This window comes from Azospirillum sp. TSO5, from assembly GCF_003116065.1.
Classification (GTDB): Bacteria; Pseudomonadota; Alphaproteobacteria; order Azospirillales; family Azospirillaceae; genus Azospirillum.
Window position 1 is genome coordinate 1 of the sequence record NZ_LGQY01000065.1, and the last position, 47649, is coordinate 47649.

Consider the following 47649-nt stretch of genomic DNA (forward strand, 5'->3'; position numbering starts at 1 on the left):
CCCGCCACTCCGACTTTTTCGGCACGCTGGACTTCATGCATGATGCGCAGGAGCTTTGGGCTTTCTGCGCGCCGCACCGGCCGACCATCCTGACAGGCTTGCCGCTGGGCAGTTGGGCACCGGAGCAGAAGAAGCGCTGGGTCGCCCGCATGCTGGGGGCCGAGGTGCCGGTCATCACCTGCATGGCCCGCGACAAGGCCCGCTACGCCAGTCCCGGCGCCATCCTGGTCGATGACCGCGAGAAGGCCCGCGACCCGTGGGGGGCGGCCGGTGGCCGATTCATCCTCCACCGCAATGCCGCGGACAGCATCGCCGAATTGGCGAGGCTGGGATTCTGAACATGACTAAGGGGCGGCACTTGCGCGCCGCCCCCTATTCCAACAAACCCGCTTACTCGGCAGCCGCTGCCTTGGCCTCGCGGCTGGTCCTCCACAGCGACACCACCACGCCGCCGGCGATCAGGGCGAAGGTGACGCCCAGCGCGATCAGCGGGTCGGGCTTGCCGAAGACTTGCGTGTAGAAAATCTTGCCGCCGATGAACACCAGCACCAGCGCCAGCGCGTATTTCAGATAACGGAAGCGGTGGACCATCGCCGCCAAGGCGAAGTACAGCGCGCGCAGGCCCAGGATGGCGAAGATGTTGCTGGTGTAGACCAGATACGGGTCGGTGGTGATGGCGAAGATCGCCGGCACGCTGTCGACCGCGAAGACCAGATCGGCCAGTTCCACCATGATCAGCGCCAGCAGCAACGGCGTGGCCGTCCAGCGCATCGCGCCGCTGTCGCCCACCGGCTGCTTGACGATGAAGTGATGGCCGTGGAAGCGGTCGGTAACGCGGATGCGACGCTTCAGGAACCGCAGGATGGCATTCTCGCCGATGTCGGTCTCCTCGTCCTTCGCAAACAGCATCTTGATGCCGGTCAGCAGCAGGAAGGCGCCGAAGACATAGAGAATCCAGTGGAATTCCGACACCAGAGCGGCACCGGCGCCGATCATCAGGCCACGCAGCACGATGACGCCCAGGATGCCCCAGAACAGCACGCGGTGCTGCAACTCGCGGGGCACAGCGAAATAACTGAAGATCAGCGATATGACGAAGACATTGTCCAGTGACAGGCTCTTCTCGACGAAGAAGCCCGTGTAGTACTGCAACCCGGCCTCGCCGCCCATCGACCACCAGACCCAGCCGCCGAACAGCATGGCGACCGCGATGTAGAAGGCGGAGAGCTTCAGGCTTTCACCGACGCCGATGACATGGTCGCGCCGATTGAGAAAACCCAAGTCCAGAACCAGAAGCGTCAGGACGATCCCAACGAAAACGAGCCAAATCCAAACCGGTTTTCCCAGAAATTCCAGGAAAATCGTTGCAAACAAACCGTCCATTGCAAAACCCACTTGATGACGCTGCGTGAGCGGTGAGATCAAGCGGTTCCGACATCACGACCGACGCCTCGGCCGTCAGAGGGGCCCGGACCCGAACTTCCTCGCAGATGGTGTCACCGCGCCGCAGGTCAAGATGGCCGCAAACAGCGACAAGGCGGCGAAAGCAAAAACATCGCACGGCGTCTTTCGCTGGCCTTTGCGAGTCGCACCGCCGGCAACGTCGGAATGCCGGCCGCACTGCGGAAAACTGCGGCTGGATGGACGGGACCGGCATCGGGACTCGGCGCTTGATGCAATGCCGCCACAGATGGCGAAGAAATGACCGGCAAGAAAAACACCGATGGTTGCCCAATCTGTGTTCGCTCTTGTGCGGATGGTGCCGTTCTGCCAATAACTCCGAAAAACCGAAACCAAACCGAACAAATGGAGTTTTGCATGAACCAGGCCGAGCTGATCGAAACCGTCGCCACCAACGCCGGCATCAAGAAGGCCGACGCGGCCAAGGTCGTTCAGGCTGTGTTCGAGGGCATCTCCGGCGCGCTGGGCCGCGGCGAAGATGTGCGGCTGGCCGGTTTCGGCATCTTCGAGGTGGCCGAGCGCGCCGCCCGTGAAGGCCGCAACCCGCGCACCGGCGAAGTCGTGGCGATCGCCGCCTCCAAGGCTCCGAAGTTCAAGCCGGCCAAGCAGCTGCGCGATCTGGTGAACGGCTGATCCGCCCGCAACCACGTCCCAGGGGGAGCGCAGCCATGTCCATCGATCAAACCGAATTGCAATCGCTGACCGCCAAGGTCGTCGCCGCCTATGTCGGCAACAACTCGGTGCCGGTTCAGGATCTGCCCACGCTGATCAACAGCGTCCAGGTGGCCTTCCGCAATCTGGGCGACGACAAGCCGGCCCCGGCCAAGGCCGAACTGGTTCCGGCGGTCGCGATCAAGAAGTCGGTCACGCCGGAATTCATCGTCTGCCTGGAGGACGGGAAGAAGCTGAAGATGCTGAAGCGGCATCTGAAGACCGTCTATGACATGACGCCGGACGAATATCGCGCCAAGTGGGGCCTGCCGCCGGAATACCCGATGGTCGCCCCGAATTACGCCAAGGCGCGTTCCGAGATGGCGACCAAGCTCGGGCTTGGCCGCAAGCGTGCGGCGGCCGAATAACGGCTTACGCCCAACGCTGTCGAGAGAGAGGCGCGTCCCCAGGGGCGCGCCTTTTTCTTTTTCCGCACCCTGCCGCCGGTCTGCGCAGCGCGTCATCTCGCGGGCTACCCCCTTCCCGTTCAACGGCCTATGACTAATGTTCAGGTAGCGAAGCGCCTCGGCCTTCCCATCTAGGGTTCCGGTAGGGTTCATGGGCCGTGTGCGGTCCTATCACCTTCCTCGCCGCAGAGGCATAGTCGCCTCCCGCTATGTCTGTTGACCGGTGGCCGACCTGCCGCCGATCCACTTCGCGGCTGCGGCATGACGGTGGCATATCAAGGGCGGCCCGCCCGGAACGATGCCGGCCGATTGGAAGGGTGACACCCGCCCGAAAGGCACCTTGCCGAAGGTCTTGGGTCATAGGATTGCCTCCTCCCCCAGACTGCCGGTGCGGGTGGAAGAAGAGCTTGGGTATACGCCGAAAAACACCCGGAACACGCCCTTTACAGGGTTGATCCGCCGCATTTCCGCGGCCACATTAACATTGTCGAAAGGACGCAGTTCCTTGAGACACCGGGCAAAATAGAACCCCACAACAAACCAGAACCAGCCAGAGCCGAAGCGACGGACGATATTCCTGCGTCCGCCGATGGACAATCGCCTCTAAGGCGACCCCGCCATGGGCCCCGACATGGGCCGGCCTTCGAAAATCGGCCGTCCCAGGAAGCGTTGGAGAGGAGGCATTCGCGTGCTGAAGAAACTGCTGACCGGTGAAAGCGCCAGCCTGACCCGCTACATCGAGGAGTCCAAGCGCTTCCCCATCCTTGCGCCGGACGTCGAACGCGACCTCGCCATCGCCTGGCGGGAGCGCGGAAGCCCGCAGGCCCTGGAACAACTCGTGGGCAGCCACCTCCGCCTCGTCATCAAGATCGCCCGCGGCTTCGGCGGTTACGGCCTGCCGCTGGTCGATCTGGTCGCCGAAGGCAATGTCGGCCTGATGCAGGCGGCCCAGAAATTCGATCCGCAGCGCGGTTTCCGCTTCGCCACCTACGCCACCTGGTGGATCCGCGCCGCGATCCAGGAATACATTCTGCACAGCTGGTCGCTGGTGAAAATGGGCACCACCGCCGCGCAGAAGAAGCTGTTCTTCAACCTGCGCCGCCTGAAAAGCCAGATGGCCGAGTTGGAACAGGGCGATCTGTCGCCGGAGACCGTGGCCACCATCGCCGCCGAACTGGATGTTCCGGAGACCGAGGTGGTGGAGATGAACCGCCGTCTGGCTGCCAACGACAGTTCGCTCGACGCCACCCTGTCGACCGACGGCGAGACCAACTGGTTGGAACTGCTTGCCGACGACCGCCCCACCCAGGACACCATGCTGGCCGATGCCGACGAACTGGCGCTACGCCGCCGGCTGGTCGGGCAGGCGCTGGACCGGCTGGATGCGCGTGAACGCCGCATCCTGTTCGAACGCCGCCTGAAGGACGATCCGTCCACGCTGGAAGCGCTGAGCCAGCAGTTCTCGGTTTCGCGCGAACGGGTCCGCCAGATCGAGGTGAGGGCCTTCGAAAAGCTCCAGAAAGCCGTGCTCAGCGCCGCGCAGGCCCTGCGCCGTCCGGCCACGCCAATGGTGGCCTGACCCACCCGGTTACCCTGTCGGGCGGACACGATGCCGGACGGGGATCTTGCGGAGCCGGCCAGCCAGCCGGCCACCGCATCGTTGCCGCGGGCATTCAGCCCGCCAGTTGCCTCCAGACCTGTCACCTTCACGCCGGCGGCGCCCTTGGCCCGCCGGCATTTTCTTGCGCGGACAGGCTATCGCCGGGTCTCAGTCGGTTGTCACACATTGCGCTTATTGCTGCTTTTGGGTGTTGTGCGACAAAGTGGCCGGTTTAAAGATGCGAATGATTGCGCATGATGTGCGGCTCGCGGGAAAGATTGCATTTTCTCCAATACTTAGTACGCTAGTCATATCTCAAATGGGAGAGGGGCTCCATGTCGCACGCTGCCCAGACTCAATCGATCATTGACCGCATCACCTTCCTGCGCATCGACGAGGCGACGAAGGCGACGCTGCGGGAGTTCCAGCCCTATCTGGCGCAGCGCATCGATCAGATTCTCGAGGAATTCTACGTCTATCTCCGTTCGGTGCCGCAGGTGGCGCCGATGCTGGTCAATCCAGCAGTGACCGGCCGGGCGCGCGAACTGCAGAAGCAGCACTGGTTGCGCAACGTCTTCACCGGCACCTTCGATGATGCCTATGTCAGCCAGGTTCTGAAGATCGGTCAGACCCACCAGCGCATCGGGCTAGAACCGCGCTGGTATACCGGCGCCTACTGCTTCACCCTGAACAAGCTGATCGAACTGGCCGCCCAGATCCACCGCAAGAAGCCGGAAAAGCTGTCGCAGCTCCTCCAGGCCATCAACAAGGCGGTGTTCCTGGACATGGACCTCGCCACGTCGGTCTATATCGATCTGAACACCGCGGCGATCATCGCGCGGGAACTGGGCAGCACCGCAGACAGCTTCGAGCGCGAGGTGAAGGGCGTGGTCCAGGCGGTGGCAAGCGCCGCCCAGCAGCTCCAGGGCACCGCCCAGGCGATGAGCCGCACCGCTGAAACGACGAGCGAGCAGTCGACCCAGGTCGCCGCCGCCGCGGAAGAAGCGTCCGTCAACATCCAGACGGTCGCCGCAGCGGCGGAGGAGCTGACCGCCTCCATCGGCGAAATCAGCCATCAGGTGACCCAGTCGGCCGCCATCGCCAATGCCGCGATGACGGAGGCCGAACGGACCAATGCCACCGTGCAGGGGCTTGCCGACGCCGCCAGCCGCATTGGTCAGGTGGTGAAGCTGATCCACGACATCGCCAGCCAGACCAACCTGCTGGCGTTGAACGCCACCATCGAGGCCGCCCGCGCAGGCGAGGCCGGCAAGGGCTTCGCGGTCGTGGCGAGCGAGGTGAAGAGCCTCGCTAACCAGACCGCCAAGGCGACGGAAGAGATCAACTCGCAGATCGGGGCCGTCCAGGGTGCGACACAGGAGGCGGTCGGCGCCATCCGCTCCATCTCCGGCACCATCGCCCGAATCAACGAGATCTCCACCTCCATCGCCACCGCCATGGAGGAACAGGGTGCCGCCACGACCGAGATCGCCCGCAACGTCCAGCAGGCCTCGATCGGTACCCGCGAAGTCAGCGAGACCATCGTCGCGGTGAACGCCTCCGCCAACAACGCCGGCGAAGAGGCTCGTGAAGTGCTGGAGGCGACCAACGAGCTGTCTCGCCAGTCCAACACCTTGCGGACAGAGGTCGAACGCTTCCTTGCCCGCGTCCGCGCCGGCTGATCCGACCCACAGGTTTGGAAATGAAAATGGCGCGTTCCACGGAACGCGCCATTTTCATATCGATGCCTTGAACTGGCCAATCCGCCCGGACAGGGCGGTTCACGGCATCGTGCGAACAACCAGATCGCTGACCGGAATATTCTCGGCCTGAGCGGCGCGGCGAACATCGTCGGCGCTGCGCCAATGGCTGCGACCGCCCAGGCTGGTGAGAACACCGCCCCGCATCGCCACGAACAGACCCGTACGCCCCAGATTGACAATTCTCATCATGATTTTACCCCCGCCCGATCCCGTGGATTTTAGAGAATTTATTTAGATTCTTTCTCTTGAAGAGAATAACTCTCTGTCCATAAGAAGTATCAGCACATATCCGATCGCGTCAATAAGACTTCCGCCACTCAACCCGCTGACGAGTTCATAGGTCGATCTTTACCTGAAAGCCCTTGCTTTCATCCCGCCACCTTCTCCAATAGATTTATTTTTGCTTTATTGAAAATTTTAGAGACTTTCGCTATACCCACGTGATGGCTCCGCCTGTCCAAAAGCCTTATCCCGACAGCGCCGCGTGGGAACGACCGCGTGCCGTGTAGGGTTGTCACCGAAAGCCGCTGTCCAATCGACGGCATGCAGCGGGGATGAACCTGCGAGGCATCGGCATCATGGCAACTGCACACCGCCGCACCGGCTCCTACGGTACGGCCAACAACGACAGCCTCGGCGCGGATTCGGACGATAGCGACGGCAAACGCGCCGTTCTGGCGCTGCCACTGACGATCCGTCCGGCGAGGCAGGAGGATTTGCCGGCCCTGGAGTGGTTCGGCCAGCACACCCCCCATCGCGAGATCATAACGGGTGCCTTCCGTCTGCAGGAACGCGGCGACGGCTTCATGCTGCTGGCCGATGTCAACGGCTTCCCGGCCGGCCAAATCTGCATCGATTTCCTGCGCAAGCGGCCGAGTGGCCGGGCCACGCTGTGGGCTCTGCGCGTGTTCCAGCCGTTCCGTGGGCTGGGCATCGGCCGCCGGCTGGTGCGGGCGGCCGAGCGGGTCGTGATTCAGCGCGCCGTCCCCTACGCCGAGTTGGGCGTCGACCGCGACAATGCCGGCGTCCTGCCCTTCTATGAACGGCTGGGATACGAACATTGTGGCCGGGAACGCGGCCAGTTCCTCTACCATACGCCCGAGGGACGGCTGGTCCGTGTCGCCATCGACCAATGGCTTCTGCACAAGCGGCTGGGTGAGGGCGCGGAGTCCGCCACCGCAGGCCCCGACAATGGTCGTTGCCTGCGGCTTGCGGGGGACTGACCGCTATTCTGCCGCCAGCGCCGCGCCCACCGGAAGGGGCACCAGCCGGGCCGCCCGCCTGCGCGGCAGGAAGATGCGGGCGCCATCCAGGATGCTGCCCAGTTCGCTCATCGCATCGACCGCCATGCACAACGCAACCGGCGGAAGCCAGCGGTCGAACAGTTGCGCCGCCACCTCCGCATCGCCGCCCTGGACCGCGGCCAGGGAATCCAGCAGGGCCGCCTCGTCGGCGCTGATGCGGCTGCAGGCCGGACAGCGGATCTCCGGCTTGCTGGCACCCGCCACCGCGAAGGTGCCGAGCAGCGCGAACAGCGGCAGCAGCGCCGTGTTCGGCACGCCGGCCACGTTCAGCCCAATGCGCATCGACGCCATTGCCCCGGCGGTGCCGGCGCGGAACCACTGGCGAACTCCGGTCAACAGCGCCCGTTCGGCCGTGGTCAGGTCCATCACAGTCCAGGGTGACGGCCGCCCCTCTTCCATCGTCCCGCACATGCCGCAGCTCCTTCATCCGGTTGCAGGACCATCCTAACGCCTCTCAATTCTAATTGCGAGTGATTCTTATTTGCTGTCATGCTTGTGACAAAAATCGGACGCCCGTGACAGCCGGAATGCCGGAAAGGTCGCGTTAACGAACCGCGGCAATCCTGAACCGACTCGCAGTACAGGGGGATCGGTGGGGATGATTCGGACACTACGGGGAGCTGTTTTCGGACTGGTCACGGTGATCGGAATTGCTGTTGCGGCGGGCTTGACGGTGGCCCATCCGGCAGCGGCCCAGATCGTTCTGAAGTCCGCCTATGGGGAGGCGTCGCTAGCCGGCCCGGCCAAGGCGCGCGGCGCGGTGGTGTGGAGCCACGGCCGCTCGGTGGACTCCGAGGATTCGGAGGCGCCCACCCCGCTCTACATGAAGGCGCTGCGCGACGCCGGCTGGGACGTCTATCGGCTGGACCGCATGCGCGTCAGCGACACGCTGCCCAACAGCTCCCGCGCGCTCGCCAGCTATTCGGAAGCGCTGAAGGCCAAGGGATATCGCCGGGTCGCCCTGACCGGTCAATCCTTCGGCGCCTTCATCTCGCTGATCGCCGCGGGTCAGACCAACGCCATCGACGCCGTCGTCGCCACCGCCCCCGCCGCCTTCGGCAACTTCACCGAGGCGTTCGACAGCTACCGCGAGAACGCCGCCCAGCTCTGGCCGATCCTGCGCGAGGTTCGCCGGGCGCGGGTGATGATGTTCTTCTTCCACGGCGATGATTTCGATCCGGGCGGGCGCGCCGAGCCGGCCCGCAACATCCTGACACAGCGCGGACTGAGCAGCCTGATCGTCGACCAGCCGTCGCTGCTGACCGGCCATGGCGCCGCCAACACCGGCCTGTTCGTCCGCCGCTTCGGCGCCTGCATCGTCCGCTTCGCCGAGGGTCCGCCGACCCCGAACGATCCGCCCTGCGACGAATCCTGGGGCCGCAGCCCCAGCGCGGAACTGCTGCAGGCGGCCCTGCCCGCCAACGCGTCGGGTTCCGCCAAGGGCAACGACGCGACCGCGGCGCTCCGTCCCTACATCGGCATGTGGTACGGCAGCTACATCAATGGCCGCGAGGTCGCGCTGTCGGTGGAAAAGGCGGAGGGCGACGCCGTCTATGCCGACTATGTGCTCGGCGCCGGCATGGAAGCCGACCAGCCCTTCGAGCGGGTCCACCGCAAGGGCCGGATCGAGAATGGCGAACTGGTCTTCGACGAGAAGGGCCGCAACATCCTGCGCTACCGCCTGCGCCCTGACGGCCGCGTTGCCGCCAGCTGGCTGGACAAGGACGGCCATGGCCGGCTCGACACCGTGCTGCGCCGGGTGAACTGACGTCCAGGGCGGCGGGCCGCTCAGCCCACCGCCCTCTCCTCCTCAGCCCTCTGCCAGGAAGTTGCGGACGATTGCGATCTGCTCGTCCGTCATCAGGGACGGGGCGTGGCCGGTGTTGGGGAATTCCACCACCTGCACCAGACCGGCCGCCCCCGGCCCGCGCGCCGCCATCCGCTCCGCCGTCTCGGCGCTCAACAGGTCCGAATCCGCACCGCGCAGGACCAGCACCGGGCAACGCACGCGGTCCCATAGCGCCCACAGATCGACGTCGGCGATGGGCGCGGTCTTGAACGCCTCCCCGATCGCGGGATCATAGGCAAGGCGGAACCGGCCATCGGGCATCGGGCGGGCGCTGTGCTCCGCCATATGGCGCCAGCATTCATCGCTGATCGTGCCGAAGCCCATCAAGACGAAGCGCAGGTAGGATTCCAGCGCCGGCAGATCCTCGAACACCGGGTCCTTGCCGACATAGTCGGCGATCCGCTGCAATCCGGCCTGGGCGATGAAGGGACCGACGTCGTTGATGACCATGCGGCGGATCGGGCTGTTGGCCTGCGCCGCCAGCGTCATGCCGATCAGACCGCCCATCGAGGTGCCGACCCAGTCGACCGTCTCCACCCCCATGCGGGCGATCAGCGCCACCATGTCGGCGCAATATTGCGGATAGCCGTAAAGCGCCGGCACCGGCAGCCAGTCGCTGCGCCCGCGCCCGACCACGTCCGGGCAGGCAACCCGCCAGCCGTCGGCCAGGGCCAGCGCCAGCCGGTCGAAGTCCCGGCCGTTCCGGGTCAGCCCATGGACGCACACTGCCGTCCGCGCGGCGTCGTCACGCCCCCACTGGGTGTAGGCGATCTTGTGGAACCCGGCGGCGCTGAGGCCGAGGACGTTGCGTTCGGACATCGGCACGGGCGGGCACTCCTGTTCGGATTTGACTTCCCGATTCAACGGGCTCATCCCTTTTTCGGCGATTTGGCGCCGCGTGGCAACTCCGCCTCCGCATCGCGTCCGGCGGCGGCGCGGATGGCGGGCAGTGCCGGCGACGGTTCCGCCACTGATCGGTCGAAGGGGTGCCGGGTATCGTCGTAAATGCGGCGGATGATACGGACATAGTTGCGTGTCTCCGCATAGGGCGGAACGCCCTTGTAGCGGTCGACCGCCCGTTCGCCGGCATTGTAGCCGGCCAGCGCCAGCGTCACGTCGCCCTGGAAATAGGCCAGCAGCCAGCGCAGATACTTCACCCCGCCGGTGATGTTTTGCTTGGGGTCGAAGACGTCGCCGACGCCGAAGCGGTCGGCCGTGTCGGGGATCAGCTGCATCAGCCCGGCAGCGTCCTTCGGCGACATCGCATCGGTGCGGAAGGCGCTTTCCGCCTGGATCACCGCCAGCACCAGCGCCGGGTCGATACCGTATTTCGGCGCGATCGAGTTGACCAGCGCCACCACCTCCGCCGGGGGAGGACCGATCTCGCGCACCGGGCCGCCACCGGGACGGCACCAGGGACGGATGCGCCCCATGCGGCCGGGAACGTAATTGACCAGCCGCCGCGCCTCCGGATGCCCGCGCGAGGCGGCGGCGCGCAGCCACGCGGTGCCGAGCCGCCGGTCCTTGCGCACGCCTTTTCCGAACAGATAACGGCGGGCCAGCCGGAAGGCGGCATTGGCGTCGCCCTGCTCGGCCAGTTCGCAATCGGTGGATTTGGCCTTGAGCGAGGGTGGGGGCAGTTCGGCCACCGCGTCCGGCTTCGCTGCGGATTTGGCATCCGCCGCTGTGGCAATGGGTGCCGACGCGATGCCGGCGCCCCACAGCACCAGCGCAATCAACGGCACCATCACGACACGACGAACCAGCAAACCTCGACCCTCCTGCTTTCCCGCATCATTCCGCGGGAAGCGGAAGTATGGTGTTGCAACCTGCCGACGACAAGGGCTGGTCAAGGTCCCCGGCGGCGGCGGCCCTGCTTCTTCGGAGCGCCTTCGGGAATGCCGCGGCCCTGGCGGGCGCTGCTGATTCCGATGCTGCCAGGGGTCTCCAGTCCCAGATCCATCGCCTCCAGCCGGCGCAGCTCGTCGCGCAGGCGGGCGGCCTCTTCGAATTCCAGATCGGCGGCGGCGGCGCGCATGCGCTTTTCCAGATCGGCGATGACGTTCTTGAGGTTGTGCCCGACCAGCTCGTTGGCGTTCAGACCGGTCTTTACCGTCACATGGTCGCCGCGCTCGAACACGCTTTCCAAAATGTCGCCGATGGCCTTCTTCACCGATTCCGGCGTGATGCCGTGTTCCAGGTTGTAGGCCATCTGCTTCTCGCGGCGGCGGGCCGTCTCGTCGATGGCGTACTTCATGCTGTCGGTGATCTTGTCGGCATAGAGGATCGCCCGGCCATCGACGTTGCGCGCCGCACGGCCGATGGTCTGGATCAGCGAGGTCTTGGAACGTAGATAGCCTTCCTTGTCGGCATCCAGGATCGCCACCAGCGCGCATTCCGGGATGTCCAACCCCTCGCGCAGCAGGTTGATGCCGACCAGCACGTCATAGGCGCCCAGCCGCAGGTCGCGGATGATCTCGATGCGCTCCAGCGTCTCCACGTCGGAGTGGATGTAGCGCACGCGCAATCCCGCCTCGTGCATGTACTCGGTCAGCGCCTCCGCCATCTTCTTGGTCAGGGTGGTGACCAGCACGCGATAGCCCTTGGCGACCACCTCCTTGCATTCGCCGATCAGGTCATCGACCTGGGTTTCGGTCGGACGGACGATCACCGGCGGGTCGATCAGGCCGGTCGGGCGGACCAACTGCTCGGTGAAGACGCCGCCGGTGCGCTCCAACTCCCACGGGCCGGGGGTGGCGGAAACGAAGACCGTCTGCGGCCGCATCCCCTCCCATTCCTCGAACTTCAGCGGCCGGTTGTCCTTGGCGCTGGGCAGGCGGAAGCCGTAATCGGACAGCGTCGATTTCCGCACCAAGTCGCCGCGATACATGCCGCCGATCTGCGGCACCATGACGTGGCTCTCGTCGACGATCAGCAACGCGTCGCCCGGCAGATACTCGAACAGGGTCGGCGGTGGGTCGCCCGCCGCGCGGCCGGTCAAGTAGCGGGAATAGTTCTCGATACCGGCACAGGACCCGGTTGCCGCCATCATCTCGATGTCGAAGGTGGTGCGCTGTTCCAGCCGTTGCGCTTCCAGCAGCTTGCCCTCGGCGGCGAACTCCTCCAGCCGGTCCTTCAGGTCCTTCTTGATCTGGTTGATCGCCTGATTCAGCGTCGGCTTCGGCGTCACATAGTGGCTGTTCGGGTAGACGCGCACGGCCTCCAGCGCCGCGAGCTTTTCTCCGGTCAGCGGATCGATCTCGTGGATGCCTTCGATCTCGTCGCCGAACAGCGAGATGCGCCACGCCCGGTCTTCCATGTGGGCCGGGAACAGCTCCACCGTGTCGCCGCGCACGCGGAACAGGCCGCGGCCGAAGGCTGCGTCGTTGCGCTTGTACTGAAGCTCCGTCAACTTGCGCAGCAGCTCCGGCTGGGCGATCACCTCGCCCTTGCGCAGATCGACGGTCATCTCCGAATAGGTCTCGACCGAGCCGATACCGTAGATGCAGGACACCGACGCGACGATGATGACGTCGTCGCGCTCCAGCAGAGCCCGCGTCGCCGAATGGCGCATACGGTCGATCTGCTCGTTGATCGAGGATTCCTTCTCGATATAGGTGTCGGTGCGCGGGACGTAGGCTTCCGGCTGATAATAGTCGTAGTAGGAGACGAAGTATTCTACCGCATTGTTCGGGAAGAATGACTTCATCTCGCCATACAGCTGCGCCGCCAGCGTCTTGTTGGGCGCTAAAATCAGCGTCGGACGCTGCACCGTCTGGATGACGTGCGCCATGGTGAAGGTCTTGCCCGACCCGGTGACGCCCAGCAACACCTGATCCTTCTCGCCCTGCCGCAGCCCGGCAGTCAGCTCCTCAATCGCATTCGGCTGGTCGCCCGCGGGTTCGAATTCCGACGAAATGACGAACTGCTTTCCGGCTTCCAGCTTCGCGAGCGGCCGGGCGGGAATGGCGGACAGAACGGGACTTGCCATGGGGCGGCGATCCGATCAGAGGAGGGGTACGGAACGGGAACCGATTATATGGCCGCAACGCCCCCGTCTGTCGAGCGCAGGCTGAGCGGCACTGCATCCCGTGCAGGGCGAGACGCAGCACCGACCTGGAACCGCCTTACTGTTGTCCCAGCGCCTTCGGGTTCGAGATTCCCAGACGCGCCTGGACAATGGCCTCCAGCGAATCCATCAGCACGTCCTGGCCTTCGTGGTCGAAATCACCGGCGCCGATCTCGATGCACAGTCGGTGCTGCAGAGCCTCCACCCGCTTGCGCAGATCGTCGCCGGACAGGGCGTCGTCGGCATCCTCGCCATAGAGCAGGGCAAGGGCCGCCAGCATCGAATGGCCGGCGGTGTCCAACCCCTTCAATTCGCGCTCGGCGATCTCCAGCGCGTTGGCGACCATCAGCGCGGCGAAGCGCGCTTCCGGCGCCACATGGGGAAGTACATCGGCACGGAAGGTGGAGGCGGCGATCTGCAGCAGACCGCGGGCGTCGGGATTGGCGCGCATCAGGCCACCTTCTCCACCGCACCGGACGCCATGCCGCCGATGGCGCGGAGATGGCGCAGCATGTCCATCTCGATCTCCGGCAACATCCGCCCGGTCAGCGCCAGTTCCAGCGACGGCTCGGCACCGGAGCTGTGGCGCAGCCCCTGCTCCACCGCGATGGCCGCCCAGCGCAGGTAAGCGGCCGTCTCCCAATAGGCGACGCGCGCCGGATCGACGCGGCGGCCGGAGGTCTCCTCATAGCCGGCATAGAAGTCCGCCCGGTCGGCGATGCCGCCCGCCTCGCGGTCGGGCCGGCGGAACCGCCAGGAGCGGGCGCAGAACCAGCCCAGATCCTCCATCGGGTCGCTGAATCCGGCGAACTCCCAATCCAGAATCGCGGTCAGCGCGCCGTCCTTGACCAGATAGTTGCCGGTGCGGAAATCGCGATGGCACAGCACCACCGCCCCCGGCAACGGCGCGTTGACCTCCATCCAGCGCAGGCCCCAGGCGATCACCGGATCGCGGCGCCCAAGGTCGCCGAACCAGCGGCGATACTGGGCGAGCGTCTCCTGCGCCGGGCATTCCGGCACCTCGCCCAACCGCTCCAGCCCCTCGGTCTCCGGGGCGATCCGGTGCAGCAGGCCGAGTTGCCGGCCAAGCTCGCGCGCCAGTTCCGGTTGGCCCGCTTCCGACCGCGTCACCGCATGGCCGGCGCCCAGCCCCTCGGCGCGGCGCATGATGTAGAAATCATGGCCCAGCACGGCCGGGTCGTCGCAGGCGAACAGCGGTTCCGGCGCCATCACCCCGCCGGCGAAGGCGGCACGCAGCACCACGAACTCCCGCAGCTTGCCGATGCTGGCGGAGATGCGCCCGCCACCCTCCGCCCGCAGCACGCAGGCATGGCGCCCGGCCAGCGGTCCGCCGTCGATGTCCAGCGTCACCGCCAGGTTCAAGGAGATTGCACCACCACCGAGCCGTCCATCCTCCGTCACCACGATGCGGGATGCGCCGGCCTGAGCGGCCAGCCAATTCTCCAGACGAACCCGGTTGTCACCGGACAGCAGCGAAGGCGGGGACTGGTCGGACGCTTTCACGACGTGCATGGCGTTCTCCCTTCAGAGATTGCTTGGCGCGTTGGCCCGCGCGTCTCGTGCAAATATGGCGTCGATGGTAGGCACGAAGGGCTGTTGCCGACAAGTTTCACCTTGGTCAAAAAAGCGAATCCACCCCCAAAAAAGTCGGCCCCTCCCCCGCCGGGCAGGCGGGAAAGGGGCCGACTTTTGCATAAAGCGGAGAGAGCTTACGCCGCGACCGGACGGTTCGCCGCCTGCTCCTGGCCGGCCGTGTTGGCCTGCTGGGTGGCGGGGACCGGGGCCGGCTTGGCCTCGCGGACCGGCAGCATGTCACCGATACCGAAGGCGACGGCCATCAGGTTCGGCACCGCCATGGCGGCGAGCAGAACCGACCACAGCTCCAGCGACAGGGTGCCCAGCGGGTTGACCAGGGCCGCGGTGGCCGACGAGGCGACCAGGGCGGCGGACAGCCAGGCTTCCGGCTTGGCGCAGAAACGGCCGGCGGTGCGCTTGCCGCCCTTGGCGGTCACCCGGAAGGCATCCTGTTTGCGGAACAGGCCACGGACGACGGCCAGGGCGACGGTGGTGGACAACGCCATGCCGACCGCGCAGGCACCCAGGCTCTCCTTCCAGCTGTTGCCGGAGGCGTAGCGCGAGGCCAGCAGGCTGGAACCGGCACGCAGGACCAGGGCACCCAGCACGGCGGCGGTGGCGGCCACCGGCGGCAGGTGCAGCGGCAGAACCAGCGAGGCGAAGGTCCAGACCACGGCGGCGGCGGCGGCGAACAGGCCGACGGCGTCGGACCACCAGCGGATCCAGTTGGTGACGTAGCCCAGCTTCTGCCGCGCGCTCAGCTCGGCCGAACCCGGCAGGAACTTCTTCCAGTGGGCGCGGACGATCTGCGTGGAGCCGAACACCCAGCGGTCACGCTGCTTGCGGAACTGCATGAAGTTGTCCGGGGCCAGACCGGCGCCCAGCCGCTCGTCGGTGTAGGCGGCGCGGTAGCCGGCCGACAGAATGCGCAGGCCCAGTTCGGTGTCCTCGCAGATGCCGGCTTCCGACCAGCCGCCGACCTGATCCATCGCCGAGCGGCGGAGCATGATCATCGTGCCGTGGCAGATGAAGGCTTGGCTCGACACGCCCTCCTGCATACCGACGTCGAAGAAGGGGCGGTATTCGGCGGTCATGGCGGCCTTCAGCGCCGTCTCGTGGCCGTCGCGGTGCTCCTGCGGGGCCTGGACGATGCCGACCGACGGATCGGCGAAGGTCGGGGCCAGCTTCGACAACCATTCGGGCGACACCGTGTAGTCGGCATCCAGCACGGCGACGATTTCGGCCGACGGATCGGTGTGGCGCAGAGCGGCGTTCAGGGCGCCGGCCTTGAAGCCGGAGATCTTCTTGTACCAGTGGAACTTGAACTTCGGACCCAGCGCCCGGCACATCTCCTCCACCGGACGGACGAGATGCTCCTCCTCGGTGTTGTTGATGAGGACGACGACCTCATAGTTCGGGTAGTCCAGACGCGACAGCGAGGCCAGCGTGGCGTTCAGCACGTCCGGCTGCTCGCGGCAAGCGGCGACGTGGATGGAGACCATCGGCTTGTGGTCGATGCTGGGCACGGCATGCGGCAGCAGCGCCGGGGCGCGGCCGGTCAGCAGCCGGCGGGCAACGTCCACCAGATCGGCGAAGGCGACGCTCATCATCAGGGCGCCCAGCGCGAAGGCGGAGCCCCAGGTGGTCAGCGCACCGAAGGTCAGATACTCGGCGAAGGCACCGGCCACGGCGGAACCGATGGCGAAGCCGATGATGTTGGCGCCCATCGAGGCGGCCAGCGCGAAACCGGCATTGGTCCGGCGGCGGAACACCGCGAAAGCCGACAGGGCGAGGCCGACGGCGAGCGCGACGCCCGCACCGACCCGGTCGCCATAGGGGGCGGCGACCGCACCGGTCATCGACCATTTCGGCTGACGGTCGGCATCCAGCACGCCCCAGGTCGGGCCGGGCGAGCCTTCGATGGTCGACTTCCAGATGCCGTCGAAGGCTTCGACGACGTTGTAATGGATGCCGAGAGCGTTGGCTTCCGCCGCGAACCCACGAACGACAGCGGCCTGCGCCTCCGGCGTCGGATAGGCGTCGTGGAAGTTCTCGCCGCCCGACGGCCAGCCCACCTCGCCCACGAACAGCTGCTTGCCCGGATGCGCCTTGCGCACGGTGTCGAGCCGGTCGCGGATCCAGGTCAGCGCATCGGTGACCGGCACGCCTTCCCAGTAGGGCAGCACGTGGACGCCCATGAAGTCGGACGCCTTCACCGTGGCATCGGCCTTGACCATCTCCGACCACACGTCGGCGGTGCCGACCTTGATCGAAGCCGGAACGGCGGCGCGCACGCGCTTGATGTAGCCGGCCAGTTCGGCGTCGGTCAGTTCGGCACGCAGCAGCGTCTCGTTGCCGACGACGATGCGCTTGATGCCGCGGAATTCCTTGGCCAGCGCGATGCCGTGCAGCACTTCGCGCTCGTTGCGGACTTTGTCCTTGCTCAGCCAGATGCCGAGCGTGACGTCCAACCCCTTGGACACCGCGATCTCAGGCACCTCGCCCTGCGAGCCGAGCGTCGAGTAGGTACGGACGCCATCGGCGAAGCCGGCAATGGCGGTCATGTCCTTCTCGATGTCCTTGCGCGGGACGATCGGCTGGTGGTTGGGATCGTAATTGCGGCCCGAAGGCGAATAGGACACGGATTCGATGCGGCCGGGTTCCGCGTCCACCGCCGTGGGCGCGTTGCGCCAGGACCAGAAGGACGCGTGGCCGGCGGTCACGGCCAGCAGTGCGGCGGCGATGGCTGCGCGCCGGATCGAGTTCTTCGGGTTGCTCATGGGGAGTTCGCGTTGCCCTGTTGCTGGGTGGCCGTTCGCCACCGGACATCCGCACAAACGGGCAGACCGACTTCCCTATTCCGTCACTTCCAAAAATTTTTTGTGCGCTGCGGAGAGCGGAACCCTGACGGTCGCCCCCTGTTGGACAACGTCCGGTTCCATACTCCCAAAACACAGGAGAGCGCCCCATGGCCACCCGCCACGAAGACAGCCCGGAACACAAGAAGGCCCACGATCTGGCCGAGCAGGCACTGGACAAGGCCGCCGGCGGCGATCCCCGCAAGGCGCGCGACCTGATCGAGGAAGCCAAGCGCATCGACCCCAAGATCGGCGAGGAGATGTCCCGCGAAGCCGCCGAGGATCAGAAGAAGGCCGACAAGTACGTCGACAAAACCGACAAGTGAGTGAATGCCCCCTCCCCATCCCTCCCCCACCTGCGGTGGGAGAGGGGGTAGGAGCTTTGTTAAAGTGCGGCGGCAGTCCCCTCTCCCGCGAAAGCGGGGGAGGGTTAGGGAGGGGGCGACCGCTGCAACTGCTTACTCCGCCGCCAAGGCCTCGGCCACGACCGGCGGGGTCCAACGCAGCACCGGCTTGCGAGCGGCGGCCGTCTCATCCAGGCGACGGCGCGGCGTCAGACGCGGAGCGGCCTGGAAGTAGGCGACATCGCCCGACTTCGCCCGCTCGGCCAGCGCGCGGAGCGCGTCGACAAACTGGTCGAGGCTGGCCTTGCTTTCCGTTTCGGTCGGCTCGATGAGCAGGGCACCGTGGACGACCAGCGGGAAATACATGGTCATCGGGTGGAAGCCCTCGTCGATCAGCGCCTTCGCCATGTCGAGGGTGGTGACCCCCGTCCCCTTCAGGAAGCGGTCGTCGAACAGGCACTCGTGCATGCACGGCCCTTCGAAGGAGGCCGTCATCACGTCCTCCAGCCGCGCCATGACATAGTTGGCGTTCAGCACCGCGTCGCCCGACGCCTGCCACAGCCCGTCGGCGCCGTGGCTCAGCATGTAGGACAGCGCGCGGACGAACATGCCCATCTGGCCGTGGAAGGCCTTCATGCGGCCGAAGGCCAGGCCGTCGCCGGCGTTCTCCACCAGCGCGAAGCCGTCCTTGCCATGCGTCACGTAGGGCACCGGGATGAAGGGCGCCAGCGACTCCGCGAACACAACCGGCCCCGACCCCGGACCGCCGCCGCCATGCGGGGTGGAGAAGGTCTTGTGCAGGTTGATGTGCATGACGTCGATGCCGAGATCGGCCGGACGCACCCGCCCGACGATGGCGTTGAAGTTTGCGCCATCGCAGTAGAAATAGCCGCCCGCCTCATGCACCGCCTCGGCGATCGCGATGATGTCGCGTTCGAACAGGCCGCAGGTGTTGGGGTTGGTCAGCATCAGGCCGGCCACGTCGGGACCGAGCTTGGCCTTCAGCGCCTCCAGATCGACGCGGCCATCGGCGGTCGCCGGGATGGCATCTACGCTGTAGCCGCAGGCGGCGGCGGTCGCCGGATTGGTGCCGTGGGCGCTCTCCGGCACCAGGATCTTGGTGCGTCCGCTGTCACCCTTCGCCTCATGCGCCGAGCGGATCGCCATGATGCCGCACATCTCGCCATGGGCACCGGCGGCGGGCGCCAGCGTCACGGCGGCCATGCCGGTCAGCGTCTTCAGCCAATGGGCCAGTTGGTCCATCAGCTCCAGCGCACCCTGAACCGTGCTGACCGGCTGCATCGGGTGCACGTCGGAGAAGCCCGGAAGCCGCGCCATCTTCTCGTTCAGGCGCGGGTTGTGCTTCATCGTGCAGGAGCCCAGCGGATAGAAGCCGCTGTCGATGGCGTAGTTCTTCTGCGACAGGCGGGTGTAGTGGCGGACCACCTGCGGCTCGGCGAGGCCGGGCAGCCCGACCTTGGCGCGCGGCTTCACCGCGCCCAGGCGCGAGGCCACCTTCGGCACGTCGGGCAGGTCGACGCCGGTGCGGCCGGCGCTGTCCTGTTCGAAGATCAGCGGCTCTTCGATCTGGAGACCACGGTTGCCGGTGACGGTTCCGGTCACGCTGTCGAACCCGGCGCTACCGGCGGGGATGGCCGAGGGACGGCCCTGGTTGTTCATGCTCATGCCAGAACCTCGGTCAAGGCGGCCACGAAGGCGTCCATGTCGGAGTCGGTGTTGGTTTCGGTGACGGCGACCAGCAGGAGGTCTTCCATCTCGCCCGGATAGAGGCGCGAGACCGGGACACCGCCGAGGATGCGCCGCTTGGCCAGTTCCTCGACCACCGCGGCGGCTGGCTTCGGCAGCTTCACGGTGAATTCGTTGAAGAAGCCGTCGTTCAGCACCTCGACACCCGGAACCGCCGCCAGCTTGTCGGCCATCTGGACCGCCTTGGCGTGGTTCAGCTGGGCCAACTGCGTGATCCCCGCCTCGCCCAGCAGACTGACATGGATCGAGAAGGCCAGCGCGCACAGGCCGGAGTTGGTGCAGATGTTCGAGGTCGCCTTCTCGCGGCGGATGTGCTGCTCGCGGGTGGAGAGCGTCAGCACGAAACCGCGGCGGCCATCGGCGTCCACCGTCTCGCCGCACAGGCGGCCCGGCATCTGGCGAACATATTTGTCCTTCACCGCGAACAGCCCGACATAGGGGCCGCCGAAGTTCAGCGCGTTGCCGAAGGACTGGCCTTCCGCCGCGACGATGTCGGCACCCATGTCGCCCGGCGGTGTCAGCAGGCCGAGCGACAGCGCTTCCGTCACCACGACGATCAGCAGCGCGCCCTTGGCCTGGCAGGCGGCGGCCAGATCGGTGTAGTCGCGGACATGGCCGAACACGTCGGGATTCTGCACGACGACGCAGGAGGTCTTGTCGTCGACCAGCGCCAGCAGATCCTCGCCACCAGTCGGGGCGGCCGGCAGGGCCACCGCCTCGAAGCCGATGAAGCGGGCGTCGGTGGTGGTCACGTCGCGGTAGTGCGGGTGCAGGCCGCCGGACAGGATCGCCTTCTTCCGCCGGGTGACGCGGTTGGCCATCATCACCGCCTCGGCGCAGGAGGTGGCGCCGTCATACATCGAGGCGTTGGCCACATCCATGCCGGTCAGCAGCGCGACTTGGGTCTGGAATTCGAACAGGACCTGCAGCGTGCCCTGGCTCACCTCCGGCTGGTACGGCGTGTAGGCGGTCAGGAACTCGCCGCGCTGGACCAGATGGTCGACGGTGGCCGGCACATGGTGGCGGTAGGCGCCAGCGCCGAGGAAGCTCGGCACCGATCCCGCCGGCAGGTTCTTCGCCGCCATCGAGCCAAGCAGCCGTTCGACCTCAAGCTCGCCCATATGGTTGGGCAAGCCCCCGATCGGGCCGGCCAGTTGGGCCGCCTTTGGAACATCGCGGAACAGGTCTTCGACCGATGTTGCGCGGACGGCCTCCAGCATCGACTGCCGGTCGGCCTCGGTCAGGGGCAGATAGCGCATGTTAGTGGGATTCCTCCACGAAGGCCTTGTAGGCCGATTCGTCCATCAAGCCATCGAGCTCGGAGGCGTCCTTCAACTGGACCTTGAAGAACCAGCCATCAGTCTCGGCGGCGCTGTTGACCATCGACGGGTCATCGACCAGGGCCTGGTTGGCTTCCACCACGGTGCCGGAGACCGGGGCGTACACGTCGCTGGCGGCCTTCACCGATTCGACGACGGCGGCTTCCTTGCCCTGCTCCAGCACGCGGCCGGCCTCGGGCAGTTCGACGAACACCACGTCGCCCAGCTGGCTCTGCGCGAAGTCGGTGACGCCGACGGTGGCGACATCGCCATCGACCTGAACCCACTCGTGGTCCTTGGTGAATTTCTTGCTCATCGGAAGGGTTCCCTGTTCCTGAAAATCGTTCGTTGGCAGGTGGTTCAAGACTTCTCGGAACCGTCATCCCCGCGAAGGCGGGGATCCAGGCGTTACCGAAACAGCCGCTCCAGCGGACCTGGATCCCCGCCTTCGCGGGGATGACGGCCGAGAGTGGTGCTGCTCCGTCAGCCCCGGTAATAGCGTTGCGGCACGAAAGGCGTGGCGGCGACGCGGGCGGGCAGCGGCTTGCCGCGCACCATCAGCGTCAGCGGCGTGCCAACCGCGGAATTCGCGATGTCGACATAGCCCATGGCGACCGGCGCGCCAGCGGTCGGGCCGAAGCCGCCGCTGGTGACCTCGCCGATGCGATTGCCGTTCGCGTCCTGGATTTCGGTGTGCTCGCGGGCCGGCTGGCGGCCTTCCGGCTGGATGCCGACGCGGCGGCGCGTGGCGCCCTCGGTCAGTTGCCGGTGGATGATGTCATAACCGGGGAAGCCACCCTCGGCGCGGCGGCGCTTCGGCAGCGTCCATTCCAGCGCCCCTTCGACCGGCGTCGTAGTGGTGTCGATGTCGTGGCCGTAGAGGCAGAGCCCGGCCTCCAGCCGCAGCGAGTCGCGGGCGCCCAACCCGATCGCCTCGACCTCCGACTCGCCCAGCAGCGCCCGGGCGATCATCTCGGCATCGCCCTTGTCGCAGGAGATCTCGTAGCCGTCCTCGCCGGTGTAGCCGGAGCGGGTCAGGATCACCGGCACGCCCTTGAAGGTGGCGGACAGGTAGCTCATGAACTTCATGGTGGCGGCTTCCGGCACGAAGCGGGCCATCACCTCGGCCGCCATCGGTCCCTGGAGCGCCATCAGCGCCAGATCGTCCAGCAGCTCGACCTCGGCCTTGCCGGCCAGCTTCTCGCGCAGCTGGGCGACGTCCTGCTCCTTGCAGGCGGCATTCACCACCAGGAACAGGTGGTCGCCGGCATTGGTCACCATCAGGTCGTCGAGGATGCCGCCCTGTTCGTTCAGGAACAGCGTATAGCGCATGCGGCCTTGCGCCAGCCCCTTGATGTCGCCGGGAACCAGCGTTTCCAGGGCGGCGGCGGGATCGGTGCCGGTCAGGCGGACCTGCCCCATGTGGGACACGTCGAACAGCCCGGCCTTTTCGCGGGTGTGCTGGTGCTCCTTCAGGATGCCCAGTGGATACTGCACCGGCATGTCATAGCCGGCGAAAGGCACCATGCGGGCGCCAAGCTCGACATGGAGCGCGTGCAGCGGAGTGGTCTTGAGAGCGGTTGCGGCCTCGGTCACGCGCGGGTCCTCCGACAAGGTTTCAGCGCCCGCATCGGGATCGATGCAGGAAGCTGCCCCCTCTGTCTTGGACCTGAGAGATTCACCGCCGTCCGGTCGAGCCGGACACCCGGTTTACTCCTTCGGTGAGTCGCGGCGACTGGGCGCCGAGGCTGCTTTCCAGAGTTGCCTTATCCCCTTGCGGTCCTTTTGCCTGAGAGTTTCCGGGGGCGGTTGCTCCTTCGGCGCCGCCTGAGAACCTGTCGATTTACGACAAGCTCAAAAGCGATCTCTCCCGCGAGGGATCATCGGCGTGATGGCGGCACACTGTCGCGATTAGACAGGTTTGTCAATCAGCGGATCCGGTGCCAAGCCCGCGCTCTCGTCGGCCGTCATCCCCGCGAAGGCGGGGATCCAGGCTTCCAGGTCAAGCGTTTGATGCGGCTGGATTCCCGCCTTCGCGGGAATGACGGCAAAAAGGGCAACGATCAGGCACCGATCAACAGCGACCTTACTTCTTCATCTGCGTCCGATTGAAGTTCAGCTGCTCCGGCGTCAGTTGGAAGCCGAGATAGATCTTCCAGTCCTTGGCGTTGGCGTCCTTGGGCAGCGGGATCTTCGGGGTCAGCTCCTCGCGGGTGCCGGCGCGCGGCTGGCCGGGGACGAAGGTCACGTCGGTGTCGAAATAGGCCTTCGACACCAGCGTGTCGTCCGGCTGGGCCAATGCTACGAAATACTGGTACTTGGCGGTGTTGCCCTGAAGGGCCGGGCCGCGCTCGGCCACCAGATAGACGTTCACGTTCACCGTGACGCCGCTGCTGGTGTAGTCGCAGTTGCCGGTGAAATCGACCAGGGCGGCGCGCGACTCCAGATCGGTCAGATCCTTGCCGCCGGGACGGAAGACCGTCACTTCCTGCAGGTCGCGGACGATGTTGACCTTCGGGCAGGCCAGCGCCGCCTCCGACGGATTCGTCGGCCCGAGCCCCATGCCGGAGCAGCCGGAAAGCACCAGCACGGCCCCGGCCGCGAGCAGCGCAGGGCGGCCCATCCCAAAGAGGGACGCCAGCGGGCTTTTCCGGGCGGGGGTTCCTATATTACGGTCGCGGCGGTCCATCGGTTAGGCCTGATCGGTTGACGGGCTGTTGGACCGCGACTTTAGTGTCCCAGCTTGACCGGCACAAGACCGCGCGGCGGTTCTATCCCTTGTGACCGTCTGGCGCAGGACCACCTAAGGGCGACCCACTCCACGCAAGGGCGGTACAGCGCATATGACCACGACCTCTCCCCAGGCCACCCGGGCCTTGACGATCCTGCTGGCGGCGCCGCGCGGCTTCTGCGCCGGGGTGGACCGGGCGATCCAGATCGTCGAGACGGCGCTCGACCGCTATGGGGCGCCGGTCTATGTCCGGCACGAGATCGTCCATAACCGCTTCGTGGTCGAAAGCCTGGAAGCCAAGGGCGCCGTCTTCGTCGACGAACTGACCGAGGTGCCGGACGGCCGCCCGGTGGTCTTCTCCGCCCATGGCGTGCCGAAATCGGTGCCGCAGGCGGCCGAGGCGCGCGGGCTGTTCTATCTCGACGCCACCTGCCCGCTGGTCAGCAAGGTGCATCGCGAGGCCGAACGGCATTTCGACGAAGGCAAGCAGATCGTCCTGATCGGCCATGCCGGCCACCCGGAGGTGATCGGCACCATGGGCCAGCTGCCCGACGGCGCCGTGGTGCTGGTGGAGACGGTGGCCGACGTGGCGACGCTGGAGGTCCGCGACCCGGAAAACCTCGCCTACGCCACCCAGACGACCCTGTCGGTCGATGAGACGACGGAGATTCTGGCCGCGCTCCAGGCCCGTTTCCCCGCCATCGCCGGACCGAAGAAGGAAGACATCTGCTACGCCACCACCAACCGTCAGGCGGCGGTGAAGGCCATCGCGCCGAAGGTGGACGCGCTGCTGGTGCTGGGGGCGCCGAACTCCTCCAACTCCAAGCGGCTGGTGGAGGTGGCGAAGACCCATGGCTGCCCGGCCGCCCAACTGGTCCAGCGCGCCGACGACATCGATTGGAACGCGCTGTCCGGCGTCGCCCGCCTCGGCATCACCGCCGGTGCATCGGCGCCGGAAGTGCTGGTGGAGGAGGTCATCGAGGCCGCCCGCGCCCGTTTCGACGTGACGGTGGAGGAGTTGCGCACGGCGACGGAGAACATCGTCTTCAAGCTGCCGCGGGCGTTATCGGTGGAGCGGGAGGCCGTTTGACGGCGCCGGAACCCGGTCGCGGGGCGGCGCGTTGCTTCAGGCGGAGCGCATGCTCCGCCGTGACGAGCGTGAGGTGAAGCCTTGGTGGGTTGGATCATTCGGACGCTGGTGCTGTGCTTCGTCGTCGGCTTCGTGCTGTCGTTCCTGCACATCGATCCGGCCAGCATCCTGACGAACAGCTGGCAGACGGTGCAGGACATCGCCGCACTGATGATCGACGCCGGCCGCTGGGCCCTGCCCTACATCCTGATCGGCGCCGTCATCGTGGTGCCGCTGTCGGTGGTCGGGCTGGTCCTGCGCTGGAATCGCACACGCCCGCCCTCGTAGGCGTTGCCGTCCAAAACGCGGACAAAAAAACAGGAGGCACCGGAACCGGGGCCTCCTGTGAAACAGGGAGGGTTAGAGACAGTCAAAGGTCTACGCCCATCCACCCCCTCCCGCCTTGATGCAGGTCAACGGACAGGCACTTTCCGTCACCCCCCGGCCGAAAAGAAAAAGCCGGAGACATCCATGCGGATGCTCCGGCTCAGTGATACAGGGAGGGTTAGAGACAAGAAGGACCTTATCCGGAAACGCATAGACCGTTCGTTGATCTGCATCAAAAGAGGCGAAAATCCGTGCGTTCTGTTCGCGTCGTTCCGTCGCAGCCTCCGGCCGGCCTGATCAACCGAGAATCTCCGCCAGAGCCACCACCAGCGCCTTGTTCTCCTCCTCGCGACCGATGGTGATGCGCAGGCAATCGGACAGACCATACTCGGTCACCGGCTTCACCAGGATGCCACGGCGGGCGAGATGGTCGATGACCGCCTGGGTGCCGAGCGACGGATCGGTCGGCACGCGGGCCAGCACGAAGTTGCAGACGCTGGGATAGACGCGCAGCCCCACCCGCTCCAACTCGCGCGACAGCCAGGGCAGCCACCGCGCATTGTGGGCGAAGGTCGCCTCCTCATGCTCCGCATCGCTGAGAGCGGCGGCGGCGGTCAGTTGGGCGGGCAGCGAGACGTTGAAGGCGCCGCGGATGGCGTTCACCGCCTCGATCACCGTGGCGGGACCATAACCCCAGCCGACCCGCAAACCCGCCAGCCCGTGCATCTTGGAGAATGTGCGGATCAGCAGGACATTGTCCGAATTCTCGACGATCTCCGTGCCATCGCTGTAGTCCGGCATCCGGCAATAATCGGCATAGGCCGAATCCAGCACCAGCAGTGTGGTGGACGGCAAACCGGCGCGCAGTCGCTGCACCGCCTCGGCCGGAATGTAGGTGCCGGTCGGGTTGTTGGGGTTGGCGAGGAAACAGATCTTCGTGCGCTCGCTGGCGCGGTCGATCATCGCCTCCACATCCACCACCATGTCGCGCTCCGCGGCCACGACTGCGGTTGCCCCGGCGGCGCGGATCGCCTTGAGGAATCCGCGATAGCCCCGCTCGTGGCACAGAACCTCGTCACCGGGACCGGCGAAGGCCTGGGCGACCAGATGGATCAGTTCCTCCGACCCGGCGGTGCAGACGATGCGGTCGGCGTCGATGGAATGACGGCGCGCGATGGCGTGGCGCAGCGGCTCCTGATCCCAGTCGGGATAGCAATGGATGCGCGTGGCCGCTTCGCAATAGGCGTCCAGCGCCAGCGGGCTGGGTCCGAGCGGATTGTGGGTCAGCGACAGGTCGATCCACCGGCGGCCGTCGCGAGGCGGGCGAGCGGGACGGTACGGCTTGATCTGGCCAACGCTGGGACGGGGGCTAAGCAGGTCCATAACCTCGGTCTCCGTAAGCGGATCGGTCGAACAGCACGTCGGGCGACCGATTGAACCGCAAACTGGTGCGCGACGCCACAGGACATTGCGTCGCGCACCCCAACTCGAGGTGTTTTATTTCCAAATAGCAGGCCGGACGGAAGCGCCGGCCTGCTGCCCGGATCAGTGGTTTAGAATTTGGCTGAGGAAGAGGCGCGTGCGCTCCGACTTGGGGTTGGAGAAGAACGCGTCCGGCGTGTCCTGCTCCACGATCTCGCCGCGGTCCATGAAGATGACGCGGTCGGCGACCGACTTGGCGAAGCCCATCTCGTGCGTCACGCACAGCATGGTCATGCCGTCCTCGGCCAGCCCGATCATGACGTCCAGCACCTCCTTGACCATTTCGGGGTCAAGCGCGGAGGTCGGCTCGTCGAACAGCATCACCTTCGGGCTCATGCACAGCGACCGCGCGATGGCGACGCGCTGCTGCTGACCGCCCGACAGCTGGCCGGGATACTTCTTGGCCTGTTCGGCGATGCGCACCCGCGTCAGGTAGCTCATCGCCCGCTCTTCCGCCTCCGCCTTCGGCATCTTGCGGACCCAGATCGGGGCGAGCGTGCAGTTCTCCAGCACGGTCAGATGCGGGAACAGGTTGAAGTGCTGGAACACCATGCCGACTTCGCGGCGAACCAGCTCGATGTTCTTCAGGTTGTTGGTCAGCTCGATCCCGTCGATGACGATCGTGCCCTTCTGATGCTCCTCAAGCCGGTTCAGGCAGCGGATCATCGTCGATTTGCCCGACCCCGACGGGCCGCAGACGACGATACGCTCGCCCTTCTGTACGTTGAGGTTGATGTTCTTCAGGACGTGGAACTCGCCGTACCACTTGTTGACGCCCGTGCAGCGGATGATCTCCTCGCCGCTGAGGGTGTGCTTCGGCTTGGTGCCCTGGGACATGGCCTGGGACATGGGTCTTGCTTCTCCCTTGACGGCGTTGATCTAGCGGCGATGGCCGCGGTTCAGGTCGCGTTCCAGCTTCTGGCTGTATTTCGACATGCTGAAGCAGAAGATCCAGTAGATCACGCCGATGAACAGATAGGCCTCGCGGTAGAAACCGCGCCAGGACGGGTCGGACAGCGCGGCCTTCGCGGTGCCGAGCAGGTCGTACAGGCCGATGATGATGACGAGCGAGGTGTCCTTGAAGAAGCTGATGAAGGTGTTCACCAGCGGCGGGATGGCGATGGCCAGCGCCTGCGGCAGGATGATCTTGCGCATCTTCTGCCAATAGCCGAGCCCCAGCCCGTCCGCCGCCTCGTACTGCCCCTTCGGGATCGCCTGCAGGCCGCCGCGGATCGCTTCCGCCATATAGGCGGCGGCGAACATGATGAAGGCGATCTGCGCACGCAGCAGCTTGTCGACGGAAACGCCGTTCGGCAGGAACAGCGGCAGCATCACCGACGCCATGAACAGCAGGCTGATCAGCGGCACGCCGCGGATCAGTTCGATGTAGGTGACGCACAGCACCTTCACCGCCGGCATGTTCGACCGCCGGCCCAGAGCCAGCAGGATCGACACCGGAAAGGCGACGGCCAGACCGACCACCGACAGGATGATGGTCAGCGGCAGGCCGCCCCACAGCGTGTTCTCGACATAGGTCAGGCCGAAGACGCCGCCCCACATCAGGATCGCCACCACCGTCAGCCCGGCGGCCCAGACCAGCCCGAACCAAGGCTTCCAGAAGCGGCGGTCGCAGCTGGCGACCAGCAGCGCGATGAACACGCCGATGGTCAGCAGCGGACGCCACTGCTCATCCCACGGGAACATGCCGAACATGATGAAGCGCAGCTTCTCGCCGATGAAGCCCCAGCAGGCGCCGCCGGCATCCTGCCGGCAGACCGTGGAGTTCGAATCGAAGCCATGCGCGTTGACCAGCAGCCATCCGACAAAGGGCGGGATCGCCGAAACCAGCAGCGCCAGGACCAGAATGGTCAGGATGGCGTTGTACCAGGTGTTGAACAGGTTGCTCCGCAGCCACGCGATGGGGCCGACGGTGTTGGCCGGCGGACGCTCGTCCGGCAGGCCGACGCTTTGCACGTTGTCGGTCATGGCCGTTACCGCTCCACCAGCGCGATGCGCTTGTTGTACCAGTTCATGAAGATCGAGATGCTGAGGCTGATGACCAGATAGGTGCCCATGATCATCGTCACGCCTTCGATCGCCTGACCGGTCTGGTTCAGGGTCGTGTTGGCGATCGACACCAGATCGGGGTAGCCGATGGCCAGCGCCAGCGAACTGTTCTTCATCAGGTTCAGATACTGGCTGGTCAGCGGCGGCACGATCACCCGCAGCGCCTGCGGCAGGATCACAAGGCGCAGCGTCGGACCGCTCGGCAGGCCGAGCGCGCGCGCCGCTTCGGTCTGGCCCCAGTTGACCGCCTTGATGCCACTGCGCACCACCTCGGCGATGAAGGCCGCGGTGTAGAGCGTGAGGCCGATCAGGATGGCGAAGAACTCGGGCGAGATCGCGACGCCGCCGGAGAAGTTGAATCCAGCAAGCTTCGGCATGTCGAGCGCCATCGGCGCCCCGCCGGCGATCCAGGTCAGGATCGGCAGGCCGAGGATCAGACCCAGCCCGGCCCAGCCCGCGGGGAAGGGCTGTCCGGTGCGCGCCTGCCGCGCCTTGGCCCAGCGCGACACGCTCCAGGCGGCGGCGATGCCGACCAGCAGGGCGATGCCCATGTTGGTCCACACCGGATCGGCGACCGGGACGGGAATGCGCAGGCCGCGCTGCGACAGGAACACGCCCGGCAACGGATTCAGCGCCTGGCGTACCGCCGGCAGGCCGTCCGACACCAGCGCGTACCAGAAGAACAGCTGCAGCAGCGGCGGGATGTTGCGCACGATCTCGACATAGGTCGAGGCCAGCTTGGCGATCAGCCAGTTGCTGGACAGCCGGGCGACGCCGATGACCGTGCCGATGATCGTCGCCAGGATGATGCCGATGACCGACACCTTCAACGTGTTCAGCACGCCGACCAGGAAGGCCCGGCCATAGGTATCCTTCGGCGAATAGTCGATCAGCGACTCGCCGATGCCGAAGGCCGCTTCACGCCCCAGGAAATCGTAACCGGTCGCGATCGAGCGCCGCGCGAGGTTGTCGAGCGTGTTGGAAATAAGGAACCAGCCGACCAGAACGACCGCGCCGACCACCAGGATCTGGTAGACGATGGCGCGGAACGTCGGGTCGCTGAGGGAAATGGATACGCCACCCGGCGGCGGAGCGCCTTGGGTGGTCCGGGTCTCGGTCGCCACGGACTACTCTCCCCCAACCATCGCGCCCCATACGGTGCCCACGCGGTCCCGGACGTTTTCCGGGCAATTTCCACACCGTAGGGGATGCGACATGTCTCCCAATGCGGCCAGTTGCGCGGGCGTTTCGCTGACGCCCTTCGCGACCGCTCCTTCTACCGGAAGGCCGCCCCCGGCAGGTTCCCGACGGGCGGCCTTCAAACGGTGGTCTGCCTTACCGGAACGGCTGCGCGTACATCAGGCCGCCCTTGGTCCACAGCGCGTTCAGGCCGCGCTCCAGCTTCAGCGGGGTGCCCGGGCCGACGTTGCGGTCGAAGATCTCGCCGTAGTTGCCGACCTTCTTCACGACGTTGTAGGCCCACTTCTCGTCCAGGCCCAGAGCCTTGCCCATGCCCGGCGAGGTGCCGAGGAAGCGCTGGACGTCCGGGTTCTTGGAGTTGGCGAACTCGTCGATGTTCTTGGAGTTGATGCCGAACTCTTCCGCCTGGATGGTGGCGTAGACCGTCCACTTCACGATGTCGAACCACTGGTCGTCGCCATGGCGCACGGCCGGGGCCAGCGGCTCCTTGGAGATGACTTCCGGCAGGATGACATGGTCTTCCGGAACCGGCGCGACACCGGCGCGGGTGCCGGCCAGACCGGACACGTCGGTCGTCAGCACGTCGCAGCGGCCGGCGAAGTAGGCGGCGTTCACCTCGTCGTTCGACTCGATGACGACCGGATTGTAGGTCATGTTGTTGGCGCGGAAATAGTCGGCGAGGTTCAGTTCGGTGGTGGTGCCGGCCTGGACGCAGACGGTGGCGCCGTTCAGTTCCTTGGCGCTCTTCACGCCCAGCTTCTTCGGAACCATGAAGCCCTGGCCGTCATAATAGGTGACGGGGGCGAAGTTCAGGCCGACCGAGGTGTCGCGGGTCAGCGTGGCGGTGGTGTTGCGCGACAGCAGGTCGACTTCGCCCGACTGGATAGCCGGGAAGCGCTGCTGCGCCGACAGCGGGGTGAACTTGACCTTGTTCGGGTCGTTGAAGATGGCGACGGCGACGGCACGGCAGTAATCGACGTCGAGGCCGGTCCAGTTGCCGGCGCTATCGGGGTTGCCGAAACCCGGCAGGCCGGCATTGACGCCGCACTGCACGAAGCCGCGCTGCTTGATGGTGTCCAGCGTGGCAGCACCGGCGGCGGCGCTGGCGGTAATGACCACAGCCGCCGCGGCGGCGGCGAGAAGCCCTGACTTCATAATTATTAACTCCACCCTGTTCTTGCGTTCTTCGCATTTGAGCGGTCTGACGACGCGCCGACCACGCCGGCCATGTGATCCCCGGGGAGCCTGAGGCAGCCCCGACGGGCCGCCCCTGTGGGGATCGCGACGCAGCCATGCGCGTGGGACAAGAGTGTATCAACTTGATCCCGCTTGTCGAATCATCCGTGCATTTGTGGTGATACCAGACTATACCGCCCGCTGACGGCACTTCGGCGCAATCGGTGTTGGCCGCAGGGCCTTCGGAATGACACAATGTTCGGCTCCGCCGCACCGGAACGCCGCACCAGCCAAACGGACAGTCGATGAAGGACGTCACGCAGGACACGATTCTCGTTCATGCCGGCCGCGATCCGCGGAACAATCACGGCATCGTCAACCCGCCAGTCTATCACTGCTCCACCGTGCTGTTCCCGACGCTGGACGCGCTGGAGGAAAGCGACCGCAACACGCTGGAAGGCGTGCATTACGGCCGCATGGGCACCCCCACCACCTTCGCCTTCGAAGAGGCGGCGGCGGCGCTGGAGGGCGGCTACAAGTCGGTGAACACCGGCTCGGGTCTCGCCGCCATCGCCATCGCGCTGTCGGCCTTCACCAAGGCCGGCGACCATGTGCTGATCACCGACAGCGCCTATGGCCCCACCCGCCGCTTCGCCAAAGAGACGCTGGCGCCCTATGGGGTGGAGGTCGAGTTCTACGATCCCTGCATCGGCGCCGGCATCTCGGCACTGCTGCGGCCGAACACCAGCGTGGTCTTCCTCGAATCGCCGGGCTCGCTGACCTTCGAGGTGCAGGACGTGCCGGCCATCGCCGCCGCGGCCAAAAAAGTCGGGGCCACGGTGATGATCGACAACACCTGGGCGACGCCGCTGTTCTTCCGCCCCTTCGACCACGGCGTCGACCTGTCGATCCATGCCGCGACCAAATATATGGTCGGACATGCCGACGCGATGCTGGGCGTCGTCACCTGCCGGGACGAGGAAAGCTGGACCGCGGTGAAGAAGACCGCCACCCGCTTCGGCGTCTGCGGCGGGCCGGACGACCTTTATCTCGGCCTGCGCGGCCTGCGCACCCTGTCGGTGCGGATGCGCCAGCATCAGGAAAGCGCACTGGCGCTCGCCGACTGGCTGGCCGCCCGGCCGGAGGTGACGCGCGTGCTGCACCCCGCCCGCCCCGATTTCCCCGGTCACGAGCTGTGGAAGCGCGACTTCACCGGATCGAGCGGCCTGTTCTCCATCATCATCAACCAGGTGCCGCGCAAGGCGCTGGCAGCGATGCTGGACGGCATGGAGCTGTTCGGCATGGGCTATAGCTGGGGCGGGTTCGAAAGCCTGATCCTGCCGACGCGGCCGGCGGCAGTGCGTTCCGCCACCCGCTGGACCGATCCGGGACAGGTCCTGCGCCTGCATGCCGGTCTGGAAAGCCCCGACGACCTGATCCGCGATCTCGAGGCCGGCTTCCGCCGGATGGCCGCCGCCCTCTGAGCGGCGGGCCTGTGAAGGAGTGATTTGCCATGACGGACACGCCGTCGATCGACGCCGGCCCCTTTGAAGAGGTGCTGGCCGCCATCCGCTTCACCGCCGACGGGCTGGTGCCGGCAATCGCCCAAGCCGAGGGCAACGGCGAAATCCTGATGATGGCCTGGATGAACCGCGATGCGGTGGTGGAGACCTTGTCAACCGGCCGCGTCTGCTATTGGTCACGGTCGCGCGGCGGACTGTGGCGCAAGGGCGAGACCTCCGGGCAGGTCCAGCGGCTGAAGGATTTCCGGGTGGATTGCGACGGCGACACGCTGCTGCTCATCGTCGAGCAGGACGGCGTCGCCTGCCACACCGGCCGGCGCAGCTGCTTCTATCGGGCTTGGCGGGCGGGAAAGCTGGAAACGATCCAGGAGGTCGAAACCGATCCGTCCATTCTCTATGGCGGGCATTCGCACAGCCACGGCTGAGCGGGAGGCGATGGAGACGCGGTTCGACGCCGCTGCCGGATTTCTTGATCCACATCAAAGCGGCACCCGCGCCGAAAGGTATACACAGCTTCTTGTCTCTAACCCTCCCTGTATATGACTACACCGGGCGCTCCTTTGGACGCCCGGTAATTTTTTGCGCATACCGCCGGATCCGCAATCGTGGACAGCGGAATGCACATTTGCGCCGCCGATCCTCTTTCGGACGATCCGTTCCGACAGTGCTTTCGCCTGCGGCCTACTGCCCTCCCCGTCCGCGCATCGCCTTCGGCCGGCGCCCCTGTGCCCTTCCGCCGGCCCGGACCTGCCCATAGGAGGAGCAAAGTCTCCGTTCCGTCACAGAAAGATCCCGCTTTGGATCACAAATACGTCGAATAAATAAACATTAAAGATCATAAATCCAATCAAGCTTCGATTATCTGTGTCATCTCTCCTTGTCCCTTTTGTACTGCCCCTTTATCGCTTTTCGACCGCCCGGGCCTCATGGTTAACATCTGGTTAATCGTTAACAGCACGTTAACGGCACTGATGGAGAGACGCCATGCGCCAGTTTTGGGGGACTTCGAACAACGACGCCATGACCGGCACCGCCTATGACGACCGGATCGACGGTCTGGATGGCGACGACCGCGTCAACGGCGCCGGCGGTAACGATCAGCTGTATGGCGAACGTGGCAATGACTCGCTGATCGGCGGGCTGGGCAACGACCAGCTTCATGGCGGCGACGGCAACGACTGGCTCGGCGATCCCTATGGTGGCAACGAGGCCGGTAACGATTCGATGTGGGGCGATGCCGGCAACGACCAGCTGTTCGGCGGCGACGGCAACGACTGGCTGAACGGCGGCACCGGCGACGACATCGTCAAGGGGATGCGCGGCGACGACACCATGATCGGCGGCGCCGGCAACGACACGCTGTACGACAGCTATCGCGACGGCGGCGCCGACCTGTTCCAGCCGGGCACCGGCGACGACCTGATGGTCAGCTACACCGACGGCCAGGTCGACCGTTTCCTGATGGAGCGGGCCACCGGCGGCTTCGGCCACGACACCATCAACTATTTCGAGAAGGGGATCGACCAGATCGAGTTCCACGGCTACGCCGCGTGGGAGATGGCGATGACGACCAACGGCTCGAATTCGGTCTTCACCTTCACCGACGGCTCGTCGCTGACGGTGGACCAGATCGGCCTGAGTGCCGCCCACGACTTCATCTTCACCTGACCCGTCCCGATGGAGGTCTTCCGCCGACGATGGGGTCACCCCTTCGGCGCGCGGGACCTCCGGCCATGCTCGTGCTGTTCTAGGAACGCACAGTTCCGCGCCGTCAGCAAAAGGGTCAAGACCGATGGATCACCGCCGCCTTTCCCTGCGCATGCCCCTCCCCAGCCTGTCGGCTCTGGCAATCCTGCCGGTTCTGGCCCTGCCGGTTCTGGCATTGGGCGCCTGCGCCAGTTCCGACATGGGCGGCGTCCCATCGGCGGAGGTGGCGACCAAGCCACCGGTGGAACTCGTCGGATTGACCGTGCAGACGCCGGACGGCCGCCGGATCCTCGGCAACGTCAGCGATCTCGTGATCGGGCCGACAAACCGGGTGGAACAGGCGATCGTCACCGTCGGCGCCCCGCGCTTCCCGAACGAGCACAAGGTGATGGTCGGCAGCGACAACCTGCGCTACGCCCGCAATCGTCAGGCCGTGATCCTGACCGGCATGACGGCGGAGGAATTCGCCGCCCTGCCGCCCATCGCCGGAAGCGACCGCATGGTTTCCCTTGGCAGCGGCGGGGCTCTTTCCTCTTCCGGTACCGCGCCGACCAACTGGGCCGGCGCCACCAAGTCACGCTGACCCTTTCCCAAACGAACACGCATCAACAAGAAAGGGGCCGGATGAACCGGCCCCCTTTTGCTTGTCCAGGCTTGGTGACGACAGGCGTCACTTGCCCTGCAGCTGCTTCATGATGTCGTCGTTCGGGTTCGACTCAGGCTGCGCCGGAGCGCCGAAGGGCGGAGCCACTTCCTGGTTGTCGAAGGCCGGGATTTCGATCTTCACGTCGTCCAGGTTGATCTTCGGTCCCTTGTCGCGGCCGGCATCGACCAGCTGCGGGAAGGAGATGACGAGGGCGACCATGATGATCTGGATGAAGACGAAGGGAACCGCACCCCAATAGATCTGGCCGGTGGTGATCTTCGCGATCTTCTTCCCGGTGATCTTGTCGATATAGTCGGTCTTCGGTGCCACCGACCGCAGGAAGAACAGCGCGAAGCCGAAGGGCGGGTGCATGAAGCTGGTCTGCATGTTGACGCCCAGCAGCACGCCGAACCAGATCAGGTCGATGCCCAACTTGTCCGCCACCGGCCCCAGCAGGGGGACGATGATGAAGGCCAGCTCGAAGAAATCGAGGAAGAAGGCCAGCACGAAGACCAGGATGTTGCAGACGATCAGGAAGCCAAGCTCGCCGCCCGGCAGGCTGATCAGCAGATGCTCCACCCACAGGTCACCGTTCACCGCGCGGAACACCAGACCGAACACGGTCGAACCGATCAGGATGAACACCACGAAGGACGACAGCTTGGCCGTGGAGTCCATCGCCTGACGCATCAGGCTCCAGCTCAGCTGCCGCTTGGCGAGGGCCAGCAGGATGGCGCCGGCCGCGCCCATGGCGCCGCCCTCGGTCGGAGTGGCGATGCCGATGAAGATCGTGCCCAGAACCAGGAAGATCAGCACCAGCGGCGGCACCAGCGAAGTGATGACGCGCAGCAGAAGCTTCCAACCGCGCAGCGTGCGGGCTTCCAGCGGCAGGGCCGGCACCATCTCCGGCTTGATGATGCTGGTGAGCAGAATGTAACCGGTATAAAGGCCGGTCAGCACGAGACCGGGGATCAGTGCGCCGGCATACATGTCGCCAACCGAGCGGCCGAGCTGGTCGGCCAGAACGATCAGCACCAGCGACGGCGGGATGATCTGGGCCAGCGTGCCCGACGCGGCGATAACGCCTGACGCGATACGGCGGTCATAGCCGTAGCGCAGCATGATCGGCAGCGAGATCAGGCCCATGGAGATGACCGAGGCCGCGACCACGCCGGTCGTCGCCGCCAGCAGCGCGCCGACGAAGATCACCGCATAGGCCAGACCGCCGCGGACCGGACCGAACAACTGCCCGATGGTATCGAGCAGATCCTCGGCCATACCCGATCGTTCAAGAATCAAGCCCATGAAGGTGAAGAAGGGGATAGCCAGCAGCGTGTCGTTGCGCATGATGCCGAACACGCGTTCCGGCAGCGCCTGCAGCAGCGCCGGGGTCAGCAGACCCAGCTCGATGCCGATCAGACCGAACGCCAGACCGTTCGCGGCCAATGCGAAGGCGACCGGGAAACCCATCAACAGGAAGAACACCAGCGCGCCGAACATCAGCGGCGCCATGTTGGCGGTTACGAACTCGACCATCTGGGGGGCGCTCCCGGTCCTTAGGAATGGCTGTGCATCTTCTCGCCCGGCTCGTCACGATGACCGGTGAGAAAGGCGACGCGCTTGATCAGTTCGGAGACGCCCTGCGCGGTGAGCAGGAAGAAGCCGACCGGGACCAGAAGCTTCACGGGCCAGCGGATCAGGCCGCCGGCATCGCTCGACATCTCATTGGTCACGAAGCTGTCCATGAACATGGGCCACGACAGCACCATGATCAGGAGCGTCATCGGGAACATGAAGAAGATGATGCCGAAGATGTCGACCCAGGCCTGCACCCGCTTGGAAAAGCGGCCCAGCACGATGTCGATGCGGATGTGTTCGTTGCGCAGGAAGGTATAGCCGGCGCACAGCAGGAACACGCCCGAGAACAGATACCATTGCAGCTCCAGCCACGCATTGGAGCTGGTGTTCAGCCCGTAGCGGACCACTGCGTTGACGGCGCTGACGACGACGGCGACCAGCACGAGCCAGTAGGCGAGCTTGCCGATGCCTTCGTTCATGGCATCGATCAGCCCACTTAGTCTGAGCAGACCTCTCAAAGGAGAAACCTCCCTGTTGCGGGGGCGCGGCTTGGGCCGTCCCCTTTTGCTTTTGTTGCAGCCGCGCACGCGCGACAGGTCGCAACCCTCTCTCGATTGGAGGGTATACCAAAAGATATGATTGGACGGGACTATTCCTTTCCCGCCCCCCAGCGGCAAGGGCTACGTTGGAGCTACGTAGAAACCCGTAGATGGATAGCGCGGAATGGGTCGCAAATCGCAGCGTCTGCGACCACCCGCCATGTGCTTGGGCCAGTCGGCATCGATCAACGGCGATCACCGGCATCGGCCATACCGCTGCAATCGTTGCCGTCGTTAAGGTATGGAAGGATCAGCGCGTTCTGCTGCTACGTCCGGCAGGCAAGGCACGCAACGCCACCGGTCACGCCTGGGATACGGGCGTCAACTGTCCCGGCAGACAGTGTCGATGCACCGGCAAGATCGATGCACCGACAAGCCGAGCGGTTCGGGAGCAACATCAGTACCGCCCGAGTGCAGGCATCATCTGCAAGAGGAAGCATCGTCGACGGGGCGGCGACGATGCTTCTACTCCCCGTCTCCATCCTGCGCGATCCCGGCCGGGCGCCAGCCGTCCTCGCCCAGGCATTCCAGCGGATGGAACTTCGCCTTGTAGGCCATCTTGCGGCTGTGGGCGATCCAATAGCCGAGATAGACATAGGGCATGCCGGCCAGCCGCGCCCGTTCGATCAGGCCCAGGATCATGAAGGTGCCCAGGCTGCGGCGGTCCTGCGCCGCGTCGTAGAAGCTGTAGACCGCCGAATAGCCGTCCGACAGCCGGTCGGTCAGCATGCAGCCGACCAGCTGTCCGCGCTCGTCGCGCGCCTCCAGCAGGTTGGTGTCCGCCCTACCCTCGTCCACCATGGCGGCGAAATCGCCCATCGCCATCCGGGCCATGTCGGAATCGCCGTGGCGGGAGTTCTGGTAGAGCGCGAACAGCCGGTACTGCTCCGACGTGGCGTAGGCCGGGCGTTCCGCCAGCGTCACACCTTCGTTCAGCTTCAGCACCCGGCGCTGCGACCGGGTCGGCACGAACTCCGCGACCGGCACGCGCACCGGCACGCAAGCCTGGCAGTTGGGGCAGACCGGGCGATAGACGATGTCGTGGCTGCGGCGGAAGCCGGCGCGCGACAGGGTCGAATTCACCTCGGTCGCGAAGGGACCGATCAGGCGGGTGAACAGCTTGCGTTCAACACGTCCGGGCAGATAGGGGCAGGGCATCGGCCCCGACCGAAAGAATTGCTGCAATGGACGCTGCGGCGGCTGGATGACCGACATTCTGACCGACAACCACCACGACAGTGAGGAGGAGGCGGAGGAGCGTGATCCCCTCCGCCGGACCAGAGCTTACTGCGACTGGCTCTGAACTGCCAGAGGAGGCTGAGCACCGAAGAAGGCTTGTGCGATTTCCGTGGTCACGACGCTCAGTTGCAGCTGTATCCAGTCGAGATATTCGTGCAGGCCGTCACGCAGCACCGCATCGATCGGACGGGACAGCAGCGCGGCCAGCAGCTCGTCCACCCGCTCCATCGCCGCCGAGCCGCCGCGCAGGTCGTAGCGCGAGCGTATCCGCGTCAGCACCCCGTCGATCTGCCGCACGCACATCACGACGGAGCGCGGGAATCCCTCGTTGAACAGCATGAAGCCGGCAACCGTGGTCGGCGACATGCCGCGGGGATAGACGCGACGGAAGGCGTGGTAGCCGGCGGTGCAGCGCAGGACCGTCGTCCATTGGCTGACGTCCAGCGTGGACCCGACCTCGGCCGGCGACGGCAACAGCGTGTGGTATTTGATGTCGAGCAGGCGCGTGGTCTGGTCCGCCCGCTCGATATACTTGCCCATCTGGTAGAAGTACCAGCCCTGGTCGCGGTAGAAGGTGCCCTCGGTGATGCCGGTGTGGGTCTGGCATTCCTCCTTGATCCAGGTGCAGACCTTGGACAGGTTCTGCGCCGCCACGTCCTTGACCGACATCTCCAGCAGCTTGTTGTGGAACACGTTGATCTGCGTCCACATCTCCGTCGAGATCCAGGGGCGCAGCGTCCGCGCATTCTCCCGCGCCATCCGCAGCATCGACAGCAGCGAATTCTGGTTCTGCCCGTCGAACATGTAATAGTGGATCACCGCCTCCGCCGTCGGACGGTCATGGCGGCTGAAGAAGTCCTTCTCGTCGGCGTTCAGCTGGACGATGGAGAACCAGTTGGTGGCCCCTCGGGTATCGCGCGCGAAGGTTTCGTGCACGTCCAGGATGCGGGCCAGATTCTCGGCCCGCTCCATGTAGCGGGCCATCCAGAAAATGCACTCGGCGTAACGGGACAGCAGGTTCATGCCGCACCACCTTCCAGAACCCAGGTGTCCTTGGAGCCGCCGCCCTGGGACGAATTGACGATCAGCGTGCCCTTCTTCAGCGCAACGCGCGACAGGCCGCCGGGCAGGACCCAGGTGCTCTTGCCGGTGATGGCGAAGGGGCGCAGATCGACGTGGCGCGGCTCGATGGCGTCGTCGCAGACGGTCGGGCAGACCGACAGGTCGACCACCGGCTGGCTGATGTAGTTGGACGGATCGGCCAACAGCTTGGCCCGGCAATCCTCCAGTTCCGCCTTGCTGGCGCGCGGGCCGATGGTGATGCCGTAGCCGCCGGCCTCGCCCACCGGCTTCACCACCAGATCGGCCAGATTGTCGAGCGTGTATTGCAGGGCGTCGGCCTCGCGGCAGATGCGGGTGTCGACGTTGGGGATGATCGGGTCCTGGTCCAAGTAGTATTTGATCATCCGCGGGACATAGCAGTAGACCGCCTTGTCGTCGGCCACGCCGGTGCCGATGGCGTTCGCCAGCGCCACGTTGCCCTTGCGGTAGGCCTCCAGGATGCCGGGCACGCCCAGCAGGCTGTCGGGGTTGAAGGCCCTGGGATCGAGGAAGGCGTCGTCCAGTCGGCGGTAGATGGAATGGACCGGAGCGAGACCGTTGGTCGTCTTCATGAAGACGCGGTCGTTGTCCACCACCAGATCGCGCCCTTCCACCAGCGGCACGCCCATCTCGCGCGCCAGGAAGATGTGCTCGAAATAGGCCGAGTTATAGGTGCCCGGCGACAGCAGCACCACCTGGGGATCGTCGACCGGCGCGATCTCCATCATGGCGTCGAGCAGCTTGTGGCCGTAATTGTCCACCGGGCGGATGCCGATGTCCTGCATCAGGTCGGGGAAGACCCGCTGCATCATATGGCGGTTCTCCACGACATAGGAGACGCCGGACGGAACGCGGCCATTGTCCTCCAGCACGCGGAAGGTGCCGTGACGGTCGCGCACCAGATCGGTGCCCATGATGTGGATGTAGGTGTTGAAGGGAACGTCCAGCCCGATCATCTGCGGGCGGAAATTATGGTTCCCCTCGACCAGATCCCGCGGGATCACCCCGTCCTTCAGGATCTTCTGGTCGTGATAGATATCGTGCAGGAACAGGTTCAGCGCGGCGACCCGCTGCGTGACGCCCGCCTCCAGATGCTTCCATTCCGGTGCGGAGATCACCCGCGGGATGACGTCGAACGGCAGAATGCGGTCGACGGCGTCCTTGTCGGAATAGACGATGAAGGTGATGCCTAGATTGTAAAGCTCCCGCTCCGCATCCTGCGCACGGCGGCGCAATTCATCGAAGTCGAGCGCGGCCAGCCTCTGGCGGATCAGCGCCGTATGTTCGGCCGGCAAATCCATGGCTCCGAACAGTTCGTCGAAGTACAGGCCAGGATTGTAGGATGACAAAAGGTCGGACGGTTTGCTCTCGGGTACGCTCACAGACTCCCCCGCGCTTGTATCTGACCGATCATCGCGGGCCGGGCGGCATCGCCCCGGCCATGTCGCATTGTGCAGGAAGTATGACCCATCGCCGCGCGCTTTGAACAGGGCAAACGCGCGCGCCGTTGTGCGACGCAATGACAAAGCAAGAATTCGGATGCAGGCGATTCCGGAAATTAGCGCCAAAGTACCGGCGGCACCGAAGACTTATCGTGCTTTGGTGGGGGCGCCGCCGCCGGACTGGCCGCCGGCCGCGGGTGCCGCCTGGGTCTCGCGCAGCAGGACCATGGTGATGCGACGGTTGCGCGGGCTGTTGGGCTGATCGGCGACAAGTGGGTCGCGGTCGGCCTTGCCGACGACATCCTGGATTCGCGACGGGTCGATGCCGCCGGCCAGCAGGGCGCGGCGGGTGGCGTTGGCCCGCTCGGTCGACAGATCCCAGTTGTCGCGGCCGGACCCGGCGGGGAACGGGGTGGAATCGGTATGACCGCTGATCGACAGCTTGTTGGGCAGCTTCGACAGAGCCTTGGCCACCTGCTGCACCAGCTGGCGGGTCTGCGGATACATCTGGCCGGAGCCGCCGGGGAACATCGACACGCGGTCCTGGTCGACGATCTGGATTCGCAGGCCTTCCGGTGTCTGGTCGATCATCAGATTCTGGGCGAGCGGCTCCAGTTCCGGCACCGACTGGATGGCCTGACGGATCTCGGTGGCCGCCTGCTGGAACTGGCGGGCTTCCTTGGCCGCGCCCTGCAGGCTGTCCATCGCCTCCTTCACCCGCTCGCCGAAGTCGGACAGCTTCTCGCCGGGCTTCTGGCCGGGAATGCCCAGCTGCTTGGCCATCTCCTCCATCCGCTTCTGGAACTCGGCCCGGGTCTCGCTCGGCTTCTGGTCGGCGACATCCGCATCCGCCGCACCGTTGGCGGCGGCATCCTTGCCCGATTTTCCAGGGCCGGTGCCCTGTCCGGGCCCGACCGCCGATTCGGTCGGGTCGTCGGCATCGTCGGTCTGCTGCGAAGAATAGCCGGGCGGACCCGACACCGGCACGTCGGCCGACATCGGCGAGCTGGGGGAGATCTGCGCGCCCGGCACCGTGATGGTCTTGCCGCCCAGCATACCGCCGGAGCCGGACTGTTCGCGGCTGACCGACACGGGGGAGAAATAGTCGGCGATGCCCTTGCGCTGGTCCGAGGTGGTGACGTTCAGCAGCCACAGCAGCAGGAAGAAGGCCATCATCGCGGTCACGAAGTCGGCATAGGCCACCTTCCACGCGCCACCATGGTGGCCGCCGTGCCCGCCCTTCTTCTTCTTGATGATGATTGGCCGCTCGTCGCCGCCGGAATTCCCGCTCATGCCCTGGCCGTGGCGAATGGTTCGAGGCCCGAAGGCCGACTTCCGCGCGCGGCGCCGCGGTGGATGCGGCGGCCGTCCGCCGCGGCAAAACCCTGACCGGGTTTGATTAAGATCCGTTTAACGACGTTGCCGCCACTAGGGATGCGACGGAGACGGGGCGGAGATGCGGCTTGCACCGGATGGCGTGCTGGATTAATTCGCGGTATTTCCTACTTTCAGTGTCATCTTCGGCCACTCCGGGGGCCTTTCACGGGTCCCCTGCCCTCTTCTCCGCATGCCCCTCCACTTCGGCCCACACCACAGGACGTCATGACCACCGAACAGCCGATCGATCCACTTGCGTTCCGTTCCGCCCTCGGCTGCTTCGCCACCGGGATCGCCGTCATCACCACCATCGCGCCCGACGGGCTGCCGTTGGGGGTGACGGTGAACTCCTTCTCGTCCGTGTCGCTCGATCCGCCGTTGGTGCAGTTCTGCCTGGGCCGTGCCGCGATGTCGTTCGAGGCGTTCAACATCGCGCCGCATTTCGCGGTGAACATCCTCGCGTCCGACCAGGAGGAACTGTCCAACCGCTTCTCCCGCCGCGACCTGCAGGAGCGCTGGGCCGGGCTGGAGACCACCACCGGCCGCGGCGGCGTCCGCCTGCTGACCGGCTGCCTCGCCACGCTGGAATGCGACCGCGAGCATCTGCTGGACGGCGGCGATCACATCATCGTGCTGGGCCGCGTCCGCAATCTGACCTCACGCGAGGACGGCGACCCGCTGCTGTATTTCCGCGGCCGCTACGCCCATCTCCGCTGAATCTTCTGTTCAGCCGGCCGCGCGGTGAAGGTCGCGGCCGGTCAGGTGGATGTTGGCATCGGCATCGAGCGCGCGGGCCATGATGCGCTGTTCGGTCGCCCGTTCGAACAGGGGGCGGTTCATGCAGACCTGCTGAACCGCCTCGTCCGGCTTCGGCGTGTGGCCGACGATGCCCTGCAGGGTGCGGCGGGTGACGAAGACCCGGCCCTGATATTCCCCGACCTGCACCGCGAACTCCACGGCGTCGGCCTCCTCGTTCCAGAAGGGGTCGTCGGGAAACAGGAAGATGGGCATCGGGTCCTCAATCGGCAGAAATCACTTCAGGACATAGGTGATATCATAGCCGCTGCGTTTGAAGCGCGTCTTCAGCAGCGTGCCGTCCGCCGCATACCACAGGTCGCGTTCCACATCGCCCTCGATGCGGTGGTGGGCGGCCTCCATCGCCTTGCCGCCGGCCTCCACCGTCTCCGCCCCGATCTTGCGCGTAGCCACCTTGTAGGGGGCCGCATCGATCACCGACAGAAGCTCGCGGTGCTTCAGCACGTCCGTCGTCCACAGCGTCAGCGGCAGGGCGCTTGCCGGTGCCTGCTGCGGCTTGCCGTCCACCACCAGCCGGTAACCGCCGGCATCGCGCGCCATGTCGATCTTGTGCGGGGTGCCGTCGTCGTCGGTGGTGGCGGTCATCGATTCCAGAACGCCGCCCTTCCACATCTCCTCCCGCTTGTGGTCGTAGCGGAAGTTGATGAACAGCACCTTCACCCGCGTGGTGGCGGTGACGGTGACCTTGGTGCGGTCGCCCTGCGGTTCGATCTTCACCTGTTCGGTGCCGATGGGGTCCTCGCCCATCAGGATCTGGTAGGTCAGCGTCTGGGCTGAACCCTGTGCCGAAGCAGAGCCCGGCAATCCGGTCAGCAGCGTGGCCGCCATCAGGGCAGCCGACAGGGTGGCGCATTTGGTGCGCATCGTCGTCATCTTCGTTTCCTCCCGGTTGGGTGTGGTTGGCGGCTCTTGCGGCCGCTTCGTCAGTCGTCCAGCAGCTGGGCCAGCTTCATCGCCACGCCCATTGAGCCCTCGACCTTCAGCTTGCCCATGGTGAAGGCCAGCATCGGGTTGAGCTTGCCGTTGATGAGCTTTTGCAGGTTTTCCGGCGAAATGCGGATGGTGCAGTCGGATTCGGCGTCGTCGCGGCTGATGCTGATCGGGCTGGCGCGGCCATCGACCCGGATTACCTCGCCCTCCTTGCCCAGCAGGAAGCGGACCGAGGCGTTGAGCGAGCGGAGATCGCCGCTGCGGCTGCGCAGTTCCTGCAGAATGTCGTCGACCATGAAAGCGTGCCCTCAGGATTGTTCGTAGGACTGGTCTTGACAGTAGGCGCGCATTACGTTTACGTCAACGTCATAACGAAAGCGTTTCAGACGCCCGCCGCTTGTCGATGCCGCCGTTCGGTGCCGGCCGTCAGGTGATCCGGAACGCGCCACCGCCAAGGGGAGCGAACCATGCCCGAGCCGCTTGCGCAGAGCGCCAATCCGCCGACCACCAATGCCAATGGCGCCGCCGCCAATGACACCACCCATCCCTGGCTGACGCACTACCCCAAGGGAATCGCCTGGGACCAGCATTTCGCGCCGATGCCGCTGCACATGCTGTTCGAGGAGGCGGCCGGACGCTATGCCGACCGCCCCTGCCTGGACTTCATGGGCCGCCGCTACACCTATGCCGAGGTCCTGGCTTTGGTGAACCACGCCGCCCGCGGCTTTCAGGATCTGGGCGTCGGCCCGGGGGTGCGGGTGGGACTGTGCCTGCCCAACTGTCCAGCCTACGTCATTTCCTATTTCGCGGTGCTGAAGGCCGGCGGGACCGTCGTCAACTACAACCCGCTCTATGTCGAGCGGGAGTTGGAACACCAGATCACCGACTCGCAGACCGAGATCATGGTGACGCTGGACCTGAAGCAGATCTATCCGCGCGTCGCGGCGATGCTGGCGCGTACGCCGATGAAGCGGATCGTCGTCTGCCGCATGGCATCGATTCTGCCGGTGGTGAAGAAGGCTCTGTTCAGCGTGCTGAAGCGTGGGGAACTCGCCGCCGTGCCGCGCGACGACCGCCATGTCGATTTCGACAGCCTTCTCGCCAATGACGGAACTCTGCGCCCGGTGCGGATCGACGGGCTGCGCGACGTCGCCGTGCTGCAATACACCGGCGGCACCACTGGCGTGCCCAAGGGCGCGATGCTGACCCATCACAACCTGCTGTCCAACGCAAGGCAGGTTCAGGCCTGGTTCCCCGAGGTGGCGCTGGGCCGGGAGCGGGTATTGGCCGTCCTGCCCTTCTTCCATGTTTTCGCCATGACCGTGGTGCTGAACATGGGGCTGGCCTGCGGAGCCGAGCTGATCATGCTGCCGCGCTTCGAGACGGAGCAGGTGCTGAAGACCATCGCCAAGCGCAAGCCGACCCTCGTCCCCGGCGTGCCCACCATGTACAAGGCGCTGCTGGGCCACCCGCAGGTCGCCCGCTATCCGATGACCTCGATCCGCTACTGCATCTCCGGCGGCGCGCCGCTGCCGATGGAGCTGAAGCGCCAGTTCGAGACGGCGACCGGCTGCGTGCTGATCGAAGGCTACGGCCTGTCGGAGGCCTCGCCCGTCTGCGCCGCCAACCCGCTGAAAGGCGTCAACAAGGAGGGCTCCATCGGCCTGCCGCTGCCCGGCATCGCCATCGAGATCCGCGACCTGGAGGACCCGTCCCGCAAGCTCGGGATCGGCGAGAAGGGTCAGGTGGCGATCTCCGGTCCCAACGTCATGGCCGGCTATTGGGGCCGGGCGGAGGAGAGCGACCGCACCGTGGTCGACGGCTTCCTGATGACCGGCGATGTCGGGACGATGGACGAGGACGGCTACGTCTTCCTGCTCGACCGGCTGAAGGACCTCATCATCTGCAGCGGCTACAACGTCTATCCGCGCATGATCGAGGAAGCGATCTACCAGCATCCCGACGTGGTCGCCGCCTGCGTCATCGGCCTGCCCGACGACTACCGCGGCCAGACGCCGAAAGCCTTCGTGCAGCTGAAGCCGGGAGCCAGCCTGACGGTGGAGGCTCTGCGCGACTTCCTGCGCGACAAGATCTCCCGCATCGAGATGCCGACGGCCATCGAGTTCCGCGAGGAACTGCCGAAGACCGCCGTCGGCAAGCTGTCGAAGAAGGAACTGATCGCCGAGGCGCAGCAAGCCCTATCGAACGGAGGATGACCCGAAGTCACTGCGTTGACCCAGACGTAAAGGGAAGCCTTATCACGCCACGGCAGCTGTGCTACCAAACGGAAGACGCATTGTGCCAAACGCAAACAAAAGGTCTTCCCAGGGATGGAACAGCTCTACACGGTCAACCAGCTTGCGGAGGAGCTGGGCATCACTCCGCGGGCTCTGCGCTTCTACGAGGTCAAGGGACTGCTGGCGCCGAACCGCGTCGGCAACAACCGGGTCTACACCAAGCGCGACCGCGCCCGGCTGAAGCTGATCCTGCGGGGAAAGCGCCTGGGCTTCTCGCTGGCGGAAATCCGCGAGTATCTCGACCTCTACAACGTCAATGGCGGGGTCGAGCAGCAGAAGAACCTGTTGAAGCGGGTGCAGAAGCGGCTGAAGGACCTCGCCCAGCAGCGCGAGGATCTGGAAGCCACCGTGCAGGAGCTGCGCGACATCGAAGAGCAGGTCAACAACACCCTGGCGGAGCTGAAGACCGCCGCGAAGGACAGCTGACCGGTCGGGCGCCCGTCGTGCACCGGTCAGCCTGCTGAGGGGGGAGATCGGAGCATGATGGGACAGCGACATCCGCGGGCGGCCTGCGATGCCTTCAAGGCGGGAGATGGGCGATGAACCTGATCTTCCGCCTGCTGGCGGTCGCCGCCGCCGCCATCTTTGCCGCGTGGCGCGGTCGACGCGCCGGATTGCTGGAGCCGTCGGCGCTGCGTTTCCGGGTCTGGCCGACCGACCTGGACATCAACCTGCACATGACCAACGCACGCTATTTCAGCGTGATGGATCTGGGTCGCACCGACCTGATGATCCGCGTCGGTCTGGGTCCCGCGATCCTGCGCAACCGCTGGCAGCCGGTGCTGGGCGGGGCGACGATCCGCTATCGCCGCTCGCTGCGGCCCTTGCAGAAATTCACCCTGGTCAGCCGTGTGCTGTGCTGGGACGACAAATACATCTTCATCGAACACCGCATGGAAACACGGGGCGGACTGGCGGCACTGGCCGTCGTTCAGGGCGCCTTCGTCGGATCCGGGGGAGTGGTCGCGCCGGCCGAGGTCCTGGCGGCGCTCGGCACCACCGCCGCCTCCCCGCCGATCCCCGATGCGGTCGCAGCCTTGCGCGGGCAGCCCCTGTCCGCCGCCGCCTGAACAGTTACAAGAACACCATTCGAGAGGAGACACGCCGTCATGAAGGTGCTGGTGCCCGTGAAGCGGGTCGTCGACTACAATGTAAAGGTCCGCGTCAAGGCGGATGGCAGCGGCGTCGAGACCGCCAACGTGAAGATGAGCATGAACCCCTTCGACGAGATCGC

General features: G+C 65.7%; 47 protein-coding genes, 1 pseudogene and 1 riboswitch. Of the genes and pseudogenes, 20 read left to right on the forward strand and 28 right to left on the reverse strand.

The genetic code is table 11. The features are described 5' to 3' along the window. Positions 1-338, forward strand: a 338-nt coding sequence (locus TSO5_RS17985; protein WP_109152840.1) for a hypothetical protein, incomplete at its 5' end; no start/stop codon positions are given. 52 nt (positions 339-390) lie between these two features. Here TSO5_RS17985 and TSO5_RS17990 read toward each other — a convergent pair. Beyond that, a complete protein-coding gene (locus TSO5_RS17990) occupies positions 391-1383 on the reverse strand; it encodes a TerC family protein (RefSeq protein ID WP_109152841.1) in 993 nt (330 codons plus the stop codon). A gap of 25 nt (positions 1384-1408) precedes the next feature. Between TSO5_RS17990 and TSO5_RS32290 the strand changes: the two genes are divergently transcribed. The 5 genes from TSO5_RS32290 (at position 1409) to TSO5_RS18010 (ending at position 5861) form a co-directional block, all read left to right on the forward strand. Continuing rightward, positions 1409-1705, forward strand: coding sequence for a hypothetical protein (locus tag TSO5_RS32290; protein WP_146203797.1), 297 nt, complete (start codon positions 1409-1411; stop codon positions 1703-1705). 113 nt (positions 1706-1818) lie between these two features. Further along, the gene (locus TSO5_RS17995; protein WP_012974184.1) at positions 1819-2094 is read left to right on the forward strand and encodes an HU family DNA-binding protein; all 276 of its coding nucleotides are present in this window, start codon (positions 1819-1821) and stop codon (positions 2092-2094) included. Positions 2095-2129: 35 nt separating this feature from the next. Then, positions 2130-2540: a MucR family transcriptional regulator gene (locus TSO5_RS18000; protein ID WP_109152842.1), complete on the forward strand. Its 411-nt coding sequence runs from the start codon at positions 2130-2132 to the stop codon at positions 2538-2540. Positions 2541-3267: 727 nt separating this feature from the next. Beyond that, positions 3268-4158 (forward strand): RNA polymerase sigma factor RpoH, encoded by an 891-nt coding sequence (gene rpoH, locus TSO5_RS18005; RefSeq protein WP_109152843.1) that lies wholly within the window; start codon positions 3268-3270, stop codon positions 4156-4158. 356 nt (positions 4159-4514) lie between these two features. Continuing rightward, the gene (locus TSO5_RS18010; protein WP_109152844.1) at positions 4515-5861 is read left to right on the forward strand and encodes a globin-coupled sensor protein; all 1347 of its coding nucleotides are present in this window, start codon (positions 4515-4517) and stop codon (positions 5859-5861) included. Positions 5862-5960: 99 nt separating this feature from the next. On the opposite strand, the gene TSO5_RS32740 is transcribed toward TSO5_RS18010, so the two are convergent. Next, positions 5961-6131 (reverse strand): hypothetical protein, encoded by a 171-nt coding sequence (locus tag TSO5_RS32740; RefSeq protein ID WP_158282444.1) that lies wholly within the window; start codon positions 6129-6131, stop codon positions 5961-5963. 389 nt (positions 6132-6520) lie between these two features. On the opposite strand from TSO5_RS32740, the gene TSO5_RS18015 reads away from it, so the two are divergent. Further along, positions 6521-7165, forward strand: a complete 645-nt coding sequence (locus TSO5_RS18015; protein ID WP_109152877.1) for a GNAT family N-acetyltransferase — start codon at positions 6521-6523, stop codon at positions 7163-7165. A gap of 3 nt (positions 7166-7168) precedes the next feature. Here the strand turns inward: TSO5_RS18015 and TSO5_RS18020 are convergent, their stop codons facing one another. Continuing rightward, complete coding sequence (locus TSO5_RS18020) at positions 7169-7657, reverse strand: hypothetical protein (RefSeq protein WP_109152845.1); 489 nt, start codon at positions 7655-7657, stop codon at positions 7169-7171. A 229-nt stretch (positions 7658-7886) separates the two neighbouring features. Between TSO5_RS18020 and TSO5_RS18025 the strand changes: the two genes are divergently transcribed. Next, positions 7887-9014, forward strand: a complete 1128-nt coding sequence (locus tag TSO5_RS18025) for an alpha/beta hydrolase (RefSeq protein WP_247870809.1) — start codon at positions 7887-7889, stop codon at positions 9012-9014. A 42-nt stretch (positions 9015-9056) separates the two neighbouring features. On the opposite strand, the gene TSO5_RS18030 is transcribed toward TSO5_RS18025, so the two are convergent. The 6 genes from TSO5_RS18030 to TSO5_RS18055 all read right to left on the reverse strand — a co-directional run bounded on the left by TSO5_RS18030 (position 9057) and on the right by TSO5_RS18055 (position 17540). Further along, complete coding sequence (locus TSO5_RS18030; RefSeq protein ID WP_286208737.1) at positions 9057-9914, reverse strand: alpha/beta hydrolase; 858 nt, start codon at positions 9912-9914, stop codon at positions 9057-9059. Between the two features lie 50 nt (positions 9915-9964). After that, entirely contained in the window at positions 9965-10864 is a 900-nt protein-coding gene (locus TSO5_RS18035; RefSeq protein WP_247870810.1) for a lytic transglycosylase domain-containing protein, read from the reverse strand. Positions 10865-10944: 80 nt separating this feature from the next. Next, positions 10945-13086 (reverse strand): excinuclease ABC subunit UvrB, encoded by a 2142-nt coding sequence (gene uvrB / locus TSO5_RS18040; protein ID WP_109152848.1) that lies wholly within the window; start codon positions 13084-13086, stop codon positions 10945-10947. Positions 13087-13222: 136 nt separating this feature from the next. Further along, complete coding sequence (locus TSO5_RS18045; protein WP_109152849.1) at positions 13223-13615, reverse strand: DUF6285 domain-containing protein; 393 nt, start codon at positions 13613-13615, stop codon at positions 13223-13225. Further along, a complete protein-coding gene (locus TSO5_RS18050; protein WP_109152850.1) occupies positions 13615-14697 on the reverse strand; it encodes a phosphotransferase family protein in 1083 nt (360 codons plus the stop codon). The genes TSO5_RS18045 and TSO5_RS18050 overlap by 1 nt, the downstream gene beginning before the upstream one ends. Before the next feature lie 197 nt (positions 14698-14894). After that, positions 14895-17540 carry a glycosyltransferase gene (locus tag TSO5_RS18055; RefSeq protein ID WP_109152851.1) on the reverse strand — a complete coding sequence of 882 codons (2646 nt, stop codon included), beginning with the start codon at positions 17538-17540 and terminating at the stop codon, positions 14895-14897. A gap of 188 nt (positions 17541-17728) precedes the next feature. Here TSO5_RS18055 and TSO5_RS18060 point away from each other — a divergent pair, with 188 nt between their 5' ends. Then, the gene (locus tag TSO5_RS18060) at positions 17729-17944 is read left to right on the forward strand and encodes a hypothetical protein (RefSeq protein WP_085089505.1); all 216 of its coding nucleotides are present in this window, start codon (positions 17729-17731) and stop codon (positions 17942-17944) included. A gap of 132 nt (positions 17945-18076) precedes the next feature. On the opposite strand, the gene gcvPB is transcribed toward TSO5_RS18060, so the two are convergent. The 5 genes from gcvPB to TSO5_RS18085 form a co-directional block, all read right to left on the reverse strand. Continuing rightward, positions 18077-19648 (reverse strand): aminomethyl-transferring glycine dehydrogenase subunit GcvPB, encoded by a 1572-nt coding sequence (gene gcvPB, locus TSO5_RS18065; protein WP_109152852.1) that lies wholly within the window; start codon positions 19646-19648, stop codon positions 18077-18079. After that, entirely contained in the window at positions 19645-20988 is a 1344-nt protein-coding gene (gene gcvPA, locus TSO5_RS18070; protein WP_109152853.1) for an aminomethyl-transferring glycine dehydrogenase subunit GcvPA, read from the reverse strand. Before gcvPA ends, gcvPB begins: the two co-directional genes overlap by 4 nt. 1 nt (position 20989) lies before the next feature. Further along, complete coding sequence (gene gcvH / locus TSO5_RS18075; protein WP_109152854.1) at positions 20990-21364, reverse strand: glycine cleavage system protein GcvH; 375 nt, start codon at positions 21362-21364, stop codon at positions 20990-20992. 167 nt (positions 21365-21531) lie between these two features. Beyond that, the gene (gene gcvT, locus TSO5_RS18080) at positions 21532-22644 is read right to left on the reverse strand and encodes a glycine cleavage system aminomethyltransferase GcvT (protein ID WP_109152855.1); all 1113 of its coding nucleotides are present in this window, start codon (positions 22642-22644) and stop codon (positions 21532-21534) included. Between the two features lie 171 nt (positions 22645-22815). After that, positions 22816-22931, reverse strand: a riboswitch (glycine riboswitch). A gap of 203 nt (positions 22932-23134) precedes the next feature. Then, a complete protein-coding gene (locus TSO5_RS18085; RefSeq protein ID WP_109152856.1) occupies positions 23135-23671 on the reverse strand; it encodes a lipoprotein in 537 nt (178 codons plus the stop codon). Positions 23672-23891: 220 nt separating this feature from the next. On the opposite strand from TSO5_RS18085, the gene ispH reads away from it, so the two are divergent. Next, entirely contained in the window at positions 23892-24869 is a 978-nt protein-coding gene (gene ispH / locus TSO5_RS18090) for a 4-hydroxy-3-methylbut-2-enyl diphosphate reductase (RefSeq protein WP_109152857.1), read from the forward strand. 84 nt (positions 24870-24953) lie between these two features. Next, entirely contained in the window at positions 24954-25196 is a 243-nt protein-coding gene (locus TSO5_RS18095) for a hypothetical protein (RefSeq protein WP_247870811.1), read from the forward strand. Positions 25197-25532: 336 nt separating this feature from the next. On the opposite strand, the gene TSO5_RS18100 is transcribed toward TSO5_RS18095, so the two are convergent. From TSO5_RS18100 to TSO5_RS18120, 5 genes are all read right to left on the reverse strand, one after another. Then, positions 25533-26618, reverse strand: a complete 1086-nt coding sequence (locus TSO5_RS18100) for a histidinol-phosphate transaminase (RefSeq protein ID WP_109152859.1) — start codon at positions 26616-26618, stop codon at positions 25533-25535. Positions 26619-26780: 162 nt separating this feature from the next. Then, positions 26781-27566 (reverse strand): amino acid ABC transporter ATP-binding protein, encoded by a 786-nt coding sequence (locus tag TSO5_RS18105; RefSeq protein WP_109152860.1) that lies wholly within the window; start codon positions 27564-27566, stop codon positions 26781-26783. Between the two features lie 30 nt (positions 27567-27596). Further along, on the reverse strand, positions 27597-28703 hold the full coding sequence (locus tag TSO5_RS18110; protein WP_109152861.1) for an amino acid ABC transporter permease: 1107 nt from the start codon (positions 28701-28703) through the stop codon (positions 27597-27599). A gap of 5 nt (positions 28704-28708) precedes the next feature. Continuing rightward, positions 28709-29908: an amino acid ABC transporter permease gene (locus TSO5_RS18115; protein ID WP_109152862.1), complete on the reverse strand. Its 1200-nt coding sequence runs from the start codon at positions 29906-29908 to the stop codon at positions 28709-28711. Positions 29909-30119: 211 nt separating this feature from the next. Then, on the reverse strand, positions 30120-31139 hold the full coding sequence (locus TSO5_RS18120; RefSeq protein WP_109152863.1) for an amino acid ABC transporter substrate-binding protein: 1020 nt from the start codon (positions 31137-31139) through the stop codon (positions 30120-30122). A 326-nt stretch (positions 31140-31465) separates the two neighbouring features. Here TSO5_RS18120 and metC point away from each other — a divergent pair, with 326 nt between their 5' ends. From metC to TSO5_RS18140, 4 genes are all read left to right on the forward strand, one after another. Beyond that, positions 31466-32644 (forward strand): cystathionine beta-lyase, encoded by a 1179-nt coding sequence (metC, locus tag TSO5_RS18125; protein ID WP_109152864.1) that lies wholly within the window; start codon positions 31466-31468, stop codon positions 32642-32644. Positions 32645-32673: 29 nt separating this feature from the next. Next, the gene (gene hisI, locus TSO5_RS18130) at positions 32674-33108 is read left to right on the forward strand and encodes a phosphoribosyl-AMP cyclohydrolase (protein ID WP_109152865.1); all 435 of its coding nucleotides are present in this window, start codon (positions 32674-32676) and stop codon (positions 33106-33108) included. A gap of 559 nt (positions 33109-33667) precedes the next feature. Then, positions 33668-34351, forward strand: a complete 684-nt coding sequence (locus tag TSO5_RS18135; RefSeq protein WP_109152866.1) for a calcium-binding protein — start codon at positions 33668-33670, stop codon at positions 34349-34351. Positions 34352-34475: 124 nt separating this feature from the next. Next, entirely contained in the window at positions 34476-34973 is a 498-nt protein-coding gene (locus TSO5_RS18140; RefSeq protein WP_247870812.1) for a PRC-barrel domain-containing protein, read from the forward strand. Positions 34974-35060: 87 nt separating this feature from the next. Here the strand turns inward: TSO5_RS18140 and TSO5_RS18145 are convergent, their stop codons facing one another. From TSO5_RS18145 to TSO5_RS18170, 6 genes are all read right to left on the reverse strand, one after another. Next, positions 35061-36572, reverse strand: coding sequence for a TRAP transporter large permease subunit (locus TSO5_RS18145; protein ID WP_109152867.1), 1512 nt, complete (start codon positions 36570-36572; stop codon positions 35061-35063). Between the two features lie 20 nt (positions 36573-36592). Then, on the reverse strand, positions 36593-37093 hold the full coding sequence (locus TSO5_RS18150; RefSeq protein ID WP_247870813.1) for a TRAP transporter small permease subunit: 501 nt from the start codon (positions 37091-37093) through the stop codon (positions 36593-36595). Between the two features lie 585 nt (positions 37094-37678). Next, complete coding sequence (locus tag TSO5_RS18155; protein ID WP_109152880.1) at positions 37679-38428, reverse strand: arginyltransferase; 750 nt, start codon at positions 38426-38428, stop codon at positions 37679-37681. A 69-nt stretch (positions 38429-38497) separates the two neighbouring features. Beyond that, a complete protein-coding gene (locus tag TSO5_RS18160) occupies positions 38498-39475 on the reverse strand; it encodes an alpha-E domain-containing protein (protein ID WP_109152869.1) in 978 nt (325 codons plus the stop codon). Next, positions 39472-40854, reverse strand: a complete 1383-nt coding sequence (locus TSO5_RS18165) for a circularly permuted type 2 ATP-grasp protein (RefSeq protein WP_247870814.1) — start codon at positions 40852-40854, stop codon at positions 39472-39474. Before TSO5_RS18165 ends, TSO5_RS18160 begins: the two co-directional genes overlap by 4 nt. Positions 40855-41142: 288 nt before the next feature. Next, the gene (locus tag TSO5_RS18170) at positions 41143-42288 is read right to left on the reverse strand and encodes a flagellar motor protein MotB (protein WP_109152871.1); all 1146 of its coding nucleotides are present in this window, start codon (positions 42286-42288) and stop codon (positions 41143-41145) included. Between the two features lie 309 nt (positions 42289-42597). On the opposite strand from TSO5_RS18170, the gene TSO5_RS18175 reads away from it, so the two are divergent. Then, positions 42598-43089, forward strand: coding sequence for a flavin reductase family protein (locus TSO5_RS18175; RefSeq protein ID WP_109152872.1), 492 nt, complete (start codon positions 42598-42600; stop codon positions 43087-43089). A 9-nt stretch (positions 43090-43098) separates the two neighbouring features. On the opposite strand, the gene TSO5_RS18180 is transcribed toward TSO5_RS18175, so the two are convergent. From TSO5_RS18180 to TSO5_RS18190, 3 genes are read right to left on the reverse strand one after another with little or no spacing between them, the layout of a single operon-like run. Continuing rightward, positions 43099-43383, reverse strand: a complete 285-nt coding sequence (locus TSO5_RS18180; RefSeq protein WP_109152873.1) for a DUF1488 domain-containing protein — start codon at positions 43381-43383, stop codon at positions 43099-43101. A gap of 21 nt (positions 43384-43404) precedes the next feature. Further along, positions 43405-44061: a DUF6134 family protein gene (locus TSO5_RS18185; protein ID WP_109152874.1), complete on the reverse strand. Its 657-nt coding sequence runs from the start codon at positions 44059-44061 to the stop codon at positions 43405-43407. Positions 44062-44111: 50 nt separating this feature from the next. After that, complete coding sequence (locus TSO5_RS18190) at positions 44112-44414, reverse strand: SCP2 sterol-binding domain-containing protein (RefSeq protein ID WP_085089532.1); 303 nt, start codon at positions 44412-44414, stop codon at positions 44112-44114. A gap of 171 nt (positions 44415-44585) precedes the next feature. Between TSO5_RS18190 and TSO5_RS18195 the strand changes: the two genes are divergently transcribed. The 4 genes and pseudogenes from TSO5_RS18195 to TSO5_RS33345 all read left to right on the forward strand — a co-directional run. Then, complete coding sequence (locus TSO5_RS18195) at positions 44586-46334, forward strand: long-chain fatty acid--CoA ligase (RefSeq protein WP_109152875.1); 1749 nt, start codon at positions 44586-44588, stop codon at positions 46332-46334. Positions 46335-46448: 114 nt separating this feature from the next. Next, on the forward strand, positions 46449-46841 hold the full coding sequence (locus TSO5_RS18200; protein ID WP_085089534.1) for a MerR family DNA-binding transcriptional regulator: 393 nt from the start codon (positions 46449-46451) through the stop codon (positions 46839-46841). Between the two features lie 113 nt (positions 46842-46954). Beyond that, on the forward strand, positions 46955-47485 hold the full coding sequence (locus tag TSO5_RS18205) for a thioesterase family protein (RefSeq protein ID WP_109152876.1): 531 nt from the start codon (positions 46955-46957) through the stop codon (positions 47483-47485). 39 nt (positions 47486-47524) lie between these two features. Next, a pseudogene (locus tag TSO5_RS33345) lies at positions 47525-47649 on the forward strand (electron transfer flavoprotein subunit beta/FixA family protein); the annotation flags it as partial.

Bases quoted from the DNA above. Each gene is read 5' to 3' on its own strand.
- TSO5_RS18180 (WP_109152873.1), bottom strand. From the start codon at position 43,383: ATGCCCATCTTCCTGTTTCCCGACGACCCCTTCTGGAACGAGGAGGCC.
- TSO5_RS32740 (WP_158282444.1), bottom strand. From the start codon at position 6,131: ATGATGAGAATTGTCAATCTGGGGCGTACGGGTCTGTTCGTGGCGATG.
- TSO5_RS18085 (WP_109152856.1), bottom strand. From the start codon at position 23,671: ATGGGCCGCCCTGCGCTGCTCGCGGCCGGGGCCGTGCTGGTGCTTTCC.
- TSO5_RS18190 (WP_085089532.1), bottom strand. From the start codon at position 44,414: ATGGTCGACGACATTCTGCAGGAACTGCGCAGCCGCAGCGGCGATCTC.
- TSO5_RS18135 (WP_109152866.1), top strand. From the start codon at position 33,668: ATGCGCCAGTTTTGGGGGACTTCGAACAACGACGCCATGACCGGCACC.
- TSO5_RS18060 (WP_085089505.1), top strand. From the start codon at position 17,729: ATGGCCACCCGCCACGAAGACAGCCCGGAACACAAGAAGGCCCACGAT.
- gcvPA (WP_109152853.1), bottom strand. From the start codon at position 20,988: ATGCGCTATCTGCCCCTGACCGAGGCCGACCGGCAGTCGATGCTGGAG.
- TSO5_RS18050 (WP_109152850.1), bottom strand. From the start codon at position 14,697: ATGCACGTCGTGAAAGCGTCCGACCAGTCCCCGCCTTCGCTGCTGTCC.
- TSO5_RS17990 (WP_109152841.1), bottom strand. From the start codon at position 1,383: ATGGACGGTTTGTTTGCAACGATTTTCCTGGAATTTCTGGGAAAACCG.
- TSO5_RS18020 (WP_109152845.1), bottom strand. From the start codon at position 7,657: ATGTGCGGGACGATGGAAGAGGGGCGGCCGTCACCCTGGACTGTGATG.
- TSO5_RS18165 (WP_247870814.1), bottom strand. From the start codon at position 40,854: ATGGATTTGCCGGCCGAACATACGGCGCTGATCCGCCAGAGGCTGGCC.
- uvrB (WP_109152848.1), bottom strand. From the start codon at position 13,086: ATGGCAAGTCCCGTTCTGTCCGCCATTCCCGCCCGGCCGCTCGCGAAG.
- gcvH (WP_109152854.1), bottom strand. From the start codon at position 21,364: ATGAGCAAGAAATTCACCAAGGACCACGAGTGGGTTCAGGTCGATGGC.
- TSO5_RS18145 (WP_109152867.1), bottom strand. From the start codon at position 36,572: ATGGTCGAGTTCGTAACCGCCAACATGGCGCCGCTGATGTTCGGCGCG.
- TSO5_RS18155 (WP_109152880.1), bottom strand. From the start codon at position 38,428: ATGTCGGTCATCCAGCCGCCGCAGCGTCCATTGCAGCAATTCTTTCGG.
- TSO5_RS18055 (WP_109152851.1), bottom strand. From the start codon at position 17,540: ATGAGCAACCCGAAGAACTCGATCCGGCGCGCAGCCATCGCCGCCGCA.
- TSO5_RS18185 (WP_109152874.1), bottom strand. From the start codon at position 44,061: ATGACGACGATGCGCACCAAATGCGCCACCCTGTCGGCTGCCCTGATG.
- TSO5_RS18150 (WP_247870813.1), bottom strand. From the start codon at position 37,093: ATGAACGAAGGCATCGGCAAGCTCGCCTACTGGCTCGTGCTGGTCGCC.
- TSO5_RS18120 (WP_109152863.1), bottom strand. From the start codon at position 31,139: ATGAAGTCAGGGCTTCTCGCCGCCGCCGCGGCGGCTGTGGTCATTACC.
- TSO5_RS18030 (WP_286208737.1), bottom strand. From the start codon at position 9,914: ATGTCCGAACGCAACGTCCTCGGCCTCAGCGCCGCCGGGTTCCACAAG.
- TSO5_RS18175 (WP_109152872.1), top strand. From the start codon at position 42,598: ATGACCACCGAACAGCCGATCGATCCACTTGCGTTCCGTTCCGCCCTC.
- TSO5_RS18110 (WP_109152861.1), bottom strand. From the start codon at position 28,703: ATGACCGACAACGTGCAAAGCGTCGGCCTGCCGGACGAGCGTCCGCCG.
- TSO5_RS18045 (WP_109152849.1), bottom strand. From the start codon at position 13,615: ATGCGCGCCAATCCCGACGCCCGCGGTCTGCTGCAGATCGCCGCCTCC.
- TSO5_RS18200 (WP_085089534.1), top strand. From the start codon at position 46,449: ATGGAACAGCTCTACACGGTCAACCAGCTTGCGGAGGAGCTGGGCATC.
- TSO5_RS18000 (WP_109152842.1), top strand. From the start codon at position 2,130: ATGTCCATCGATCAAACCGAATTGCAATCGCTGACCGCCAAGGTCGTC.
- TSO5_RS18170 (WP_109152871.1), bottom strand. From the start codon at position 42,288: ATGAGCGGGAATTCCGGCGGCGACGAGCGGCCAATCATCATCAAGAAG.
- metC (WP_109152864.1), top strand. From the start codon at position 31,466: ATGAAGGACGTCACGCAGGACACGATTCTCGTTCATGCCGGCCGCGAT.
- TSO5_RS18010 (WP_109152844.1), top strand. From the start codon at position 4,515: ATGTCGCACGCTGCCCAGACTCAATCGATCATTGACCGCATCACCTTC.
- TSO5_RS18205 (WP_109152876.1), top strand. From the start codon at position 46,955: ATGAACCTGATCTTCCGCCTGCTGGCGGTCGCCGCCGCCGCCATCTTT.
- TSO5_RS18160 (WP_109152869.1), bottom strand. From the start codon at position 39,475: ATGAACCTGCTGTCCCGTTACGCCGAGTGCATTTTCTGGATGGCCCGC.
- TSO5_RS18195 (WP_109152875.1), top strand. From the start codon at position 44,586: ATGCCCGAGCCGCTTGCGCAGAGCGCCAATCCGCCGACCACCAATGCC.
- TSO5_RS18100 (WP_109152859.1), bottom strand. From the start codon at position 26,618: ATGGACCTGCTTAGCCCCCGTCCCAGCGTTGGCCAGATCAAGCCGTAC.
- TSO5_RS18140 (WP_247870812.1), top strand. From the start codon at position 34,476: ATGGATCACCGCCGCCTTTCCCTGCGCATGCCCCTCCCCAGCCTGTCG.
- hisI (WP_109152865.1), top strand. From the start codon at position 32,674: ATGACGGACACGCCGTCGATCGACGCCGGCCCCTTTGAAGAGGTGCTG.
- ispH (WP_109152857.1), top strand. From the start codon at position 23,892: ATGACCACGACCTCTCCCCAGGCCACCCGGGCCTTGACGATCCTGCTG.
- TSO5_RS18015 (WP_109152877.1), top strand. From the start codon at position 6,521: ATGGCAACTGCACACCGCCGCACCGGCTCCTACGGTACGGCCAACAAC.
- gcvPB (WP_109152852.1), bottom strand. From the start codon at position 19,648: ATGAGCATGAACAACCAGGGCCGTCCCTCGGCCATCCCCGCCGGTAGC.
- TSO5_RS18105 (WP_109152860.1), bottom strand. From the start codon at position 27,566: ATGTCCCAGGCCATGTCCCAGGGCACCAAGCCGAAGCACACCCTCAGC.
- TSO5_RS17995 (WP_012974184.1), top strand. From the start codon at position 1,819: ATGAACCAGGCCGAGCTGATCGAAACCGTCGCCACCAACGCCGGCATC.